This window comes from Allotamlana fucoidanivorans, from assembly GCF_006265225.1.
GTDB classification, from domain to species: domain Bacteria; phylum Bacteroidota; class Bacteroidia; order Flavobacteriales; family Flavobacteriaceae; genus Allotamlana; species Allotamlana fucoidanivorans.
Window position 1 is genome coordinate 115,343 of record NZ_VDCS01000010.1, and the last position, 57,671, is coordinate 173,013.

Consider the following 57,671-nt stretch of genomic DNA (forward strand, 5'->3'; position numbering starts at 1 on the left):
TTTCTAAAATTACTATTGTAGTTATGAAAGTTTATTAATGTGTTATCAATATCAAAAGATAACAATTTTATTGCATGCTTTTTAGTTGGGTTTTCTTCCATATTATTTTAAAACGTTCTTTTTCATTTTTCATCATTTTTGATTCAAAAAAGACCAAAAAATCACAATTATTGATATAATATACACAAAAAAGCCCCAAAAACAAGAAAAATAGAGTTTTAAGCAAATCTCATTTTTTACTTTTAGCAGAATTACAAAAAATGATACTAGAAATGCATATTTAAAAAATATAACACCTTAAAATAGGAATATGAGAATGTAAAAAACGCCTAAATTCCACTTATAAAACTGCCATACGGGTCTTTAAATTGCACCCCTTCAGTAAATCGTTGTTTAGACAATTGCTTAAATTCAACCAACGCCCACAGCACAAACTCTTTTACAAAATAACGGTCTTGATTTGAAAGGTTAGGTTGATATTTTTCTAGCAAATCATTTAAAGGTGTAATGGAACCCAGTAATGTTTTGTAACCCTCATCGCTAAGGTCATCTAAAAGTTCAAAACCATCTTTAAGATTAAAAAACCAAGACACAATATCATCATAAGGACTTACATCGGTTTGCTTTTTTAGTTTTTCAATTTTTGGAAAATACGCTACAAACAAACTTTTTACGGCATCACCAATCAAACCATAAGCCACAGAAATAGAACCTTCTTGTTCACCTTCATACACCAATTCTACTTTTCCGGTTATTGATGGAATTATACCAATAAAATCTGATAGGCGTACTATGGTTTGCCCATCATTATTCATAAGAGAACGCCGCTCTGCTGTACTTAACAGGTTTTCAAAAGCGGTGATACTCAATCTGGCACTCACACCACTTTTGGCGTCTATAAATTCACTCTCTCTAGCCTCAAAAACAATTTGTTCTAATAAATCTCGTGCTAAATCGGGTACAATTACACTAGCATTTTGCCTAGCCACTATTTTGGCCTCCTGTTCTGTAATAACCCTAGCCGTTTTTATATCCTTAGGATAATGTGTTAATATTTGAGAACCGATTCTATCTTTTAACGGAGTAACTATGCTCCCTCTGTTGGTATAGTCTTCTGGATTTGCTGTAAACACAAATTGAATATCTAATGGCAATCTTAATTTAAACCCACGTATTTGAATATCGCCTTCTTGCAGTATGTTAAACAATGCCACTTGAATGCGCGCTTGTAAATCGGGTAATTCATTAATAACAAATATACATCGGTTAGCCCTTGGAATCATCCCATAATGAATTACACGATCATCTGCATAACTCAATTTCAAATTAGCTGCTTTTATAGGATCAACATCGCCAATAATATCAGCCACCGTTACATCGGGTGTGGCCAATTTTTCGGCAAAACGTTCACTTCTATGCAACCATAATACGGGGGTTTCATCTCCTTTTTCTTTTATTAATTCTTTAGCATATCTTGAAATAGGATGAAATGGATCATCATTGATTTCTGAACCCGCTACATAAGGAATATACTCGTCTAACAGATTTAACATTAATCGTGCTAAACGTGTTTTAGCTTGACCCCGCAACCCCAATAGATTCATATTGTGTCTCGACAAAATGGCGCGTTCCAATTCGGGAATTACGGTATTTTCATAACCATGAACCCCTTCAAAAGTGGTTTGGTTATTTTTTATCTTAGTAATCAGATTTTCTCGTAATTCATCTTTTATAGATTTACTCTTATATCCTGATGCTTTTAGTGCACCTAACGTTTTAATGTTTTCTATGTTCATATTAACCTCTAATTCTTTTTTTTCTGTTTGTCTCGTAATCTTCAAAAATCATTTCACCCAAACCTTTTAATCCTGTATAAAACGCTTTACCTTGATTGGCATAGGTAAATGCTCTTACAAATTGCATCAAATAATTATCTTGAGCTATCATAAAGGTTGTAATAGGAATATGCAAGCGTCTGGCCTGTTGCGCCATGACATAACATTTATTGACAATATGACTATCTAACCCCATACTATTTTTATAATACTGACCATCTGATAAGCGTAAACAGCTTGGTTTGCCATCTGTAATCATAAAAATTTGTTTGTTGGTATTTCTTTTTCGGCGGAGTAAATCCATTGCTAATTGTAATCCAGCCACCGTATTGGTATGATAAGGCCCCACTTTTAAATAAGGTAAATCTTTAATATCAATTCGCCAAGCGTCGTTTCCAAAAACGATTATATCAAGCGTATCTTTAGGATATCTTGTTGTGATGAGCTCGGCCAATGCCATAGCAACTTTTTTTGCAGGTGTTATCCTATCTTCTCCATATAGAATCATACTGTGGCTAATATCAATCATCAACACCGTACTCATTTGTGACTTGTGCACAGTATCTTCTATGACCAAATCCTTTGCTGATAGTGTAAAATCATCAATACCATGACTTATTTGGGCATTCTTTAAACTTTCAGTCATTGAAACTTTGTCTAAATCATCTCCAAACTGATAGCCCCTAAAATCACCCGTATGCTCATCACCAATACCAGTGCTTTTGCTTCTGTGATTGCCCTGTCCGCTACGTTTTATTTTTCCAAAAATCTGATCTAGCGCTTGCTGCCTGATAGCACGTTCTGTTTTTGCGGTAATAGATATACCTCCATTTCCATCTGGATCTATTTCTTCACGTATATATCCTTTCTTTTTCAGGTCTTCAATAAAATCATCAATAGAATATTCGGGCGTTGCGAGGTTATATTCTTTATCTAATTCCCGTAACCAAGCAATGGCTTCATCAAAATCACCAGATGTGTGGGTAATTAACTCTTTAAATATATCAAAAAGTGCATCGAAAGGCGACCGATTAGAGGCTTCATACGTGGTAAACACAAAACCTTTTTTTAGAGTCTTTTTGTTTATCATAGCTCCATAAAATTACAGATTTTAAAAGAAAAAATGGCTGCATTAACATTAATTTAAACAATAAGGTAATAAGTTTTCATTATTTTAGAAGGATAAAAAACCAACCATGAAGTCTATTTTTTTTCTGATATTCTTTACAGTATCCTCAATTTCTTTTGCCCAAAAAATTTCAATGGATTTATTTAAAAACATGTCCCCCAGAAGTATTGGTCCTGGGGGTATGTCTGGCCGCGTAACCACCATTGATGTGGTGCATTCCAACCCTGACATCATGTATGTAGGAACAGCTTCTGGTGGTTTATGGAAATCGGCTTCTGGTGGCATCAATTGGACACCTCTTTTTGAGAAAGAAGCCACAGCCTCTATTGGAGCGGTAGCCATTCAACAATCAAACCCTAGTGTTATTTGGGTTGGCACAGGTGAAGGCAATCCCAGAAATAGTTTAAATGGCGGCTATGGTATATACCGTTCATTAGATGCCGGAAAAACGTGGCATTTGATGGGCTTAGAAAAAACCAGGCATATTCATCGTATTATTGTACACCCAGAACACCCTAACACTGTGTATGTAGCAGCTATTGGATCACCTTGGGGAGAACACCCTGAACGAGGAATTTTTAAAACTACTGATGGTGGCAAGTCATGGAAAAAAATACTCTTTGCTAATAACAAAACAGGTGCCGCCGATCTTGTGATAGACCCCTCCAACCCTAACAAACTTATTGCTGCCTTATGGGAACATAAAAGAGAACCTTGGTTTTTTCATTCTGGTGGAAAAGGGTCTGGGCTGCATATCACCTATGACGGTGGTGAAACATGGAAAAAGATGACTAAAGATGAAGGCTTTCCTGAAGGAGAGCTGGGTAGAATTGGCATTGCCGTGGCAAAAAACAAACCAAATACTATGTATGCCTTAGTTGAAGCTAAAAAAAATGCACTTTACAAAAGTGTAGATGGAGGTGATTCATGGCACATGGTTAATAACAAAAAGGATAAAGGTGATCGTCCGTTTTACTACTCAGAGATTTATGTTGATCCTCAAAATGAAAATCGGGTGTATTCTATATTTACTTATGTCAATGTAAGTGAAGATGGCGGTAAAAATTTCTCCCAACTTATGCCTGCCTATAATACAACCCGAGGCGTTCATCCTGACCATCATGCCTGGTGGATACACCCTAATAACGGTAATTTTATGATTGACGGAAATGATGGCGGCTTGAACATTACTAAAGATGGAGGCAAATCGTGGCGCTTTATTGGCAATCTACCCGTAGCACAATTCTACCACATAAATGTTGATAATGAAATTCCATATAACGTATATGGTGGGATGCAAGACAACGGATCATGGAAAGGCCCTGCTTACACATGGCGTCATCAAGGTATTAGAAATGCCTATTGGCAAGAAATAGGTTTTGGCGATGGTTTTGATGTGATTCCAGACCCTAAAGATGCTCGTTTTGGCTGGTCTATGAGTCAACAAGGACATGTTTATTATTATGATTCTGAAACAGGTAACAATTTTGACGTAAGACCCAAACACCCAAACCCTGATATACTTTTACGCTTTAATTGGAATGCGGCCATGAATATTGATCCGTTTGATAGTAACACCATTTATTTTGGAAGTCAGTTTGTTCACAAATCGACAGATAAAGGGTTAACTTGGACACTCGTATCTGATGATTTAACCACCAACGATCCAGAAAAACAAAACCAAGCAAATAGCGGCGGTATAACCATTGATGCAACAGGCGCAGAAAACTTTTGCTCTATTCTGGTTATAGAACCGTCTCCTATTGAAAAAGACTTGCTTTGGGTTGGTACTGACGATGGAAAAGTACACATTACAAAAGATGGAGGGGCTAACTGGGTAGATGTGTCAAACAATATTAAAAACTTACCTAAAGGCAGCTGGATTGCTCAAATTAAAGCGTCTAATAAAAATAAAGGTGAAGCCCTATTAATAGCTAACGATTACAGAAGATTCAATTACACACCTTATGCTTTTAGAACTAAAAACTATGGCAAAACCTGGGAACGTATTGTTGATGAGCATGATGTTATAAGCTATACCTTATCCATTACAGAAGACATTGAAAACCCCAATTTGTTATTTTTAGGTACCGATGATGGTCTTTACGTATCTATTGACACTGGTAAAACATGGACCAAATGGACCGAAGGCTTCCCTACAGTTTCGGTAAAAGATTTAGTTATTCACCCTCGTGAAAGCGATTTAGTAATTGGAACCTTTGGCAGGGCAGCTTATGTTTTAGATAATATACGCCCGTTGCGAGCCGTTGCTGAAAATAAAGATATATTAAATAGCAAGCTGAGTGTTTTTAAACCTTCAACGGCTTATCTATCCGCCTACCAACAGCCAACAGGAAGTCGTTTTGGAGCCGATGCCATTTTCAACGGAAAAAACCGTAATTCTGGAGCGCTTATTCCATATTATGTTAAGATTGATAAAAAAAACCCTGATGACGAAAACGAATCGAATAAAACCGATGAAAATCAAACTAAAAATAAAACAGAAATTAAATGGGATTCATTAACAATGACCATTTACGATGACAATCGGTTAATTAGAACATTAAAACAAAAGACACCTAAAAAAACAGGCTTTCAAAGGTGGCATTGGGATTTAAAAGAAAGAGGTCCAGACACACCTTCCAGAACACTCAAAACAAAAGATGCTACTGCCCCCTCAGGAATTTTAGTTAAACCAGGAACGTATAAGATTAACATACAATTTGGTAATCAAACATCAGAAACAACACTGACCGTAAAACCGGACCCAAGATTACATAAAACTATAGCAGCCATAAACAGTAGCTATGAAACAGGGAAAAGGATAGAAAAAATGATTCAAATTAGTACTAATGCTGTAAACCAATTAGTTGAAAGTAAATCTATTGCCAATCAGTACGTATCTAAGTTAAAAGCCTTTGATAAAAACAAATATGAAAAACATATTACCGAATCTGAGACAATCATTAAAGAAATAGATACTTTAATTGATATCTATTTAGGCAAAGAAGACAAACGCCAAGGCCTTATAAGAAGCCCTATTCCAAATGTAAGCACCAGACTTAATTTGGCAAAACTCTATGTTAGTTCAAGACCAAATGGTATAACAGCTACTGAGAATATGCTCATTGAACAAGCTCAAGAAGCCTTAGAAAAGGCTTTAAACCAAACCAACATGTTTTTCAACACCAAATGGAAATTATACAAAAATACAATGGAGCAAATAAAACTAACTCCTTTTAAGACAACAAAATCGTTTAAACTAAACGAATAAAAACAAAAACGCTCTGAACTAGACTCAGAGCGTTTTTGTTTTATATTTTTATTATTATTCCACCCGTTTTAGACCCGCTAAATCTTCAATTTTAATGTACTTACCTACCGTACTAATCAAGCCTTCCTTTTTAAATTGAGAAAGTACCCGAATGGCAGACTCAGTAGCCGTACCCACAATATTGGCGTAATCTTCACGTGATAAAAGCACACTTAAAGTTCCATCAGGGTTTGTACCAAAACTATCACTTATATAGGCTAGAGTCTCTGCTAATCTTTGCCTTACAGATTTCTGCGCCATATTTACAATAATATCATCAGAATCTCTTAAATCATGAGCCATATCTTGCAGCACGCTAAATGAAAACTTGGGGTTTTTTTGTAAATCGGCAAAAATTTCGCTCTTCGGAATAAAACAGACCTCCATATCATTCAAAGCGGTAGCTTGTAAATTAGAACTTTCTTCACTGATTAAAGATCGTTGTCCTAACAACTGGCCTTTTACGACCATTTTTACAATTTGATCTTTTCCGTTTTCACTTAACTTTGACAGCTTACAAATACCATCTTTTACACAATACACACCATTAAGAACTTCTCCCTCTTCAAAAATTACCTCGCCTTTTTTAATTTTCATTGACGTTTTACAGCCAGAAATACGCACAAGCTCTTCTTTTGTTAGAGCTTTTAAGGAGTTAAATTGCTTAATAATACACTGTTCGCACTTGCCCATACCTAAAAATTTGTATTTTGTAAAAGTAAATAAATCATGACAAATATCATATTTATAAGTGGCCTGATTTTTCAATTTTGCATAAGGTATAAATGAGCAAATAATTTATGGAGCATAGCACATGTTTCCACTGTGGACTGGACGCTTCTTCCTCAAGAATTGTCTATGATAATAAGTCGTTTTGTTGTAACGGTTGTAAAACTGTATACGACATTTTCTCTGCGAACAACCTAACTTGTTATTATGATTTACAACAGGCTCCTGGAGCTACTCCAAAAGAAGTTGAAGGCAAATACAATTTTTTAGAAAATGAGAAAATTGTGGAACGTTTGTTAGAGTTTAATGATGAAAACATTCAAATTATAACGCTTTATATACCCCACATTCACTGTAGTTCGTGTATATGGATTTTAGAAAACTTAAATAAATTACAAGCTTCGGTTGGTTCTTCTATTGTGAATTTTGGAAAGAAAACCGTTCGAATTTCATATAACCCAAATAAGCTCTCCTTAAAAGAATTAGTTAAATTATTAAGTAGTATTGGCTATGAGCCTTTTATAAGTTTAGATGACTACAGTGTAGGCAAAAAAAATATAGACCGCTCCTTGATTTACAAACTCGGTGTGTCTGGGTTTGCCTTCGGAAATATCATGTTTTTGTCATTCCCCGAATATTTTCAGGTGAGTGGTTTTTGGATTGAAAAATACGCCCCTCTTTTCAGGTGGCTTATGTTTAGTTTTTCCCTTCCCGTTATTTTTTACTGTGCTCAAGATTATTTTATTTCAGCCTATAAAGGTCTAAAATCTAAAATATTAAATATAGATGTTCCCATAGCTCTTGGAGCTTCTGTACTATTCTTAAGAAGTACATTTGAAATTATTTTCAATATAGGAACAGGCTTTTTTGATAGTCTTTCAGGATTAATTTTCTTTCTACTTCTTGGCAAATTCTTTCAACAGAAAACCTATAACTTTTTATCCTTTGAACGGGATTACAAATCCTATTTTCCAATTGGAATTACCAAAATTTCTTCGGAAGGACAAGAAACATCCATTCAAGTATATGATATTAAAAAAGGTGACCGATTACTTATTAGAAACGAAGAACTCATTCCCGTTGATTGCATTTTAATAAAAGGTAAAGCCAGAATTGATTATAGTTTTGTTACAGGAGAATCTGACCCCGTTTCAAAACAATCTGGCGACAAATTATTTGCAGGAGGAAAACAACTTGAAGGCAGTATTGAAGTAGATGTTTTAAAAACAGTTGAGCAAAGTTATTTAACCCAACTATGGAGTAACGATGTATTTAACACCAATAAAGAAGATAGATTTACCTCCATAACAAATGCCATAAGCAAACAATTTACAATTATCATTTTAAGCATTGCTTTTATAGCCACGGCCTACTGGATGTATGTAGATTCGTCAAAAGCACTTAATGTTTTTACAGCCGTGCTTATTATTGCCTGTCCCTGCGCTATTGCCTTGGCTGCACCATTTACCTTTGGAAATTTACTTCGGATATTTGGTAAATTAAAATTCTATGCCAAAAATGCCTCTGTAATAGAACAGCTGGCCACTATCAACACCATTATTTTTGATAAGACAGGTACTATAACAGCAAATAAAGAAACAACCATTGAATATAACGGCATACACCTATCTAATGAAGAAGAAAGGTTATTAAAGAGCACCCTAAGAAATTCAAACCACCCGTTGAGCCGGTCTTTATATGCCCTTTTAAAAGAAAATGACATTATCGCTTTAGAAGACTATCAAGAACATATAGGAAGTGGCATTGAAGCAAAACACAAGCAACATACTATTAAAGTTGGCTCTGCTCCTTTTGTTGGATTGCAGGCAGAAAATGTGAGCTTAAATACAGCCGTGCACATTAGTTCTAATAATACATATAAGGGAAAATTTACCTTTTATAACAGCTACCGAAAAGGGCTTTCAAAACTGTTCAACCAACTGAAAAAAAATTACGACCTAGTTATTTTATCGGGTGATAATGCTGGAGAAAAAGAAAATCTAACCAAATTACTTCCTGCCAAAACCAAATTATTTTTCAATCAAAAACCTGAAGATAAACTAGAATACATCAAACATCATCAGAGTTCAGGAGCAAAAGTTTTAATGATTGGTGATGGTCTTAATGACGCCGGTGCTTTAGCGCAAAGTGATGTTGGCATAGCCATTTCTGAAAACGTTAATGTTTTTTCACCGGCGTGCGATGTCATTTTAGACGCCTCAAAATTCAATCAACTTTACGCCTTTATAAAAGCATCAAAGTCTGCTGTAAAAATCATAAAATGGAGCTTTGTTCTTTCATTCATATATAATAGCATAGGTCTTTATTTTGCAATTACTGGGCAATTAGCACCTGTAATAGCTGCCATATTAATGCCTTTAAGCTCAATAAGCATTGTTGTGTTTACCACCGTAACCACCAATATTTTGGGCAAAAAACTAAAATAAGCTTGGCAAAACATGATAAATGTCATATTTTAGAAAACGGTTTGAAAGTAATTTTGACCTGTAACTTCAATTAGGTATGAGTGTTATTTATATATTGCTGGCTATTAGCATAGTAGTTGCTATAGGCTTTTTTGTTGCTTTTGTATTTGCCGTAAGAAGCGGACAATATGATGATAGCTATACCCCTTCCGTTCGTATGTTATTTGATGACGAACTCATAAAAGAAAAACCAAAAGAATCAATACTAACCAAAAAAGATTAACAATTACTATTATGGAAATGCAACAATTTCATTACGATAATAAGATCGTTACCAAATTCCTCTATGCCACAATAATTTTTGGTGTGGTGGGAATGGCTGTGGGTTTATTACTCGCTTTTATGTTTCTATTCCCCAATCTAACAGATGGCATTTCGTGGCTTAGTTTCGGTAGATTAAGACCGTTGCATACCAACGCTGTTATATTTGCATTTGTTGGAAACGCCATGTTTGCAGGTGTATATTACTCCTTGCAGCGTTTACTAAAAGCACGTATGGCCAGTGATTTATTAAGTAATATAAACTTTTGGGGCTGGCAACTTATTATTGTAGCCGCAGCTATTTCATTACCTCTAGGGTTTACAACATCAAAAGAATATGCTGAGCTAGAATGGCCTATAGATATTGCTATTGCTTTAGTTTGGGTTGTTTTTGGTGTAAACATGATTTGGACTATTTTAAAACGTAGACAACGCCATCTTTATGTGGCTATTTGGTTTTACCTTGCCACATTTGTCACTGTTGCAGTACTTCATATTTTTAACAGTTTAGAACTTCCTGTAAGTGCCATGAAGAGTTACTCTGTTTATGCTGGTGTTCAGGATGCCTTGGTGCAGTGGTGGTATGGCCATAATGCGGTTGCATTCTTTTTAACAACACCCTTCTTAGGGCTTATGTACTATTTTGTACCTAAAGCAGCTAACAGACCCGTGTATTCTTATCGATTATCTATAGTACACTTTTGGTCCTTAATATTTATTTACATCTGGGCAGGGCCACACCACTTGTTATATACAGCATTACCAGAATGGGCTCAAAACTTAGGAGTTGCTTTTTCTGTTATGCTATTGATGCCTTCTTGGGGTGGTATGATTAATGGCCTTTTAACCTTACGTGGCGCATGGGATAAAGTAAGAACAGATCCTGTTTTAAAATTTATGGTGGTAGCTATTACAGGATATGGTATGGCTACATTTGAAGGCCCAACACTTTCATTAAAAAATGTAAATGCTGTGGCGCATTTTACAGATTGGATTATTGCTCACGTTCACGTTGGTGCCTTAGCGTGGAATGGATTTATGGCTTTTGGTATTATTTATTATTTAATTCCTCGTTTATTCAAAACAAGATTATACTCCTTACCGCTAGCTAATTTACATTTCTGGCTAGGTACTTTAGGTATTATTATTTATGCCCTTCCTATGTATGTGGCTGGGTTTACACAATATTCCATGTGGCAACAGTTTAACCCTGACGGTACATTGGTTTATGGTAACTTCTTAGAAACAGTTACTGAGATTATCCCTATGTATTGGATGCGTGCTATAGGTGGCACACTATACATTACAGGATTGCTTATTTTGGTTTATAATATAGTTGTCACCATTAAACAAGGTAGCAAAGTTGAAGATGAGCTTGCCGAAGCACCGGCACTTGAAAAAGTAACTAACAAACGTACCGTAAATGAAGGCTGGCATACTTGGTTAGAAAGAAGACCAATTCAATTAACAATATTGGCTACCATAGCTATTTTAATTGGAGGTGTCATTCAAATTGTACCTACTATTATGGTGAAATCAAACATACCGACCATAGCAAGTGTAAAACCATACACTCCTCTTGAATTAGAAGGTCGTGATATTTATATTAGAGAAGGTTGTGTAGGCTGCCACTCTCAAATGATTCGTCCATTTAGACATGAAGTAGAGCGTTATGGTGAATATTCAAAAGCAGGAGAGTACGTGTACGATCATCCATTTTTATGGGGTAGTAAACGTACAGGACCAGATTTACATCGCCTAGGGCAAAAGTATTCTGATAATTGGCATTTTAATCATATGTATGACCCACAAAGCACCTCATCTGGTTCCATTATGCCACGTTACCCATGGTTAATCACAGGGAAAAGCAGTAAGTTAGATAAATCTCAAACCGAAGCCAAAATGAAAACCATGGTATCATTAGGTGTGCCATATTCAGATGAAGATATTTCTAATGCGCAACAAAGTATGGATGAGCAAGGAGCTCAGATTGAAAAGAATTTATATTCTGATCCCGATTTTGTTTCAGCCTATGAAGCTGATAAAAAATCGGCTGCTGAAAACGGTGAAGATTTCATCGAAATGAAAAACAGAGAAATTGTAGCCTTAATTGCTTATCTACAACGATTAGGAACTGATATTAAAGTTGATGTTCAGTAATCACCAAAACGAATAACATGCTAAAATACATCAAAAATCACATGGAAACCATAGCAGGTATAGAGGTATACCCTATTATTTCCTTGCTCATCTTTTTTATATTTTTTGTAGCCTTGTTTTGGTGGGTCATTACCGCAAAAAAAGACTATATAAAAACTGTTAGTAACCTTCCATTAGACAACCACCAAAACGACGATATATTATGAGAAATTTAGTTCCATCTTGGATTCGTGTTCCAATCATATTTTTTATCATCTTCGGAGCCGTTGAATTCTTTATAGACTCAGGAGATAAACCCGCATTTGTTGAATACCCAGCAGTTCTACTTTTCTTATTATTAGTTCTGTTAATTCTTATTGCCATAGAGGCCATAATTGGGGCTTTAGAAAATGTGATGCTTCATAAACTTGATGAAGAAGCCAAAGCCCGATTTTTAGCAGAAAAAGAAAGTGCCGTACAGTTTGCCTGGCTAAAAGAAACCTATAAAAAACTTCTAGGACAAAAACCATTAGAAGAAGAAGGCGAAATTATTTTAGACCATAATTATGATGGTATTAAGGAGCTAGACAACAATTTACCGCCATGGTGGTTATATGGTTTCTATATTTCAGTTGTATTTGCGGCTTTTTATTTGTTAAGATTCCATGTATTTAATGGCCCATCGCAAATAGATGAATTAGAGACCGAATTAGCTGAAGCGCGTATTGCCATTGAAGAATACAAAAAAACAGCAAAAGATTTAGTAGATGTAAATACCGTTACACAATTAACCGATGCTAATGATTTGGCCGCAGGTAAAAAAACATTTGAAACCAATTGTGTGGCTTGTCACATGATTGACGGTGGCGGTGGTATTGGCCCCAATTTAACAGATAAGCATTGGATTTTAGGAGGTGATATTAAAAGCATCTTTAAAACCATATCAGAAGGTGGACGTTCAGGAAAAGGTATGATTGCCTGGAAAACACAGTTAAAACCTGCAGAGATTGCTCAAGTAGCATCATATATATTAACGTTTCAAGGGACCACGCCCGCAAACCCTAAAGCTCCCGAAGGTGATATTATTGTGGAACCCGAAGCAGCAATAGAAAACGCAACTGAATAACATAACAGTTGTATATAACTAAATAAGCAGGATTGGCTTCAAGAAATCTAACCGCTTCTTGAAGCCTTAAATAAAAATAAATTGGAGACCCCAGAACACGAAATATTCAGAGATTCCATTGGTACAATTACTGAAGATGGGAAAAGAGCATGGGTTTTTCCTAAAAAACCTAGCGGTAAATACTACCAATACCGCAAATTGGTTAGTTATATCCTACTGGCCATACTCCTACTGTCTCCGTTTATAAAAATTAACGGGAACCAATTTTTAATGTTCAACGTTTTAGAGCGTCGCTTTAATATTTTTGGTTTTCCTTTTTGGCCGCAAGATTTTCATCTCTTTGTGATTTCTATGCTCATAGGCGTTATTTTTATCACTTTATTTACGGTGGCCTTTGGTAGAATTTTTTGTGGGTGGATTTGCCCCCAAACCATTTTCATGGAAATGGTATTCAGAAGAATTGAATATTGGATTGAAGGCGACCGAAATAAACAGCGTAAATTAGCTCGACAAAAATGGGATGCTGAAAAAATAAAAAAGAAAGGACTCAAGTTCTTAATATTCGCTATCATTTCTTTTATTATAGCCAATGTCTTTTTAGCCTATTTAATAAGTAGTGATAAACTAATTCAATATATCACAGATGGCCCCACTGAGCATTTTAGCACTCTTATTTCGCTCACCATATTCACAGCCGTTTTTTATTTTGTTTTTGCTTGGTTTAGAGAACAAGTTTGTGTGATTGCCTGTCCGTATGGTCGGTTGCAAGGTGTATTGTTAGATACTAAATCCATTGTTGTTGCTTATGATCATAAACGCGGAGAAGGCAAAAATGGACGAAAAAAATTCAGAAAAAATGAAGATCGCACTGCTTTAGGTTTTGGTGATTGTATTGATTGTTTACAATGTGTTCATGTTTGCCCCACAGGTATAGATATCAGAAACGGAACCCAACTGGAATGTGTAAATTGTACTGCTTGCATTGACGAATGTGATCATATTATGGAAAGCATCAACCTTCCTAAAGGATTAATTCGTTACGCCAGTGAAGAAAACATTAAGAATAAAACCCCCTTTAAACTCACGCCCAGAATGAAAGGCTACATTGCCGTTTTAGCCATCATGACTGGTTTGTTAATTGGTATGCTATTTTTAAGAAATGATGTTGAAGCTAATGTTTTAAGATTACCAGGGCAGCTTTATGAACATAAAGACAATAATATAATTAGTAATGTTTTCACTTATAAACTAGTCAATAAAACCTCTAGGGATATTGAAAATGTGTCTTTAAAATTGATGTCACACCAAGGTGAGCTAAAACTTGTGGCTACAAGTGATAATTTTGTAGTGCCTAAACAAGGTATAGCTGAGGGGACGTTATTTGTGGAGATTAATAATGCCGCATTGTCTGGTGATAGGAATAAAATTAAAATTGGCGTTTACGAAGATGATAAACTCATTGAAACAACCACGGCAAACTTTTTAGGCCCAAGAAGTTTCAAATAACTAAAAAAGTAGAATAATGAAGATTAGTTGGGGAACAGGAATAGTATTGGCATTCGTCGGATTTATTTCCTTTATCATGTACTTTATTGTAACCATGAATGTGAATAAGGATTTTGAACATGAACTGGTTACTGATGATTATTATGCTGAAGAATTGGCATATCAAAATGACATTAACAAGCTTAATAATGCGAAAGGTTTAGCTGAAAACATAAGTTACAGTAAAACCAATGAAGGCTTAATGATTACGTTTCCCAAGACATTTGATTATAAAAATATTTCAGGAAAAGTGTTCCTATATAGACCATCTAACAAACAACTAGACTTTGAAACTGCTATTTCATTGTCTAATCCTTATTTGCTCATACCTGACAATCGTTTGGTAGATGGTCGTTGGAACATTAAAATAGATTGGCAATATAAGGGAAATTCTTATTTATTTAAACAGGCAATAACATATTAATATGTTGGTCTCTGCCTTCATATTAGGTTTACTAGGTAGTTTTCACTGTGTAGGCATGTGTGGCCCTATTGCTTTTATGTTGCCGGTAGATAGACATAACCATTTAAAAAAAATAATTCAGATTTCCATTTACCACTTCGGCAGACTGATGTCTTACACCATCATTGGTCTTATTTTTGGATTAATAGGTAAAAGTCTTTTTATTTTTGGATTTCAACAGCAATTATCTATTAGCATTGGGGTGCTCATGATTTTAGCCGTGGTTATTCCGCAAAAGACATTAAACACATTTAATATTTCTAAGCCTATATATTTAGCAATAGGAAAAATTAAATCTTCTTTAGGTAAAGCACTTAAGAAAAAAACGGCTGATACTTTTTTGACCATAGGTTTTTTAAATGGTTTTTTACCTTGCGGATTAGTTTATATGGCTGTTTTTGCGTCTTTAGCCAGTGGAGGGGCTCTAAAAGGAAGTCTGTATATGATACTTTTTGGACTAGGCACTATCCCTTTAATGACCACAGCCATATATTTTAGTCAGCTTTTAAAACATTCCGTAAGACAACGCATCCAAAAAGCTATTCCTTATGTTGTGATTTTCATTGGCTTATTATTTATTATTCGTGGTCTTGGATTAGGTATTCCATACTTGTCTCCTGCTCCGATTACAGACAATATCTCCAGCTCTATGGAGTGTCACTAACAACCTGCTTTAAGAACACTTACCACATTCCAAATCTTTTCTTTGTTAATATTAACATAAATTTAATATATGAAAACCCAGAATTAATAGCAATACTATTATTTTTGAAATTAAAATTATTAAATATGAAAAGTTTACTCTCTAACTTAAAAATAGCCGTACCAGAGAAAATCTTTGTGAAAGACCCTGAATCGTCTAAACTAGGTAAACGTATTATAGAGTATAGTATTTCTCTTATAGATGAATTAGGGTTTGAAAGCTTTACTTTTAAAAAACTTGGACAAGCAATTGACTCCAATGAAAGTTCAATTTATAGGTATTTTGAGAGTAAACACAAACTTCTTTTGTATCTTTCTTCATGGTATTGGGCCTGGATAGAATACCAATTAGTATTTGAAACCCACAACATTACCAACCCCAAAGAAAAATTATTAAAAGCTATTGATGTTGTATGCAGAACAACACAAGAAGACTCTAAATATTCTCATATTAATGAAGTTATTTTAAATAGAATTATTATCAATGAAAATTCAAAATCCTTTTTAACTAAAGAAGTTGATCAGGAAAATAAAGATGGTTATTTTGTAATTTATAAACGCGTAGTGAATAGATTGACCGACATGATTTCTGAAGCTAACGTAACATATAACTATCCGTCCTCATTAGCCACCACTATTATTGAAGGTGGATTACATCAACATTTTTTAAAGGATCACTTTTCATCAATAACCAACTGTAAAGAAGATACGTTGACTGTTAGCTTTTTTATTCATTTAGCCTTAAACACTTTAAACATTTAATTATGGCGAAACCTATTATGACGCCTTGGCGTCGTTTACTTGGCCTACTGCAATTAGAAAAAAAAGACATATTGCAAATTTTTTATTATGCCATATTTTCAGGCGTAATATCCCTGTCATTACCTCTAGGAATACAAGCCATTATTAATTTAATTCAGGGGGCTCAAGTATCTACGTCTTGGGTGGTTTTAGTTGTATTAGTTACCATAGGAGTAGCCTTTTCGGGTGCGTTACAACTCATGCAATTACGCATTATTGAAACCATTCAACAGCGTATATTTACAAGATCATCGTTTGAATTGAGTTACCGATTCCCAAAGATTAAAATGGCTAAGCTACGCGATTATTATCCGCCTGAACTTGCCAATCGTTTTTTTGATACTTTAACCATTCAAAAAAGTTTATCAAAAATATTAATTGATGTGCCTACCGCTATTCTTCAAATTGTTTTTGCGCTTATTCTACTATCCTTTTACCATCCATTCTTTATCGTTTTTGGCTTACTGCTTCTTATGCTCATTTTTGTAGTATTTAAATTCACAGCACGTAAAGGACTAGAAACTAGCTTAAAAGAATCAAAAAACAAATATAAAGTAGCACACTGGATTCAAGAAATTGCCAGAACGGTAATCAGTTTTAAACTATCAGGAAGCACAAACTTGGGAATCTCAAAAAATGATGACTTAGTATATAATTACCTTATAGCAAGAGAAAACCATTTTAAAATATTAATGCTTCAGTTTATACAAATGATTAGCTTTAAGGTTATTGTAACAGCAAGCTTATTATTAATTGGAGGTGCTTTAGTTTTAAATCAGGAAATGAATATTGGGCAGTTCGTGGCTGCCGAGATTATTATTCTTCTCGTTATCGCCTCTGTTGAAAAGCTTATTTTAGGTTTAGAATCTTTCTATGACACCTTAACATCTTTAGAAAAAATAGGTGAAATAGTTGACAAAGATTTAGAGAGTCAAACAGGTAGCAGACCACAATTTTCAAAAGGCATTCATATTGAATTAGATCATGCTTCTTACGAAGTTTCAAATCGTGATAAGCATATATTGAAAGACATTTCACTTAAAATTAATCCTAATAGCAGAATTCTAGTAAAAGGTGAAAGTGGTGCTGGAAAATCAACGTTGCTCCGATTAATTTCTGGCGTTATTGAGGCTACATCTGGTAATGTATACATAAACGACATGTCTATAAGTAGTTTACATTTAAACTTCTATAGATCGCAACTTGGCTTGTCTTTATCTGATGAAACTCCTTTTGAAGGTTCTATTAAAGACAATTTAACTTTTGGCAATCCATTAATAACCGATGACGACATTTTTGAGGTAATAGATCTGGTTGGACTGAAATCGTTTATAAAAGAGCAACCTGAAGGACTAGACACCATACTTTATCCAGATGGAAAACGCATGTCATACACACTTTCAAAGAAACTTGTATTGGCAAGAGCCATTTTAAAGAAGCCAAAGGTTTTAATTCTTGAAGATCCCCTAGATCGATTTAACAAAGCTGAAACCGTATCTATTGTTAGATACTTAACTCATAAAGATCGCCCGTGGGCTTTGGTGGTTGTAGCTAGTAGCAGTGCTTGGAGTAATGAGTGTTCTGAAATAATAACCCTAGAAAAAGGTAGAATAAAAAACGATTAAGTCATGCTAAACATTTCTCATAACCAGTTGAATAAAACCATTGACTTATCAAAATTTAAGTCTGGCAAAAACGTTATAGACAAAACTTACTATAAGTATATTAACAAGTTTCTGTTAACAGCGGCTGTTATTTTAGTCATTGTTCTTTTTCTCCCTTGGACACAAAACATTACAGGGTCGGGTATGGTAACTACCTTAAAACCAAATCAAAGACCTCAACACATCATGTCTCAAATTCCTGGTAGAATTGAAGAGTGGTATGTTATGGAAGGGGACTCTGTAAAAAAAGGAGATACCATTTTAAGAATTTCAGAAATTAAAAGCGAATACTTTGATGACAAACTAGTTGAACGAACCAATGAACAAATTCAAGCAAAAGCATCATCAGTTACAGCTTATGGTGGTAAAGTTGAAGCGTTAAAGCGACAAATTATCGCTCTACAAAATGAACAAAAACTTAAGTTACAACAAACGGAAAATAAGTTGCTTCAGGCTCATTTAAAAGTAAAAAGTGATAGTATAGATTTAGAAGCTGCTAAAACCAACTTAACCATTGCGCAACGTCAGTATGACCGCATAGAAACGCTGCAAAATGAAGGCTTAAAAGCCCTTAAAGATGTTGAAGAAAAAAGGCTAAAACTTCAGGAAACGCAAGCAAAACTCATTTCTCAAGAAAACAAATATGTAGCAAGTAAAAATGACGTTATTAACGCTAAAATTGAATTATCAAGAGTAAAAGCTACATATAGTGATAAAATTTCAAAGGCCCAAAGCGATATGTATACGGCCCAATCTGGAGGTTTTGATGCTAAAGCTCAGGTTACCAAATTAGAAAACACCTACTCTAATTATAAAAAGCGCAATAGCCTCCTTTTTGTAACAGCACCGCAAGACGGGTTTATCAATAAAACCGTCACCGATGGTATTGGTGTTACCTTTAAAGAAGGAGAAGAACTGGTTAGCATTATGCCAGCAAATTATGAACTCGCCGTTGAAACCTATGTAAGACCTATTGACCTACCGCTTTTACACAAAGGCGAAAAAGTAAGAGTACAGTTTGATGGTTGGCCCGCTATTGTTTTCAGTGGTTGGCCTAATGTTTCTTACGGCACGTATGGAGCCAAGGTGGTGGCTATTCAAAATTTCACAAATGAAGATGGTAACTATAGAGTACTTCTGGCTCCTGATGAACAGGATCATGAGTGGCCCAAGGCCATAGGTGTGGGATCTGGAGCAAGAACCATAGCACTGCTAGAAGATGTCCCTATTTGGTTTGAATTATGGAGACAAATTAATAGTTTTCCTCCCAACTATTACAAACCAGAAGGAACCCTTGATAAAGTCACTAAAAAAAATAAATAATGAGAACAATAATCCTCTTATTCGTGTTCTTTACTTCCATATGTACCGCACAGGATAGTACATCTGTAATCACCTTATCAGAGTACTTAGGGTATGTTAAATCCTTTCATCCCATTGTAAAACAGGCTCATTTGGTTATTAGTGAAAGTGAAGCCAAATTATTGAAATCACGTGGTGCTTTTGATCCCAAATTAGAAGTAGATTATGATAGAAAAAAATTCAAAAACACCGAATATTATGACAAACTAAATGCCGCATTTAAAATCCCCACTTGGTTTGGTGTTGAATTGAAAGGTAATTTTGAAGAAAATACAGGTGCTTATTTAAATCCAGAATCAAATGTTCCTATTGACGGTTTGTATAGTGTTGGTGTTTCTGTCTCTGTAGCAAAAGGTTTGCTCACCAACCAACGTATGGCTATGCTAAGACAAGGAAAACTTTTTGTAAAACAGGCAAAGGCAGATCAAAAACTACTGGTTAATAACATTTTATATGAGGCTACTAAAACCTATTTCAATTGGCTTAAAACCTACAACGAAAAACAAGTTTATAATGACTTTTTAAAAAATGCACAATTGAGATTTGATGGTATAAAGAAAGGTTATGAAGTAGGGGACAAACCAGCCATTGACACTTTAGAGGCAAGAATAGCATTAAACAACCGAAAATTAAGCCTTGAAAAAGCACGTATTAAATTCATTAAGTCGTCTTTAGAATTATCCAACTATCTGTGGTTAAATGACAATACACCCATAGAAATAAAAGAAGGCATTATTCCGGATGTGAATACTGTTGCTATTATTGACAACACATTAAATACCTCAGCACTTGATGTTGAAAGTCTTATTTTAGACGAGCACCCAAAGCTTCAGTCCTTAGATTTTAAGTTTCAAAGTTTAACCATTGACAAACGCTTAAAAGCAAACAATTTATTGCCTCAAATAGATTTGCAGTACAATTTTTTATCAGAAACACCAGACATTGCCAGTTCGTTTAACACCGCAGCATACAAAAGTGGTGTAAACATTAGTTTTCCACTTTTCTTGAGAAAAGAACGAGGAGACTTAAAACTGGCTAAATTAAAAATACAAGACACCCAGTTTGAAATTCAATCAACCCGTGTGGCTTTAAAAAATAAAATTGAAGCCATTAATCAAGAATTAAAATCATTTGAAATTCAAACCAATTACACCTTTGATATTGTTGAAGATTACAAGAATATGCTAAATGCAGAAGAGCGTAAGTTCTTTGTTGGCGAAAGTTCACTTTTTTTAGTTAATTCTCGCGAATCAAAACTCATCGATGCAAAACTTAAAGCCATTTCATTAGAAAATGAATATTTTATTACAAAAGCCAATTTGTTCAATATTCTGGCTGCATCTACATTATAAGAAAAGGAGACATCTAAAAGTATCTCCTTTTCATTTGAGTTAGTCACTACTTATAACTACAATGAGCTATGTTATATTTTGAATGTGATAACAGGTAATGTTGAGTGGTTAGCCACATCCTCTCCTACACTTCCTTCAAAAAAGTGCGCTAATCCCTTTTTTCCATGTGTAGGCATGGCTATCAAATCTGCACCAATTTTATTAGCGCAGTTTAGAACGCCATCCTCAACAGTATAATCTGACACGTAATGCACATCTTTCATTTTACCTAAATGACCTTCCGCTTTTGTAAAAAACTTTACAACTTGATTTTCTATCTCAACGGTACTTTTAAATCTATCATTAGGCAAATTAACATACACCATATATACTTTCGAGTTCATTTTTTCAAACAATTTAACCGCCTTCAAATAAGATGGTATATTTTTCTCCGAAAAATCACTTGCCAGTACAACCACTCCAAAATCTACATTCATCAAATTATTCTTAACCACCAAAACAGGTATATCTGCACTTCTTACAACACGTTCTGTATTCGATCCTATAAAAAATTCTTTAAATCCGCTTGCGCCATGTGATCCCATTACAATCAAATCGGCATCATTTTTTAAAGCGACATCATTCACTTCACTAAACACCTTAAAATGTTTAATTATAGGTACTACCTTGACATCTTGTAAATAATCTTTGTTTAAAAATTCTTCAAATTTTTTCTCTGCCAATTGAATGAAAAAAACGGCTTTTTGGTTTTGAAGTCCATCAGATGCAGAAAGCATAATATCAGACATTTCGAGCATATGTAAAGCTAAAAGCTCCGCATTGTATTTTTTGGCCAACTTGGCTGCAGTTTCTAAAGCGTATTCTGAGTGTTTAGAAAAATCAATAGGAACAATAATTCGTTTCATGAGTCTTGGTTTTAATCCCAATATCTCGGGATGTTATACAAATATCAATACAATCACATAACTGCTACACCGTCATTGAAAACAACTGCGTATCTGGTTTATTTCGTTGCAATAACACATCAAAAGCCATACAAATGTTTCTAACAAATGGTTGTCCTTTTAATGTCACCTTTACAGATTGCTCATCAATTGTTAACAATCCGTCATTTTCCATTTCCTTTAAGCGAATTAAAGCATCTGGCAATTCATTAAAATACCCTTCATCAGAGTGCCATGATGTTTCAAACTGACACATCAAATTGAGAATATGTCGTCGTATAATCAAATCTTCATCATTCAAAATATGACCTCTATAAACAGGTATGGTATTCTCTTTAAGATGATCATAATACGCCTCGATTGATTTTACATTTTGCGCAAACCCATACCAGCTATCACTTATTGATGACACTCCTAAACCAATCATGGCTTGTGTTTTTGAAGCAGTATACCCCATAAAATTACGATGCAACCTTCTTGTTTTCATCGATTCATAAAGAGAATCAGAGGTTAAAGCAAAATGATCCATACCTATTTCCTCATATCCTACTTCGGCTAACAACTGCTTGCCTAATTCATATTGACTACGCTTTAAGTCGGCCGACGGCAAATCTGACTCTTTGAAGCCACGTTGTCCATTCCCTTTTATCCATGGAACATGAGCGTAGCTATAAAATGCCAGTCTATCAGGCAAGAGGGCTTTTGTTTTCATAATCGTTTCCTTAACATGCTCTAAGGTTTGAAAAGGCAACCCGAAAATAATATCATGTCCTACAGAGGTATAACCTATGACTCTTGCCAATGCTGTTGCCTTTTTTACATTTTCAAAAGGCTGAATTCTGTGAATCGCTTTTTGCACCGTTTCATTATAATCTTGAACGCCGTAACTTACACGTCTAAATCCTACATCATATAACGCTTGTAAATGCTCTCGAGTTGTATTATTAGGGTGTCCTTCAAAACTAAACTCGTGGTCTTCTGCTTTTATAGCATCTTTTAAAATACCCTCTATTAATTGCTTTAAATGGTCTGGACTAAAAAAAGTAGGGGTACCTCCACCCAAATGCAATTCTTTTATAATGGGCTTTTCGTCAAACAGCTCTAAATATAGTTGCCATTCTTTTAGTACCGCCTCAATATAGGGAGATTCTACGCTATGTTGTTTTGTAATGCGCTTATTACAGCCACAAAAGGTGCACAAACTTTCACAAAATGGTAAATGAATATAAAGGCTTATCCCTTCCTTTGAATTACTTTCTATAAATGATTGCTTTAACGATAATTTCCATTGTTCTAATGAAAATGTAGCATTATCCCAGTATGGCACCGTTGGGTAACTTGTATAACGAGGACCTGCAATATTATATTTATTGACTAATGAATTTAACATACCTAACCATTCTACTTCAAAAATATGACATAAAAGTACTTTAAAATATGATATAAGTCATGGGAGATATTTGCTTTTACGTTATGAATGACTTAATTTCGAATATTCAAAAAAACAAGAAAAATGAAAAATTTAAGTATCCTTTTTATTGCTATAGCTATCGGTTTAACGTCTTGTAAGAATGATAAAAAAGAAGTTAAAAAAGAAGCCGAGGAAACCACTATAACTGCTGAAAAATTTGTAGTTAAACCAGAAGCCACTTCAGTAACATGGACCGCTTATAAAACAACAGATAAAAAAGGAGTTGGTGGAGAGTTTACCGTTTTAAAATTTGACAACAAAGAAGGAGCATCTGTAGAAGAGGCCTTAAATAACTTAAGTTTTTCAATTCCAGTTAGCAGCCTCTTTACGAAAGATGAAGGGAGAGATGCCAAAATAAAAGAGTTCTTTTTTGGAGCTATGCTTAATACCGATTTAATAACAGGCATTATAAAATATGAAGGAAATACGGCTGTAGCCTCATTAACTATGAACGGGGTTACCCATGATTTGCCTTTAAATGTTTCTATCACCGATGAAAGAAGAGTTAGCCTAACAGGCACCATGAACTTAAAAGACTGGGATGCTTTAAGAGCACTAGCTTCATTGAATAAAGTATGTTTTGATCTACACAAAGGTGAAGACGGTATTAGTAAAACCTGGGAAGACGTTGCCATTGAGGTAAACACCTTTTTACGTAAAAATTAAAACCATAACATGTCCAGATAGCATATTATAAATAGGCTTTTCTGCAAGATTAAGGTGGGCTAAGAATGTATTTTCAGCCCACCTTAATGGTATATATAAACAGCTTTTACTTTAAAAACACAATTTCATAGAGTAAGAGTTGGGCTTTATTTTTCTGAAAATACTATTTTTACAACATCATTATAACTGTTATCATGAACCCTTCATCGGCTGGTTGGATAAAAAAAGTGCTCAATGAAATTACTAAAAACAATTTGTTTTTAAGTTTTAGTCAGGAGCAATTTTATGATGAACTTAGGCACAGTGGTTTTATCTATGGAACCAATTTAGATGTCGTTGCTCAAGTTTTTCCAAAACGAGATTTAACTGAGGAAGAACTGTGTAAAGTTAATTTCTTACTGGCTTTATTTTACAGCTATACAAATACAAAAACAGACATTCCCTTTGTTGAAAGCATTATTAATTTTTATACAACTATTGATGATATTAAGACCTCCTTTTTTGAAGAGTTATTAGGCGACAAAAAATCAAGCGAACAACTTGAAAAAATTATTCACAAACGTATTCAAATTGACGATAATATACTAACCAAAAATTTTAATTATTTTGTTATTAATGCGTTGCTCTATGTTGATGTTTTAGCTTTTAACGTGTTTTTAAAATCGAAAACTATTAAACTTGACTATTTAAAACATCTAGAAGCTTCTATTGTTGCTATTACACTTGATGTTTTAAATTCAAAAGAATTAAAAAACCAATATGATGAAAGCTTAATTAAACTTTTTGAATCGTCTTTAAGATACCGAGATGCAAAAACCATTTCGTATGAAAAAGCCGTTAAGCATGTAAAAAACGAACAGGAAAAGTTTTATCTTTTAGATTTGGCTTGCATGGCTACTTGGAGCGACCAAATGATTGACCTTAAAGAACAACAATTTTTAGAAAAATTAGGGGCAGATTTACAACTAGAACTTTCAAGAATAAATCAATCTATCAGATCTGTTAATAAATTTTATTCTAGCAATAAAGAAAAGATACCCCTGTTAAGTTCAAAAAATATTGTTCAAAGTTTTTATAATAATTCTAGTAAAATGGTTCATAAACTTATTACTAGAAACAGCAAACGCTTATATCAGGAAATAAAAGACAGTAAAGAGCTTATGGTTCTTATATCACAGTCTACGATAAGAGATTTAACAAAAGAAGAACAAAAAAAGGTACAAGAGCAACTCTTAGATATTTTTAAATCTATTCCTAGTTTAGCCATTTTTTTATTACCTGGTGGCGCCTTGTTATTACCTTTGGTAGTTAAGTTTATCCCGAAACTTTTACCGTCTGCTTTTGATGAAAACCGGATTAATGATTAAAAACTGTACTATTTAGTTTTTTTCATTTAGTTTTACACAGTCTACAAATGAAATACCAGCATGATATCATATACCATTGAGGAAATTAACGCTGTTTTAAACGGAATATTGGTTGGCTCAACCTCACAAAAAATTGAAGGCCCCGAAGAACTACAAAAAGCTAAAAACCATCATATAACATTTATTGGAAGCGCCAAATACGAAAAGTACTGGGCAGACTCTGAGGCATGTGCTGCTATAGTTAATGCATCTATTACTATTGAACCAGGCAACAATAAAGCTTTCATAAAAGTACCAAATGCCGATTTAGCCATGGCACGTATTTTAGAACTTTTCAACCCAGAGCCGCCTATTTTAGATTTTGATATTCATCCCTCGGCAGTAGTTCATACATCAGCCACTATTGGCAGCAATTGTAAAATTGGCCCCCATTGCTATATTGGAAAAGACGTTGTTATTGGTGATAATACCATTCTATATCCAAACGTTTCTATTTTTGATGAAAGTACTATTGGTACTAACTCTATAATTTGGTCAGGCACTGTTATTAGAGAACGTTGTGTTATTGGTAATCATTGTATTTTCCATACCAATGTTAGTATTGGTGCTGATGGGTTTGGTTACAGACCAAGTGATGACGGACGTGGGTTAGTCAAAATTCCTCAAATAGGAAACGTAATTATAGGTCACCATGTAGAAATAGGCGCAAATACTTGTATTGACAGAGCAAAGTTTAGTTCTACTCTAATTGGAGATGGGACAAAAATTGATAATTTAGTTCAAATTGGTCACAATAGTATTTTGGGGCGTTCATGCATCATCGCTGGACATTCGGGAATATCTGGTTCTGTCACGCTTGGAGATGGGGTTATTATTGGTGGTGCTTCATCTGTTAAAGATCACGTAACCATACATTCAGGCGCCACGGTTGGAGGAAAATCAGGTGTTATTAGTGATGTGAAATCTGGACAAACCGTATTAGGATTTCCTGCGCAAGAAGCCAGAGAAACACTAAAACAATGGGCCATAATAAAACGACTAGCAAAAAAATAATATAAAAAACAACACTCTTTTTTTATAAATGCAAAATAATATGAAAAAGAACATTACCCGCACAATTAAAACTATTCTATGGATTACTATATTAATCTTTAGTTTTAAAAATTACATGTATTCGCAAAATGACACTAAAAAAGGCACCTTTAAGACCTTAACTGTGACAGGTCATTCAGGAGCCCATATTTATACAGGTGAATCACTTTCTGAAAAATTACAATATGGGTATGGTGGTGTGAACTTAAAATTTTCTTGGGTCCCGAACAAAGAAGACGACTGGTCTTTAGATACAGGATATGCTGCATATGGTATAGGCTTTTATACGGCCAACATTGGCGACCCCGAAGTTTTTGGTAATCCTCATGCTTTATTTGGTTTTATAAACTTCTTTTTAAGCAAGCCTTATAGACGAAATGTTTTAGAACTAAGTCCGGCATTTGGTCTAACATATAACCTCGAGCCATACAACCCTGAAACCAACCCTTTTAATGATGCTATAGGTGCAAAAATGGCTGTTTATTTTAGTGTAGATTTTGTAGGAGCCTATAAGCTTAACCGCGAAATAGATCTTATTTACGGCGTTGATTTTAAACATTTTAGTAATGGTAGAACATTCACCCCTAATTTTGGATTAAACATGTTTGGTTTTAACGGAGGTATGCGATACAACTTTAATACAAACCAAAAAAGACTTGATAGAGATCCTTATACTACCAATGTTGTGTCTTCCAGATTTATGAGACCTGAACGCCCAAAAACCAGAAAAAACGACTTCAATAATTCTGTAGATGTATATGCGGCATTAGGTGTGGTTCAAAATGAGGCAGACAAAGGGACCAATAGACAATTTGGTACTTTCTCCGGAACCATTGATTACAGAAGATATTTTAATAGAATGCATGGTATTTCTGCGGGGTTAGATTTCTTTTTTGATAATTCCTTATCGGAAAAATACCCAGAAACTTCTGATCGGTTTTTACTAGCCTTTCATTATGGATATGATTTTATGTTTCAACGATTTGATATTCGCTTAAATGTTGGGCATTACCTTACAGATGACAGAGGTAAAGGTAATTTCTTTCTAAGACCTGCTTTACAATATGAAATAAGCAAAAGCTTTTATGCCCAATTTGGTTTAAAAACAAGTGCTGGAGCCGCGGCCGATTGGATTGAATTTGGAGTTGGTATAAAACCGTTTAAGTGGTAAACCCCTTAAATAAAACTTCAGTTTTATAAGTAGGGAAATAAAAACTCAAATGAATTAAAATATGAGTTTTTTATTTCCTTACTCAAGCCAAGTTTTAAAATCTTTTACACGTTCTCTGGCAACAATAAGCTCTTGGTCTTTGTAGTGTTTCAATTTTATTTGAAGTCGGGAATTGGTATAACTCACCATATCATTAATAGCATTTACGTTAACAAAAAACTTTCTATTAATTCTAAAAAACATTTGAGGTTCTAACTCTCCTTCTAATTGTTCTAATGTGACATCAAGTAAATAGTTTCTATGATCTACGGTATAAACGTATGTTCCCTTATTTTCACTGTAAATGCATTCAATATCATCAATATTGATTAATTTTAAATGGTGACCAACTTTTACTGAAAAACGTTTTTTGTATTCTCTATCTATTGGGTTTACAAGCAATTGTTTTATATCACTAAAATCTAAAGTTACCACTTGTTTTTGTGGCATCCGTTCTTTGTATTTTTCAACAGCCTTTACAAGCTCCGCTTCATCAATGGGCTTTAATAAATAATCAATACTATTAAGTTTAAACGCCTGAAGAGCATATTCATCATAGGCCGTTGTAAATATTATAGCCGATTTAATTTTATGGTTCTCAAAAATTTCAAAGGATAAACCATCACTTAATTGAATATCCAAAAAAATCAAATCTGGATGCACATTATTTTGAAACCAATCAATGGACTCTTCAACGGAATGTAACATAACTTCTACTTTCACACCCAATGTATTTAGTATACGTTGCAAACGTCGTGCTGATGGTTTTTCATCTTCAATAATTATAACTTTCATAACTACTTTATTATCAAGTTGATGTTTCCTGCTTATCTTCCTTCATATATTCTTGTTCTTGATACGTGTCAGCTTTCATAATTAATTATACTTCCCACGTTGATGCTTTTCTTTTTCCATATACTCTCTCAATTTCCGTTCTTCCCAAGAATTACTGAAAAACAGATTTTTTCCGAAAACACATAATGCATGAAAGACTAGTCCAATTCCCCAAAATATGGGAGTTGAAAAGGTACCAAAATTCCAGAAATTATTGGTATTCACTCCAATCATAACGATTAAAAAAACATTTACTACAACATACCAGAAGGCATGCCAATAAAAACCTTTTTCTTCTTTTAAGCGCTTTTCAGCTCTCAAATAGGCTTCTTCTTTTTTGTAATTTTCACGGTGTTGTTGTATCTCTTGATTTTCCATTTTCACCTCTAGTTTTCATTTTTCATTTCTTCATTCATATACTGTTCAATCTTACGTTTTTCCCAGCTTCTTCCAAAGGCACCATCATTCACAAAAACGCGAAAAGCATGAATGACTATACCGATTCCCCAACCAAACATTGGAAACCAAAACCACTTAAATCCCCAGTAGGTTTTGTAATTGATAAAGATTAAAAATGGAATAACTATTATATAAGATGCTATACTGCAATAAAAAGCTTTTAGCTCCTCAACATGTTTTCTGGCTCTTAAATAACTATCATCTATTTGGGGTTGTGATTTTGATCTCATAACTGATATTTGTTTGGTAAGCATTGGTATAGACACAGCAAAATGATTACTATCTTTATCTATACTTACTTGCTTATTTGTTAATAAATCGTAGCGTTGTTTGATATTACTCAAACCTACTCCGCTACTTTTTTTGACTATTTGTTTTGGCTGAAGGTTATTTTGAACTACCAAACTACCTTCGTCTTCATATATGTTTATATGGAGAGGCTTGCTAGCGGTAACCATATTATGTTTTACGGCATTTTCAAGTAACAGCTGTAAAGATAAAGGCACCACTTTACTATCAGGGTTTGACGCCTGCTCAGGCATTGTAAAAACTATGCTATCTTCAAAACGCATTTTTAATAAAGACATATAGGTTTTGGCAAATTGTAACTCTTCATCAACGGTTACTAGTTCTTTATTTTTTTGCTCTAGCACATAACGGTATACTTTGGATAAACCCGTTGTAAATTTTTGTGCATTTTCAGGGTTTTCTTCAATTAGGCTTGTTAACACATTTAAGCTGTTAAATAAAAAATGAGGATCTAGTTGATTTTTTAAGGCATCAAATTTTGCACTTGCAGTACCAGCAATAACTTTTTGCTCTTTTATTCTGTTTTGTTGATACCGGTTGTAAAAATAAATACTGTGAAAAACTGTTACCATAGCCAATGTAATCCATAATCCAAATTGGTAATCACCTAATTCATCTTGGGCAAGAAACTCTTCAAAAGAAATACCAACATACAATACCGCAGTTGCAGCTCTTAATAAAAATAGACCAATTAAGGTTAAAACCACACATCCAACCACACCAATAAGTACCCGCTTTGTAGTATCTCCTTTTTTCCATTGACGTTGTTCTAGATAATCAAAGAAAAACATGTTGGTGTATCCTAATACAAAAGAATACAATTGATAAAAAGCAAACGCGATAAAAAAGCTTTTACTACTCTTATACTGAAAACCATTTGAAAGGAAACTTCCAATAATGAACACCACCACACCAATGGCAAATGCAACTATTATATTTCTAACTGATTTTCTCACACTTCTTATTTCTTAAATTTAATATCTTTTTAAACTACACCAAGCTATATTTCTTCTCTTTTCACCTTACTAAATTCTACCATTAAATTTTGCAAAAAAACGCAACAGCCTATTTTGTTTGTTCCTTGTTTTGTATGGTGTTAATTATGTAGCAAATATGACATAACTAAATGATATGATAAAAATCGTTTTACCCAATTGTTCATTTTATCAGATGAATTGTTACTTTAAAATTATAAAAACAAAAAGACAGCCTAAAAAAAATTTTAGACTGTCTAACTGATTTTAAATCTGACTAATTCAAAAAATATCGTTATCCTTCTTGAAACTTAAAGAAGATAGGAATTGCATAAGCAACTTTTACGGGTTTACCTCTTTGTTTACCTGGTTGCATTTGAGGTAGTTTACTAATGATGCGTTCTGCTTCTTTTTCTAGAATCTTATCTGGTCCCCTAGATTTTATACCTGTAATATATCCGTTTGAGCCAATCACAAAAATCACAGAAACTCGGCCTTGAATACCTAAATCAAGTGCTTCTTGCGGATAGGTAAAATGATTCTTAACATGAGCCTGCATTTTTTCTTGAAAACATGCTTTCGTCTTTTGCTTTGATAAACCTTCGCAGCCAGGAAAAACAGGTACATCTTCTATAACAGCAAAGGCTACTTGAACCTCTTCTTCAACTTCTTCAACAACTACATCACTCACTTCAACGGGATCGGCAATAGCCGTTTCTTGAGTAATTTCTGTACTTTCAATTACAGTTTCTTCAATTTCTTTTGAATCATCAACTATTTTCATAGTCTCTGACACAACTGCGGGAGGTGGTGGTGGCGGCGGCGGCGTATTGACATTTACAATAGGAATTTCCTCTTCATGTTCTTTATTCATGCTTAGAACTTCAATTTCAACATCTTCCTTATCATATGTTTTATATTCTATTAACTGCCAAGATAATAATAGCATCAAGTTTAATCCTATAGCAAAATACAAGCTGCTATTTCTCCCAATTTCCATCTCTGGGTTTTTTTTAGCTTTCATGATAATATGCTTTAAATTGATAAACTCTTTTCTTTTAATCCATATATTAAATTTATCAAATTCTCATTTTATACGCTATGATTTTTGTCATATTTCTATAAATGCTAAATATTTTAACAATTCAATAATTTTTTAGTTGTAAACAGCTATTATGGTTCCTTTTATCTTTCTACTGAAATTACATGTAAAAATGTTTACTTTTGAATGAAATCACATGAAGAAATAGAAATAATACCGACGGAACTTTTTTAACATTTAAATAAACATATGAAAGTAATATCAACCAATCTCGCTAACCCCACATCTATAGTATGGCAAGGCCAAGAAGTTACTACAGGAATATATAAAAAACCAAGCTTAAAGCCTATTCTACTTGGTAAAGAAGGCGTTTTAAGTGACGAAGTATCTGATAAAAAAGTACATGGCGGTACGTTTAAAGCTTGTTATTTATTTTCTGAATTGCACTATACATATTGGGAAAAACAGTATCCAGATTTAGAATGGGATTATGGCATGTTTGGTGAAAATTTAACTATTTCTAACCTTGATGAGTCCAAAATTCACGTTGGTGATATTTATAAATTAGGGCAAGCCATAGTGGAGATTACCCAGCCTAGAGAGCCTTGCTTTAAATTGGCCTACAAATTTGGGACTATTGAGATTATAGAACAATTCATTCATTATGGCTATTCAGGAACCTATGTACGCATCTTGGAAGAAGGGCTTGTTAAAGTAGGTGATACTCTAAAATTAGTAAAAAAAGCAAAAAACAGTATTTCAACTAAAGACCTTTTTGAACTTATTTTCGCCAAAAACAAAAATCAGGAACTATTACAAAAAGTGATTGATAACGAAGCGCTTCCTTTAAAAAAACGACATAAATTGAAAACATTTATAACCCCTTGATGCCATGCTTTGTTATATCTTTGCATCAAATTCATATTAATGTCATTTAAAGACTTACAATTAAGAAAACCGTTATTAAGAGCAGTTGCAGAAACAGGTTATGATTCCCCTACACGGGTTCAGGAAAAAACCATCCCTTATGTTTTAGAAAAACGAGATGTTATTGTTTCTGCCCAAACAGGAACTGGTAAAACAGCCGCCTTTGCACTCCCTATTTTACAGTTATTACTTGACAAGCAAGATGCTCCTAAAAAAGGAAAAACTATCAAAGCACTCATTGTGAGTCCTACCAGAGAATTAGCACTTCAAATTCAAGATAATTTTAAAACCTACAGTACCTATACCAATTTAAGAACTACTGTGATTTATGGAGGCGTTTCTATTGATCCTCAAAAGGACGTATTAAATAAAGGTATTGATATTTTAATTGCTACACCAGGAAGGCTTTTAGATTTGCATAAACAAGATGTAGTTAATCTGGACTATGTGGAGATTTTGGTTTTGGACGAAGCCGATTTAATGCTAGATATGGGCTTTCTTGATGATGTTAAAAAAATTGAACGCTTATGTACACGTGAGAAACAAATTCTCTTATTTTCTGCTACCATTCCCTATAAAGTAGAACAGTTGGCCAATAGCATACTACACGACCCTAAACGTATTGAAGTAGCGCAAAATTCATCTACCGCTTCAAATGTAGACCAATTTCTCTATTATGTACCTAAACGCAACAAAATAGAATTATGTTTGCATCTGCTAAGAAACACCATAAATGGGCGTATTATAATATTCAGACGAACTAAATTTGGTGTAGATAAACTTGAAAAAACGTTAGTAAAAAACGGGTATAAAGTTGACAGTATTCACGGAGATAAAAGTCAAACCGCAAGACAAGAAGCTCTCAATCGTTTTAAAGATGGTGCCACGAATATTTTAATTGCTACAGATGTTGCGGCACGCGGTATTGATATTAATAATTTAGATGCTGTTATAAATTTCGATTTACCTAATATTCCTGAAACCTATGTGCATAGAATAGGTAGGACCGCAAGAGCCGGAAATTCTGGACTTGCTGTATCCCTTTGTTCTGCTGATGAAAAAAGCTATATTAAATCTATACAACAACTTATTCAATTACACCTAGATGTTATTGATGAACATCCTTACCCTTTAAATCCAAAGGAAAAACCCATAATTCATAAATCCAAAAAAACAGGTAGTCAACATAAAAAAGGGCGAAAAAGTCAAGCTTCAAAAAAGAAAAAGAAGCGTTGGTACTAACGCTTTAATCTATCTAAAAGAATATTGACTAGTATTTATTTTATAGGAAAATCAAAAAAGGTATATGGAAAAGGTTCGCCTATTAACGTAAAATGCCACCATTCTTTCGGATAGTTTCTAAAACCATGCTTTAACATGGCATGTTGTAATAATACTCTATTTGCTTTTTGCTGTGTCGTAATACCTTTATAATTACCCCAAGACTCTTCTCCAAAAAAATCATAGGTACTCCCCATATCCAATAGTTCTCCAGTATTACCATCAATTATAGTTAAATCAACCGTACTGCCCTTGCTGTGTCCAGACCTACTAGCAATATATTCAAACTTAAACAAATTCGCCTTGGCCACATCTGGATAAAAAGAAGGCTTAGTTAAAGTATCATTCAATTTTTTTGCCCATCTAATAAAATGATTTACAGCGCGCTGTGGTCTATAGCCATCATAAACCAACAAACATAAATTTCTATCTTGCAAGTACTGTTGAACCAAAAACAAAGCTTTGGCCGCGTGCTCCGTTAAAATCAAGCGATTTGTTTCGTAACCATCAATTGAGGTTCCAACAAAATTATTTTTTCCATGATATCTTAAATCAACATCTAAATCAGGAATAACATCTTTAACATATACAAAACCTTCAGGTAACTGTGCATGTAATTGCATTAAAAAAAAACATAGTATTGTAAGAAAAGAGTATTTCATTAAAACTTGAATTTTCCGTAAATTAAGAAACAAAAGTATATGCTTTTAAAGTCTCCTACAAATTTAAACCTAAAAGATGCGAATGTAAGTTATTACCCTAAGTTTTTAAACCAAAGGGAGGCCGATGCTTATTTTCTATCCCTGCTAAAAAACATAAAATGGCAACATGATGTTATTAAGTTCTTTGGCAAAACCTATGAACAACCAAGACTAACCTCATTTTTTGCTAATAATGGTAAAGCGTATTGTTACAGTAACATCACTATGCAACCTCATAGGTTTACTAAAGATTTATTAAAAATAAAATCTCGTATTGAAAGCCAGTTTAATGTTATCTTTACAAGCTGCCTGGCAAATCTTTACAGAAATGGTTCTGACAGTAATGGTTGGCATGCCGACAACGAAAAAGAACTAGGATTAAATCCTATTATTGCTTCTATTTCATTGGGGACAGCACGTGTTTTTCAATTAAAACATAAAAAGAATAATCTTTTAAAATCTAAAATTGTTCTTGAGCACGGTAGTCTTTTACTAATGCAAGGAGAAACCCAAAGTAACTGGCTTCATCAAATTCCTAAAACAAGAAAGATAATAGGAAAACGGATTAATTTAACCTTTAGATACATTGCATAAAAAAAACCGAGTTCCCTCAAACTCGGCTTTCTTTCAATTTGCTTTTTATATTATGATGCTAGATTTGGGGTCTCCATTTCAACAACATAATGCAAATATTAATTAATTAATCCATTGAACTAAAAAGTGTGTTATTTAGTACACTTCAAATATACAACTACAAAAGATATAAAAACGTTTAAAAACACATATATTCGACGAAATACATCTTTTTTTAACAATTAAAGTCAAAACAACGTATTTCACCGATAAAAAACATATAATCATGTGATTCCTGAACTAAAAACAACCAACGGATTAAGGTTAAAACATAAAAAAACACCTTGAAAACAAGGTGTTTTTTCTCTAACTAACCAACCAAAAATATGAATTACAATTCTTAAGTTTAAAGTAACCACTCAATAAACTTAACTGCGAATGTAACTGTATTTATAAACGCAACATTCATGCCAAAACAATAATAATTCGTATTATTTTTAATATATTTCAGTCTACAAAAAAATATAATGAATACACCACCTATTTTCACGGAAGACACCATTGTTTTTGGATGTCTCATGTTAGCATTAGGATTTGTTTTCTATACATCTTCTAGTTCAAAACCATTTTGGATTAAATTCTATAAATATATACCCGCATTATTAATGGCTTATATGCTACCTGGTGCTTTAACTACCTTTGGGATCATTGCTCCTAAGTGGATTACCACTGATACTACAGGTGTAATGGTTGAACACCATTCACAAATATATTATATGGCAAGTCGATTTCTTTTGCCTGCCGCCTTAGTACTCATGACCTTAAGTATAGACTTAAAAGCCATCTTCAACCTTGGTCCTAAAGCGCTTATAATGTTTTTAACAGGAACGGTGGGTGTCATTATAGGAGGTCCCATTGCTATTTTACTCACCTCAATAGTGTCTCCTGAAACTGTTGGTGGCGTTGGTCCTGACGCTGTTTGGCGTGGATTAGCCACATTAGCTGGAAGTTGGATTGGAGGTGGCGCAAACCAAGCTGCCATGTTAGAAATATATGGATACAATACAGATAATTATGCAGGTATGGTTATTGTAGACATTGTGGTGGCTAATATATGGATGGCCATTCTTTTACTTGGTATTGGAAAATCTGATAAAATTGATAACTGGTTAAAAGCAGATAATAGCGCTATTGAAGTTTTAAAAGAACGTGTATCAACTTATGCAGACAAAATTTCAAGAAATCCAACCTTATCTGATTATATGATTATACTCGGTCTTGCTTTTACAGCTGTTGGCCTTGCTCATTTTGGTGCCAATGTAGTATCAGATTTTTTAAAAAATAATTTTGACGTCATAAGGGATAAAACATCTGCCATGTCATCATTTGGATCGCAATTTTTCTGGATGATTACTATTGCTACCGTTATGGGTATTGTACTGTCTTTTACAAAATTTAAGTCTTATGAAGGGGCTGGAGCTAGTAAAATAGGAAGTATTTTTATTTACATTTTAGTAGCCAGTATTGGTATGAAAATGGATTTAACAACCATTTCCGAAAATCCAGGTCTTATTGTTGTTGGTCTCATTTGGATGGCTATTCATGTTAGTCTTCTCTTTCTAGTAGCGAAAATAATCAGAGCCCCATATTTTTTCCTAGCAGTAGGAAGCAAGGCTAATATTGGAGGTGCGGCCTCTGCTCCAGTGGTTGCGGCTGCGTTTCACCCTTCATTAGCTACTGTAGGTGTGTTGCTAGCAGTATTTGGTTATGTGGTGGGAACCTATGGTGCTATGCTTTGCGCCGAGTTAATGAAAATTGCAGCCATGAGTTAGTTTTTATATAATAATTATAAGATATTTGCCCTCCAAAATATAATATACCCATGAAACATATTTTTATTCTTATTATGGTGCTATTAGCCGTGGCATGTGCAAAAGATCAAAAAGATTTAGTTGTAAAAGCAAACATAGATGGCTTAAAAAAGGGCACTCTTTACCTTAAAAAAATAGAAGACACCACACTAATCACTGTAGATTCTGTTTCCGTAAATGGTCAGTCTCTTGTTGAACTAAATAGCGATTTAGAATCACCTGAAGTGTTTTTTCTCTATCTAGACAAGAATAGTAAGAACGAAGATAGAATTACCTTTTTTGCAGATAAAGGTATTACTGAAATAAATACCTCTTTAAAAAACTTTGTTTTTGATGCCCAGATAAAAGGTTCTGCTCAACAAAAGGTTCTGGAAGACTATCAAACCATGGTTTCAAAAATAAACAACCGAAACTTAGAAATTATAAAAGAAAAATTTGAAGCTTATAAAACAGGGGATTCTTTAAAACTTATAAAACTTGAAAAAGAGGAAAAAAATGCACTCAAACGAAAATATCTATTCACTGTTAATTACGCCCTTACTCATAAAAATAGTGAAGTAGCCCCTTATTTGGCTTTATCTGAAATTTACAATGCCAGATTAGATTTATTAAACACCATAAATAAATCACTTACGCCCGAAGTTAAGGCATCTAAATATGGAAAAGAATTAAACCAGTTCATAATAGAGATTAAAAAAGAAAACTAAGTAATAAAAGATTCAAAATAAAAAAATAGGCTATCAAACAAAACTGATAGCCTATTTTTTTTAAGGTTTGGATACAAAAAAAGCCTCATACCTATGAAGCTTTTTTTATTGAGCCGATAGAGGGACTCGAACCCACGACCTGCTGATTACAAATCAGCTGCTCTAGCCAGCTGAGCTATATCGGCTTTTTTAACGGGTGCAAATATAAACGCAAATTTTATATATCCAAACAACCCGATGAAAAATTTACCCTAGATTATTAACTTTTTCTATTAAAGCCCTTCCCTTTTTTTCAAGTTCGTTATTTATCGCTTTAAAATGAGCTTTAGGATTATCAATATTCTTAGCATTAACCTTAGCTATTAAGGCATCAAAGGTTTCTATAGCCTCATCAATAATAGCTTCACTTTCTTTGGTATCTTTATCTGTATTTTCATATTCCCAAACATAAACCGCCTCAATGATGTCTCCTAAAACATAATTGATATCTTTTTTTAATTCTCTAACATTTGCCATAATTTCTTATTTTATTTGTCTACAAAATTACACATAAACTTCTAATAGGGTGGCCTTTTTTGCATTAATTTCATACGATTTAATAGCGGCTGGTAATAGCAATGTTTCTCCTTTTACTAATTGCTCAGTGACCCCATTTGCCGTAATACTAACCTCTCCATCAACACATATATATATTATGAACGAATCTTTTTGATTCATTCTTTTCTGATTAGTATTTACACTTAAATAATTGGTTGTAAAGTAAGGACAAGTCACCATTTCATTTGATACGTTCATCTCTTTAGAATACGATACTCTAAAATTATCGGGCATATCAAAATCAAAAGCATCGATAGCCAAATCATTATGCAATTCTCTTTCATTACCATCAGCATCCACCCGATCCCAATCATAAACCCTATAGGTTATATCACTGGTTTGCTGAATTTCTGCTACCATAACTCCTGCACCTATGGCATGAACGCGCCCCACTTCAATAAAATAGGTATCTCCTTCTTTGACGGTATCAACATTTAGTATATCTGGTAAGGTCTTGTACTTAAGATGTTCTAAGTATTTTTCTTTAGTCATTTCTTGATTAAAGCCCACTATTAAATTAGCGTCCTCATCGGCTTGCATCACATACCACATTTCGGTTTTTCCAAATGAATTATGGCGTTCGGCAGCTAATTGGTCATTAGGATGTAATTGAATGGACAAATCTTCTTTAGCATCAATAAACTTTATTAAAAGAGGAAACTTGTTTTTAAAAACTTTTTGATTCTGTATTCCAAGTAAATCAGCTCCATAGTTTACTAATAACTCCTTTAAAGATCGTCCTTTTAACGCCCCATTTGACACTATAGATGTGTCTCCTTCTACATCACTAATTTCCCAACTTTCACCAACATTAAGGCCATCAGAGCCTTTACTCAAAATATCCCTAAGTTTGGTTCCTCCCCAAATTTTGTCTTTTAAAATGGGATAAAACTTCAAAGGATATAATCCTACATTTGCTTTATTTTCCTGCATAACTTACAAAATTTCTAGGGGTTTCATATAGTGTTATTTCTAAATCTAGCTCTGGCTCAATTTTTGGTTTAATCTTGTTATAGATAACCACCGCAATGTTTTCAGCCGTTGGATTTAAGTCTTTAAATTCTGGTACTTCAAGATTAAAGTTTTTATGGTCAAAAGCATCTTCAACTTCCTGTTTAATTATGTCCTTTAAAACTTTCATATCAATAACATAACCAGTTTCCTTATCAATTTCACCAGTTATACTAACAATGAGTTCATAATTATGACCATGAAAATTGGGATTATTACATTTACCAAACACATTTTGGTTTTTATCAAAGTCCCAATCTTTTCTATATAAACGATGCGCTGCATTAAAATGTGCCTTTCTACTAACTTTTACCTTCATCTGTTCACGTTTATATATTCGTAAAATTTTTCGAAAATCACCTTAAACCAAGCCGTATAGTTTTCGGGGTGAACTTTAATATCGCTTTTTACAGCTTCCAAAGGCATCCATTTCCAATTGGCCACTTCTTCTGGGTTTATATTTGGTTTGCCATTAAAATTACCAAGCAATATATGGTCTAATTCATGTTCGGTTAGTCCATTATCAAAAGGCGCTTTGTAAATGAATGAAACAGTTTCAGACAGATCGACAACAAATCCCATTTCTTCCTGCAATCTTCGCTTACCTGCTTCTATATTGCTCTCTCCGTCCCTTTGATGGCTGCAACACGTATTTGTCCATAACCCTGGAGAATGGTACTTTTCAAGGGAACGCTGTTGCAACATCAGCTCATTCTTGTCATTAAAAATAAACACTGAAAATGCACGATGTAGTAACGCTTTTTCATGGGCTTCCATTTTTGGCATTAACCCAATTTTTTCATCGTTCTCGTTTACTAAAATTACTTTTTCTTCCTCCATACACTAACAAAAATACCAAGTTAATTTAGAAATCGGTACTTTCTAAATAGAAAATTAAAATGACGTCATAACTTATATTTCTAATGCACAAGAAATAGTATCTTTGCAACCCATTTACCCAAAGATTTATGAGTTTTTTAAAAGAGATACAACGCAGACGTACATTTGGAATTATATCACACCCTGATGCTGGTAAAACAACCCTAACAGAAAAACTGCTACTATTTGGTGGCGCAATTCAAGAAGCGGGTGCCGTAAAAAGTAATAAGATTAAAAAGGGGGCCACTAGTGACTTTATGGAAATTGAACGTCAGCGCGGAATTTCTGTAGCCACTTCTGTATTGGCTTTTGAATACAACGCTATAAAAATCAATATTTTAGACACACCTGGACATAAAGATTTTGCTGAAGATACCTTTAGAACACTTACCGCTGTTGACAGTGTTATTGTGGTTATAGATGTTGCCAAGGGTGTTGAGGAACAAACTGAAAAACTAGTAGAAGTTTGTAGAATGCGAAATATTCCTATGATTGTATTCATCAATAAATTAGACAGAGAAGGTAAAGATGCCTTTGATTTGTTAGATGAAGTAGAGCAAAAACTAGGACTTAAAGTAACCCCTTTGAGCTTTCCAATAGGCATGGGATATGACTTTAAAGGGATTTATAATATTTGGGAAAAGAATGTAAATCTTTTTAGTGGAGACAGCAGAAAAAATATAGAAGAAACCGTTGAAATATCAGATTTATCATCTTCTGAACTAGATAAATTAGTTGGAGAAGATTCTGCTAATACCTTACGAGAAGAAATTGAATTGGTAGAGGGTATTTACCCAAGTTTTGATAAAGCAGCCTATTTAGAAGGTAATTTACAACCTGTATTTTTTGGTTCGGCGTTAAATAATTTTGGAGTACGCGAATTATTAGATTGTTTTATAGAGATTGCTCCCCAGCCAAGGGCAAAGCAAAGTGAAGAACGTTTAGTAAAACCTGATGAAGATAAATTTAGTGGCTTTGTTTTTAAAATACATGCTAATATGGATCCTAATCATAGAAACAGATTAGCCTTTGTTAAAATTGTATCTGGTGAATTTAAACGTAACTCTCCCTATCTACATGTACGTCACAATAAAAAATTAAAATTCTCAAGTCCAAATGCTTTTTTTGCTGAAAAAAAGGAAATAGTTGATATCTCCTACCCTGGTGATATTGTTGGCTTACAAGATACAGGAACCTTTAAAATAGGTGATACATTAACCGAGGGAGAAGTATTGAACTATAAAGGTATACCAAGTTTCTCACCTGAACATTTTAGATATATCAATAATGCAGACCCTTTAAAATCTAAACAACTCAATAAGGGTATAGATCAATTGATGGATGAAGGTGTAGCACAGTTATTTACTTTAGAGCTAAATGGACGAAAAGTAATAGGTACTGTTGGTGCACTACAATATGAAGTTATTCAATATAGATTAGAACATGAATATGGCGCTAAATGTACCTACGAAAACCTAAATGTTCATAAAGCCTGTTGGGTAGATCCTCATAATGCTAATTCTGAGGAATACAAAGAGTTTGTACGTGTAAAACAACGATTTTTAGCAAAAGACAAACGAAATCAGCTTGTGTTTTTAGCCGATTCTCCTTTTTCATTGCAAATGACGCAACAAAAATATCCAAATGTGAAACTACATTTTACGTCAGAATTTGAATAATTATCACACAAAATGCATTTAATCGTATTTTTAAGCATTTAATCGATAAAATTTATTATATTTAGACAATAGTTAAGTCATAACCCCAAAAATGATTAGCCATGGAAATTAATTCTAGAGAATTCCGTAACAAAGAAATTACAGTAACCTACAACCCTGTTTTATGTTGTTTATCAGGGATTTGTGCTAAAGAGCTTTCATCGGTTTTTAGAAATTCTGTAATCCCTTGGGTTGACATTGACGGGGCTACTAATGAAAAAATTATGAGCCAAGTCAAAAAATGCCCTTCGGGTGCTTTACAATGTTTTCGTAACAAAAAGAAAGTCGCTTAAAAAATAAACGCCAATAAATGATGACATTTATTGGCGTTTATTCTAGGCTTAACCTGTGGGACCAAAATTTAATGGAATTGGGGGTTGCTTCTGAAAATATTATGAACAACCTTTATAATCACAAATCAGTTTTACTAAAAAATTTTAAGCCTGACCGGTTGGCCCAAAATTCAAAGGAATTGGAGGTTGCTCGTAATCCTTAATTTCACCATGAGCATTTTCAAATCTAGCCACATTATCACCTAAAGCTTTTAATAAGCGCTTAGCATGTTGCGGTGTTAATATGATTCTAGATTTTACTTTATTTTTAGGAACCCCAGGCATAATATTTACAAAATCTACTACAAATTCTGAAACCGAATGATTTATAATTGCCAGATTTGAATAGGTGCCTTCGGCTACCTTTTCATCTAGTTCTATATTAATTTGTCCTTGTTTTGGTTGGTCTTTTTCGTCTGCCATAATATTGTTTGCTATTAAAAAAGCCTTCAAGTATAAAATATACATGAAGACTTTTTATTTTATAAGATGCTTCGACTTTGCTCAGCATAAATTCGACTAACAAGTCTCACTTCACCTTCAGCTCGTGAGACTTGAGTCCTCATTTAATTATAATTTAATTCTTGCTTTACCTGCATCATTTCATCGAACTCTTCTTTAGAGCCTACAATGATATCTGAGTAACTACGCATACCTGTACCTGCTGGTATTCTATGACCAACAATTACATTCTCCTTCAAGCCTTCTAAATCATCAACTTTACCAGCAACAGCAGCCTCATTAAGAACTTTTGTTGTTTCCTGGAACGATGCCGCAGAAATAAAAGACTTCGTTTGAAGGGATGCTCTTGTAATACCTTGAAGTATTGGTGTAGCAGTAGCTGGTTGCGCATCTCTAGCTTCAACAAGTTGCTTATCTTCTCTACGTAAAATAGAGTTCTCATCTCTTAACTGACGTAACGTAACAATTTGTCCTGCTTTTAGGTTAACAGAATCACCAGCATCTTCAACAACTTTCTTACCAAAAATTTCATCATTTTCTTTAATAAAATCGGCTTTATGCACCAATTGGTCTTCTAAGAAAATAGTATCACCAGAATCAATGATTCGAACTTTACGCATCATCTGTCTAACAACAACTTCAAAGTGCTTATCGTTGATTTTTACCCCTTGTAAACGATATACCTCTTGTACTTCATTTACCAAGTATTGCTGAACAGCTGAAGGTCCTTTAATATTTAAAATATCATTAGGCGTTACAGAGCCATCAGATAAAGGCATACCTGCTTTTACATAATCATTTTCCTGAACAAGAATTTGATTAGATAGTTTTACCAAATATTTCTTAACATCTCCTAATTTAGACTCTACAATAATCTCACGGTTACCACGCTTAATTTTTCCGAAAGATACCACACCATCAATAGCACTTACTACAGCTGGGTTAGATGGATTACGCGCCTCGAACAACTCCGTTACACGTGGAAGACCACCTGTAATATCACCTGCTTTTGCAGACTTACGAGGAATCTTCACTAAGATTTTTCCAACGTTAATCTTATCACCATCATCAATCATCAAGTGCGCTCCAACTGGTAAGTTGTAAGAACGTATAGTTTCTCCACTAGCATCTTCAATATGCAGCGTAGGAATAAGTTTTTTGTTTCTAGACTCCGATATTACTTTTTCTTGGAAACCAGTTTGCTCATCAATTTCAACTTGGTAAGTAACCCCTTGCTCAATGTTTTCATACTTTACTTTACCAGCAAACTCTGAAATAATTACACCGTTATAAGGATCCCATGTACAAACAACATCTCCTTTTGATAATTCTTGACCATTCTCAATAAAAATAGTTGAACCATAAGGAATATTGTTATTACTCAATACAATACCAGTCTTTTTATCTACAAGTTTAAGTTCAGATGTTCTAGAAATTACAATATCTATTTCATTTCCTTCAGAATCCTGACCTTTAACTGTTTTTAAATCTTCAATCTCTGCAATACCATCAAACTTAACCGCTAACTTATTATCTTCTGAAATGTTACCAGCAATACCACCCACGTGGAATGTACGTAATGTAAGCTGTGTACCTGGCTCACCAATAGATTGTGCTGCAACCACACCAACGGCTTCACCACGTTGCACCATTTTTCCGGTAGCCAAGTTACGTCCGTAACATTTAGCACAAATACCTTGTAACGCTTCACATGTTAAAGCAGAACGTACTTCAAGGCTTTCAATTGGAGATTCTTCAATAGCTTTAGCAATATCATCTTCAATCAATTGACCTGAAGATACTAATAACTCATCAGTTAATGGGTTATAAACATCATTTAAAGATACACGACCAACGATTCTTTCTTCTAAAGTCTCAACAATCTCATCATTCTTTTTCAATGGCTCAACTTCTACCCCTCTTAATGTACCACAATCTTCAGAATTAATAATAACATCCTGAGAAACATCTACAAGACGACGCGTTAAATACCCCGCATCGGCCGTCTTAAGAGCCGTATCTGCAAGACCTTTACGGGCACCGTGCGTAGAGATAAAGTATTCTAAAATAGAAAGCCCCTCTTTAAAGTTTGAAAGAATTGGGTTTTCAATAATCTCACCTCCTCCTGCATTAGATTTTTTAGGTTTCGCCATTAATCCACGCATACCTGTAAGCTGACGAATCTGCTCTTTCGATCCACGCGCTCCAGAATCAAGCATCATAAATACCGAGTTAAATCCTTGCTGATCTTCACGAATACGCTTCATAGACAACTCGGTCAATTCAGCATTAGTAGATGTCCAAATATCAATAACCTGATTATAACGCTCGTTATTTGTAATAAGCCCCATATTATAGTTACCCATAATACCATCAACTTGTTTATTGGCAGCGTCAATCATGTTTTGCTTTTCTGGTGGAATAATAATATCACCTAAACTGAATGATAATCCGCCTTGGAATGCAAACTTAAATCCTAATGTTCTAATGGCATCTAAGAAATCAGCTGTTTCAGGTACAGACGTTACTTTAAGGATGTCACCAATAATATCTCTTAAAGATTTTTTAGTTAATACCTTATTTATAAAACCAGCAGCCTGAGGCACATGTTGGTTGAACAACACACGTCCTACAGTGGTTTCAACAATCATTCTATCGAGCTTTCCATCTTCATTAATATCAATAGTTCTCACTTTGATACCCGCATTCAAATCAACACGTTTTTCGTTGAAAGCAATCTCCACCTCTTCAGGTGAATAGAATGTTAAGCCTTCTCCTTTAATTGGTAATTCTGGTGTAGACTTACGTTCTTTAGTCATATAATACAACCCAAGAACCATATCTTGAGAAGGTACCGTTACAGGAGAACCATTCGCTGGATTTAAGATATTATGAGAAGCCAACATTAATAACTGACACTCTAAAATAGCTTCTGGCCCTAATGGTAAATGTACCGCCATTTGGTCACCATCAAAATCGGCGTTAAATGCTGTACACACTAATGGGTGTAATTGAATCGCTTTCCCCTCAATTAATTTTGGTTGGAAGGCTTGAATACCCAAACGGTGTAACGTAGGCGCACGGTTTAGTAATACTGGATGTCCTTTAAGAACGTTTTCCAAAATATCCCAAACCACAGGCTCTCTTTTATCTATAATTTTCTTTGCAGATTTTACAGTTTTTACAATTCCTCTTTCTATTAATTTTCTAATAACGAAAGGTTTGTAAAGCTCTGCTGCCATATTTTTTGGCAATCCACACTCGTATAATTTCAATTCAGGACCAACAACAATTACAGAACGTGCAGAGTAATCAACACGCTTACCAAGTAAGTTTTGACGAAAACGCCCTTGCTTACCTTTAAGTGAATCTGATAATGATTTTAATGGTCTGTTAGAATCTGTTTTTACTGCTGAAGATTTACGTGTGTTATCAAACAACGAATCTACAGATTCTTGTAACATACGTTTTTCGTTACGTAAAATCACCTCAGGCGCTTTAATTTCTACCAATCGCTTTAAACGGTTGTTACGTATAATTACACGACGATATAAATCATTCAAATCTGAAGTGGCAAAACGACCACCATCAAGTGGTACTAACGGACGTAATTCTGGCGGAATGATTGGAATAACCTTCATAATCATCCACTCTGGTCTGTTTTCTCTATTTTGGTTAGACTCACGCAAAGACTCAACAACTTGTAAACGTTTTAAAGCTTCAGTTTTACGTTGTTTAGACGTTTCAGTATTAGCTTTATGACGTAACTCGTATGATAATGACTCTAAATCAATACGAGCCAATAAATCGATTAAACATTCAGCTCCCATTTTAGCAATAAACTTGTTAGGATCTGAATCGTCTAAATATTGGTTGTCTTGAGGAAGAGTTTCAGCAATATTTAAATACTCTTCTTCTGTTAAGAAATCCATTTTTTGTAATGGCTCTCCTTCTTCATTTTTAGCAATACCTGGCTGAATGACTACATAACGTTCGTAGTAAATAATCATATCTAATTTCTTAGATGGTAAGCCTAATAAATAACCAATTTTATTTGGTAATGAACGGAAATACCAAATGTGTGCAACAGGAACTACCAAGTTGATGTGCCCAACACGGTCACGACGCACTTTCTTTTCTGTTACTTCTACCCCACAACGATCACAAACAATACCCTTGTAACGGATTCTTTTATATTTACCACAAGCACACTCATAATCCTTTACAGGACCAAAAATACGCTCACAAAACAAACCATCGCGTTCTGGTTTGTGTGTACGATAATTAATAGTTTCTGGTTTCAAAACCTCACCTCTAGACTCAGCTAAAATAGATTCTGGCGATGCTAAACCAATGGAGATTTTATTAAATCTCTTTACTGTATTCTTATCTTGTTTTCTTGCCATAATATATGGTTGAAATGATTTTTTTAATTAACTACTCCTCTAATCTGATGTCTAACCCTAAACCTTTCAATTCATGCATTAATACATTGAAAGATTCTGGTAATCCTGGATCTGGCATTGGCTCACCTTTTACAATACTTTCGTATGTTTTAGCTCTACCAATAACATCATCAGATTTTACAGTTAAGATTTCACGTAAGGTACTTGATGCACCGTATGCTTCAAGTGCCCAAACTTCCATCTCACCAAAACGCTGACCACCAAACTGTGCTTTACCTCCAAGCGGTTGTTGCGTAATTAATGAGTAAGGTCCAATAGAACGTGCGTGCATTTTATCATCAACCATATGCCCTAATTTCAACATATAGATAACCCCTACTGTAGCGGGTTGATCAAAACGATCACCAGTTCCACCGTCATATAAGTAAGTATGACCGTATCTAGGAATTCCAGCTTCATCAGTTAAGGCATTAATTTGGTCTATATTTGCTCCATCAAAAATAGGAGTGGCATATTTACGACCTAAATTTTGACCTGCCCATCCTAGAACAGTTTCATAAATCTGACCGATATTCATACGTGATGGTACCCCTAGTGGATTCAATACAATATCAACTGGTGTTCCATCCTCCAAGAATGGCATATCTTCCTGACGAACGATACGTGCAACAATACCTTTGTTACCGTGACGTCCAGCCATCTTATCACCTACTTTAAGTTTACGTTTTTTAGCAATGTAAACTTTAGCTAGTTTAATAATTCCTGCTGGTAATTCATCTCCTACAGAAATGGTAAACTTCTCACGACGTAATGATCCTTGTAAGTCATTTTCCTTAATCTTGTAGTTATGAATTAAATCGGCAACTAATTGATTTGTATGCTCATCAGTGGTCCATTTTCCAGATACTAAATGCGCATAATCATCAACAGCATTTAACATTTTAAGTGTAAATTTCTTACCTTTTGGTAGTACTTCTTCACCTAAATCATTATAAATACCTTGTGCTGTTTTACCATTAACGATGTTAAATAATTTTTCAACTAAAACATCTTTAAGTTCATCAAATTTTCTGTCGTATTGTGCTTCTAGAGCTAAGATATCATCTTTATCCTGAGCTCTTTTACGTTTATCTTTAACCGCTCTAGCGAATAATTTTTTATCAATTACTACCCCATTTAATGATGGAGATGCTTTTAAAGAGGCATCTTTAACATCACCAGCTTTATCACCAAAAATAGCGCGTAATAACTTTTCTTCTGGTGTTGGATCTGATTCTCCTTTAGGCGTAATTTTACCAATTAAAATATCACCAGGCTTAACCTCGGCACCAATACGAATCATTCCGTTTTCATCAAGGTCTTTTGTAGCCTCTTCTGAAACGTTAGGGATATCATTAGTTAACTCTTCGTTTCCTAATTTTGTGTCTCTAACTTCTAATGAATATTCATCAATGTGGATAGAAGTAAAGATATCTTCACGAACCACTTTTTCAGAAATTACAATCGCATCCTCAAAGTTATAACCTTTCCAAGGCATGAAAGCCACTTTCATGTTTCTACCAAGAGCCAACTCACCTTGTTGCGTTGCATAACCTTCACAAAGCACTTGACCTTTAGTTACTGTATCACCTTTTTTAACAATAGGTTTTAAGTTGATAGAAGTCCCTTGATTGGTTTTTCTGAATTTTACTAATTGGTAAGTTTTAACATCACTATCAAAACTTACTTTAGCTTCATCTTCAGTACGTTCGTAACGTATCTTAATTTCATTAGCATCTACATAAAGTACTTCTCCTGCACCTTCAGCATTAATTAAAACTCTAGAATCAGAAGCGACTTGACGCTCTAAACCTGTTCCTACGATAGGTGCATCTACTCTTAATAATGGTACTGCCTGACGCATCATGTTTGATCCCATCAATGCACGGTTCGCATCATCATGCTCTAAGAACGGAATTAACGATGCTGAAATAGAAGAAATTTGGTTTGGTGCTACGTCTGTATAATGAATCTCTTTTGGATCTAATACAGGGAAATCCCCTTCCATACGAGCAATAACTTTCTCGTTTAAAATTTTACCATCTCCATCAACTTCAACAGTTGCCTGAGCAATTAATTTTTCTTCTTCTTCTTCTGCACTTAAGTAAATAGGATCATTTTTAATATCTACAACACCATCTTCTACTGGTCTATAAGGTGTTTCTATGAATCCCATAGTATTAACCTTTGCAAATACCGACAGAGAAGAGATCAAACCAATGTTTGGTCCCTCTGGTGTTTCAATAGGACATAAACGTCCGTAGTGCGTATAGTGAACGTCACGAACCTCGAACCCTGCTCTCTCACGAGATAAACCTCCAGGTCCTAAAGCCGATAAACGACGCTTATGTGTAATCTCTGCTAATGGATTAGTTTGATCCATAAACTGAGACAACTGGTTTGTACCAAAGAACGAGTTAATTACAGACGACAACGTTTTAGCGTTAATCAAATCTATAGGAGTAAATACCTCATTATCACGAACGTTCATACGCTCACGAATAGTACGTGCCATACGCGCTAAACCAACACCAAACTGTTGTGATAACTGCTCACCTACAGTACGTACACGACGGTTAGATAAGTGATCGATATCATCAATCTCTGCTTTGGAGTTGATAAGCTCGATTAAATATTTAATAATGGTAATGATATCTTCTTTAGTAAGCACTTGCTTATCCATTCCAATGTCAAGACCTAATTTTTTATTCATTCTATAACGTCCAACTTCTCCTAAAGAGTAACGTTGGTCACTAAAGAATAATTTATCTATAATACCACGTGCTGTTTCCTCATCTGGTGGCTCAGCATTACGTAATTGTCTATAGATATGTTCTACAGCTTCTTTTTCAGAGTTTGTTGGGTCTTTTTGAAGTGTATTATGTATAATGGCATAATCCCCTTGCTCGTTAGATTCTTTATGTAAAAGAATAGTCTTTACTTCTGCGTCAAGGATTTCCTCAATATTATCTTTATCTAAAATAGTATCACGGTCTAATACAATCTCATTACGTTCTATAGAAACTACCTCTCCAGTATCTTCATCAACGAAATCTTCATGCCATGTATTAAGAACACGTGCTGCTAATTTTCTACCTGTGTATTTTTTTAATCCAGACTTTGATACTTTAACCTCTTCGGCTAAGTCGAAAATCTCTAAGATATCTTTATCTCTTTCAAAACCGATAGCACGGAAAAGTGTGGTTACAGGTAACTTTTTCTTTCTATCGATGTAAGCATACATCACTTGGTTGATATCTGTAGCAAATTCAATCCAAGATCCTTTGAATGGAATAACCCTTGCTGAATATAATTTTGTTCCATTAGCATGGAAAGATTGACCAAAGAAAACCCCTGGTGAACGGTGTAACTGTGACACCACTACACGTTCTGCACCATTAATTACGAATGTACCACTAGGTGTCATGTAAGGAATGGTTCCTAAGTAAACATCTTGAACAATGGTTTCAAAATCTTCATGTTCAGGATCTGTACAATATAACTTTAATCTAGCTTTTAGCGGAACGCTGTAAGTTAATCCTCTTTCAATACACTCTTCAATGGCGTATCTTGGTGGATCTACAAAGTAATCTAAAAATTCTAATACGAATTGATTACGAGAATCTGTAATTGGAAAGTTTTCCATGAAGGTGTTATATAACCCTTCATCACCTCTTTCTTCAGATTTTGTTTCTAATTGGAAAAAATCCTGGAAGGACTTAATCTGAATATCCAAGAAATCTGGATATTCCGTTCTATTTACAATAGAAGAGAAATTTAATCTTTCAGCTTGTGTTGATAACATCAATGGACGGAATTTTGATTAAAAAATAATAATGTCAGTGCTTTTAAACACCGGTTAAACAGCCAATTTCATAGCATAATTAATGGCTGTTTTATGCAATTTTTTCAGGTATATGTTATATACGCAAAATGGTCTAGATCTTATCCCACGTTCTGTAGGACAGATCTAAACCTTTGTATTGTTGAGTAATTAAGCTTACTTAAGCTCAACCTCTGCTCCAGCCTCTTCTAACTGAGTTTTTAATGCTTCAGCTTCGTCTTTAGAAACTGCTTCTTTGATAGCGCTAGGTGCATCATCAACTAAACCTTTAGCTTCTTTTAATCCTAAACCAGTTAATTCTTTAACTAATTTTACTACAGCTAATTTAGATGCTCCAGCTGCTTTTAAGATAACATCAAATTCAGTTTGAGCTTCACCAGCATCATCACCACCAGCAGCAGGACCAGCAACAGCAACTGCAGCAGCAGCAGCAGGCTCGATACCATACTCATCTTTTAATATAGTTGCTAACTCATTTACTTCTTTTACAGTAAGGTTAACTAATTGTTCTGCGAAATCTTTTAAATCTGCCATTTTTCTATCGTTTTAATCGTGTTTTTTAATAATAATATAATTGTAATAAAGTGCGTACTTCTTTAAGACTATCCTTCTTTTTCAGATAGTGTTTTAATAAGTCCAGCAATTGTGTTTCCACCTGATTTAAGCGCTGATACCACATTCTTAGCAGGAGATTGAAGTAATCCAATAATTTCTCCTAGTAACTCTTCTTTAGACTTGATATCAACTAATGCGTCTAATTGTTCGTCACCAATGTAAACAGCTTCCTCAATAAATGCTCCTTTTAATAAAGGTTTTTCAGATTTCTTACGGAAATTCTTAATTAATTTTGCTGGTGCATTACCTGTTTCAGAATACATCACCGATGTATTTCCTTTTAAAACTGCAGGAAGTTCTCCAAATTCTTTATCTGAAGCTTCCATTGCTTTTGCAAGTAATGTATTTTTAACAACAGCCATTTTTACGTTTGCCTTAAAAGCAGCACGACGTAAATCTGAGGTAGCCCCTGCATTTAACCCAGAAATATCAGCTAAATAGATATTTGTGTTATTAGCTAATTCTGCAGTCAACTCCTCAATTACTTGTGATTTTTCTTCTCTTGTCATGATAAAAGTTTTAACTTAGATTAACTAACCTTAGGATCAATTGCAATACTAGGACTCATGGTAGAAGACATGTGAATACTTTTCACATAAACCCCTTTTGCAGTTGTTGGTTTTAATTTAATTAATGTTTGTATTAATTCATTTGCGTTACCCGCAATTTTATCAGCACTAAATGATGCTTTACCAATAGCAGCATGTACAATACCTGTTTTATCAACTTTAAAGTCAATTTTCCCAGCTTTTACTTCTGCTACTGCCTTAGCAATATCCATGGTTACTGTACCTGTTTTAGGGTTTGGCATTAAACCACGAGGACCTAATACACGTCCTAAAGGACCTAATTTACCCATAACACTAGGCATAGTTATAATAACATCTATATCAGTCCATCCGCTCTTGATTTTGTCAAGATACTCATCTAAACCTACATAATCAGCTCCTGCTTCTTTAGCTTCTGCTTCTTTATCAGGTGTTACTAATGCTAATACTTTCATATCTTTACCAGTACCGTGAGGAAGTGATACTACACCTCTTACCATTTGATTTGCTTTACGAGGATCTACACCCAAACGTACTGCTATATCAACTGATGCGTCAAACTTTGTATTGGTAATTTCTTTTACTAGTTCAGATGCTTCATTTAATGAATACACCCTTCCTTTTTCAATTTTCGCTAAAGCTTCTTTTTGCTTTCTTGTTAATCTTGCCATTTTCTAATGCTTTAATAGATTAAGAAGGAAATTTTCCTGTTACAGTTATTCCCATCGATCTTGCAGTACCAGCAACCATTTTCATAGCAGAACCAATTTCAAATGCATTTAAATCTTGCATTTTGTCTTCTGCGATAGTTTTAATCTGATCCCACGTTACTTTAGCTACTTTTTTTCGGTTAGGTTCTCCTGAACCTTTTTTCACCTTGGCCGCTTCTAATAATTGTACTGCAGCTGGAGGCGTTTTGATTACAAAGTCAAATGACTTGTCTTTGTAAACAGAAATAACTACTGGTAATACTTTACCAGCCTTATCTTGTGTTCTCGCATTAAATTGCTTACAGAACTCCATGATATTAACTCCAGCAGCACCTAAAGCGGGTCCAACCGGTGGCGACGGATTCGCAGCACCTCCCCGAACTTGTAACTTAACTACTTTACCTAATTCTTTTGCCATTTTTAATAATTTAATTTGAAACCTTCTTATGTTTTGGAAGCGAAAGACGGTATCAATTTATATAGTGTAACAATTATTATACTTTTTCAACCTGCATATAACTTAACTCTAATGGTGTTTTTCTTCCAAAGATTTTCACCATTACTTCAAGCTTACGCTTTTCTTCATTTATTTTCTCAATAGTACCATCAAATCCGTTGAACGGCCCATCAATAACTTTTACGGTTTCTCCTTTTGTATAAGGAATTGCAACATTAGCCGTTTTCTCTACAGCCAATTCATCAACCTTACCTAACATTCTGTTTACTTCAGATTGTCTTAACGGCACAGGATCACCACCTTTAGTTTCACCTAAAAAACCAATAACATTAGTTACTGAACGAATAATATGAGGCACTTCTCCAGTTAAATTCGCCTGAATCATAATATACCCAGGAAAAAACACCTTTTCTTTATGAATTTTTTTTCCGTTACGAATTTGAATCACACGCTCTGTTGGTACCAAAACCTGATCAACATAATCTTGCATCCCTAAACGAGCTATTTCATTCTCAATATAGGTTTTGATTTTGTTTTCCTGTCCACTTACCGCACGAACAACATACCACTTTTTATCACTTCCTTCAGACATAAATTTTTCTTTTTAACGTTAAATGTTAACTAATCCATTGAAAGTAAGTAGTAATAACTTTACTGAATACTGTATCGATACCCCAAATAGCAAGAGAAAAAACAATTGAAAATACTGCAACCAATACAGTTAAACTCTGTCCTTCAGCCCAAGTAGGCCAAGTCACATTATTTTTTAACTCTCCAAATGAATCTTTTATGTAATTTACAAATCCTGCCATTTTGTTATTTTCTTTTTTTTAGACACGTTAAAATGTTTTTCAACCTATTTAACTATCTGTTTTTTTGCACGGGTTGCGAGACTCGAACTCACGACACCTGGTTTTGGAGACCAGTGCTCTACCAACTGAGCTAAACCCGTAAACATAAGCGAAGGTATTCCTTTTAAATTTCCGGAATACCTTTGCTCATTTATATTCTTATTAAACTATTGTATTAGTCTAAAATTTCAGTTACCTGACCAGCACCAACTGTTCTACCTCCTTCACGGATAGCGAAACGTAAACCTACGTTCATTGCAATTGGCTGAATTAACTCAACAGTAATAGTTAAGTTATCTCCTGGCATAACCATCTCAACTCCATCAGGTAAAGAAATGTTACCAGTTACATCAGTTGTACGTACGTAGAACTGTGGACGGTAGTTATTGTGGAAAGGCGTATGACGACCACCCTCTTCTTTTTTCAAGATATAAACCTCTGCTTTAAATTTAGCGTGAGGAGTTACAGAACCAGGCTTAGTGATTACCATACCTCTAGAGATTTGAGTTTTCTCAATACCTCTTAATAAGATACCAGCGTTATCACCAGCTTCACCTCTATCTAATATTTGACGGAACATCTCAATACCAGTGATAGTAGAAGTTAACTTCTCAGCTCCCATACCAATGATTTCAACAGGATCTCCAGTTTTAGCTACACCAGTTTCAATACGACCAGTTGCTACAGTACCACGACCAGTAATAGAGAATACGTCTTCGATAGGCATTAAGAAAGGCTTATCCATATCACGTACAGGCTCTTCAATCCAGTTATCACAAGCATCCATTAACTCCATTACAGTATCAACCCATTTTTGCTCACCGTTAAGTGCACCTAAAGCTGAACCTGAAATTACAGGACCATTATCTCCATCGTACTCATAGAAGTTTAATAGATCTCTTACTTCCATATCTACTAACTCTAAAAGCTCTTCATCATCAACCATATCAACTTTGTTTAAGAAAACAACGATACGAGGAATACCTACTTGACGACCTAATAAGATATGCTCACGAGTTTGTGGCATAGGACCATCAGTAGCAGCAACCACTAAGATAGCACCATCCATTTGAGCAGCACCAGTTACCATGTTCTTAACGTAATCCGCGTGACCTGGACAGTCAACGTGAGCATAGTGACGGTTAGCTGTTTGATATTCTACGTGAGATGTATTAATTGTAATACCTCTTTCTTTCTCTTCAGGAGCGTTATCAATTTGATCGAAGTCTTTTGCTTCAGATAAACCTGCATCAGCTAATACTTTAGTAATAGCAGCAGTTAAAGTTGTTTTACCGTGATCTACGTGTCCAATTGTACCAATATTTAAGTGTGGTTTTGAACGATCAAAAGTTGCCTTTGCCATGTTTTTTAATAATTTTAATCTTAGTTATATAATAATATTAGTGTACTCTGTTTTTTACCTCTAATATATTAGAGCCAATGACGAGATTTGAACTCGTGACCTCTTCCTTACCAAGGAAACGCTCTACCCCTGAGCTACACCGGCGTAAAGTTTTTATTTCCTATTCTCTCAAAAGCCTTATATATTAAGACCAATTAATTGAAAGAAGAGATTCCTGCCTTCGCAGGAATTTAGAGCGGGAGACCGGGTTCGAACCGGCGACATTCAGCTTGGAAGGCTGACGCTCTACCAACTGAGCTACTCCCGCAAATTTTAAAATTCAAACTTCAATTTTAGTGGGGAGAGCAGGATTCGAACCTGCGAAGGTAAAAACCAACAGATTTACAGTCTGTCCTCGTTGGCCGCTTGAGTATCTCCCCAATGAATTTTATCAATATTTCTTAAGAACTTGAGCCGATAGAGGGACTCGAACCCACGACCTGCTGATTACAAATCAGCTGCTCTAGCCAGCTGAGCTATATCGGCTTTTCTTACCTTTTTTACATATAAAAAAAGCCCGCTATTTCTAACGGACTGCAAATGTATATATTTTTTATTTTATTCAAAACATATTTTAACAAATTTTTGTTATAAATGCGTTCTTAATTTTTCTTTTCGCTTTATTAACTGTCTTTCAAGTGAGGCTACAGCCATATCTGCTCCTTCTTCAAAGGTTTTACATTGTTTTTTTACCACAAAACTATCTCCTGGAACACTTACCCTTGCCTCAAATATTTTATTCTCTTTTTCACTTGTATTTTCTACTTTTAAATACACATCAGATTTAATTACCTTGTCGTAAAACAAATCCAACTTATCCATACGTTTTTGAATGAATGTGATTAATTTCTTATCAGCATTAAAATTAATTGATTGGGTGTTTACTTTCATACTCCTAATATTTTTTAGTTAGACAATAAATCAACAATACTATTCCTTACCTCTAGGATGCGCATTAATATGCACTTGTTTCAATTCTGCTATACTATTGTGGGTGTAAACCTGGGTGGCAGCTAAACTTGAATGTCCTAAAAGTTCTTTAACAGCATTTAAATCGGCACCTTGGTTTAACAAATGCGTAGCAAAAGAGTGTCTTAAAATATGAGGACTCTTTTTTACCTTTGTAGATGCTAAACTAAAATACTCATTTATTATTCTGTAAACAAGTGTTTCATAAATTTTCCTGCCTTTTTTTGTTAAAAAAAAATAATCCTCGTCAACAACACTATCCAAATCATTCCTGAAAACCAAATACTTACGTATGTTTTCAACCACTGTATTTAATAATGGAATGAGACGTTCCTTATTTCGCTTACCTAAAACCTTAAGGGTTTTATTATTTAAATCAAAACTAGACATTTTAAGTTCAACCAGCTCAGTGCGTCGTATTCCTGTTGAATAGAATAACTCAATAATAGTTAGATTTCTAACACTTTCAAAATCGTTTCTTGAATTTAATACCTCCAGAACGGTTTCTATTTCATGTTCAGAAAAAGGTGTTTGCACTTTTTTACTTGTTTTTAGCGCTTTGTGTTTTGACAATGGGTTTACTTTAATATCGCCTGTTTTTAATAAAAACTTATAATAGCTATTTAAACTTGATATTTTCCTATTAATGCTCCGGTTTACTAAACCCTTTTCTACCAACAATACAATCCAACTTCTTATTTGCGTATAATGTATTTCTTCTAAACCATTTACCTCATACTCATTTTGCATAAACTCTAAAAACTCGTTTAAATCATTTTCATAGGCCACTACAGTAAGGCGAGAGTAATTTTTCTCTAACAACAAATAATCTAAGAAAGGCTTAAACGTCATATACAAAGGAAAGTGTTATTTTAATTCATAAGCGTGATGAGTAAAAATACAATCTTTTAAGGAAAATTGAATCAAAAAAAATCCCGCATAATGCGGGATTTTAATTTTGCTTTGTATTTACTATACTTCCTCTGCGTCTCTCAACGATTGGATATATTGTGCTTTTTGAACCTGTGCTCTGCGCACCACTGAAGGCTTAGTGTAATACTTACGCTCTTGCAATTGATTCTTGATAGTGGTTCTTACAAACTTACGTTTGTAACGTTTCAACGCTCTATCTATATTTTCTCCGTCTTTTACTGGAATTATCAACATAGTGTCTTAACCTCCTCTCTTTTAGAATTTTCAGGCCGCAAATATAAAAACAATCTTTAATTTTAAACAAAAAAAATATTTTTTTTTTATGTTGCTGGCTTATAAGATTTTTTGTCAATAATAATCTTTGAAAGTATTTCTCTTAGAATCTCTGAAGTTCCCCCGCCAATAGGCCCTAACCTACTATCTCGAAGCAGTCTTGCTAAAGGATAATCTTCCATATAGCCATAACCACCTAAGAACTGTAAACATTCATAAATAACCTCATCAGCCATCTTTGTTGATTTCAATTTAGACATAGTGGCTTCTTTAACTACATATTCCCCCTT

General features: G+C 34.3%; 53 protein-coding genes and 6 tRNA genes (2 of these 59 running past the window's edge). 24 read left to right on the plus strand and 35 right to left on the minus strand.

Annotated features, from left to right (window positions below):
- From FGF67_RS11370 to FGF67_RS11380, 3 genes are all read right to left on the minus strand, one after another.
- A protein-coding gene (locus FGF67_RS11370; RefSeq protein ID WP_139697841.1) for an HAD-IIB family hydrolase crosses the window boundary here: on the minus strand, nucleotides 1-101 show its beginning. 1,984 nt of this gene lie to the left of the window's left edge; the window shows 101 of its 2,085 coding nt (coding positions 1-101); its start codon is at nucleotides 99-101; its stop codon lies beyond the left edge, outside the window.
- A gap of 228 nt (nucleotides 102-329) precedes the next feature.
- Nucleotides 330-1,796 carry a sigma 54-interacting transcriptional regulator gene (locus FGF67_RS11375; RefSeq protein ID WP_139697843.1) on the minus strand — a complete coding sequence of 489 codons (1,467 nt, stop codon included), beginning with the start codon at nucleotides 1,794-1,796 and terminating at the stop codon, nucleotides 330-332.
- Between the two features lies 1 nt (nucleotide 1,797).
- Nucleotides 1,798-2,925: a vWA domain-containing protein gene (locus FGF67_RS11380; protein ID WP_139697845.1), complete on the minus strand. Its 1,128-nt coding sequence runs from the start codon at nucleotides 2,923-2,925 to the stop codon at nucleotides 1,798-1,800.
- A gap of 106 nt (nucleotides 2,926-3,031) precedes the next feature.
- Here FGF67_RS11380 and FGF67_RS11385 point away from each other — a divergent pair, with 106 nt between their 5' ends.
- Nucleotides 3,032-6,238, plus strand: a complete 3,207-nt coding sequence (locus tag FGF67_RS11385; protein WP_139697847.1) for a WD40/YVTN/BNR-like repeat-containing protein — start codon at nucleotides 3,032-3,034, stop codon at nucleotides 6,236-6,238.
- A 54-nt stretch (nucleotides 6,239-6,292) separates the two neighbouring features.
- Here the strand turns inward: FGF67_RS11385 and FGF67_RS11390 are convergent, their stop codons facing one another.
- A complete protein-coding gene (locus tag FGF67_RS11390) occupies nucleotides 6,293-6,970 on the minus strand; it encodes a Crp/Fnr family transcriptional regulator (protein ID WP_139697965.1) in 678 nt (225 codons plus the stop codon).
- A gap of 107 nt (nucleotides 6,971-7,077) precedes the next feature.
- Between FGF67_RS11390 and FGF67_RS11395 the strand changes: the two genes are divergently transcribed.
- The 12 genes from FGF67_RS11395 (at nucleotide 7,078) to FGF67_RS11450 (ending at nucleotide 20,907) form a co-directional block, all read left to right on the plus strand.
- Nucleotides 7,078-9,453: a heavy metal translocating P-type ATPase gene (locus FGF67_RS11395; protein WP_139697849.1), complete on the plus strand. Its 2,376-nt coding sequence runs from the start codon at nucleotides 7,078-7,080 to the stop codon at nucleotides 9,451-9,453.
- Nucleotides 9,454-9,529: 76 nt separating this feature from the next.
- Nucleotides 9,530-9,715, plus strand: a complete 186-nt coding sequence (gene ccoS / locus FGF67_RS11400; RefSeq protein WP_139697851.1) for a cbb3-type cytochrome oxidase assembly protein CcoS — start codon at nucleotides 9,530-9,532, stop codon at nucleotides 9,713-9,715.
- 11 nt (nucleotides 9,716-9,726) lie between these two features.
- Entirely contained in the window at nucleotides 9,727-11,913 is a 2,187-nt protein-coding gene (gene ccoN, locus FGF67_RS11405; protein ID WP_139697853.1) for a cytochrome-c oxidase, cbb3-type subunit I, read from the plus strand.
- A gap of 17 nt (nucleotides 11,914-11,930) precedes the next feature.
- The gene (locus FGF67_RS11410) at nucleotides 11,931-12,119 is read left to right on the plus strand and encodes a CcoQ/FixQ family Cbb3-type cytochrome c oxidase assembly chaperone (protein WP_139697855.1); all 189 of its coding nucleotides are present in this window, start codon (nucleotides 11,931-11,933) and stop codon (nucleotides 12,117-12,119) included.
- Nucleotides 12,116-13,018: a cbb3-type cytochrome c oxidase N-terminal domain-containing protein gene (locus FGF67_RS11415; RefSeq protein WP_139697857.1), complete on the plus strand. Its 903-nt coding sequence runs from the start codon at nucleotides 12,116-12,118 to the stop codon at nucleotides 13,016-13,018. Before FGF67_RS11410 ends, FGF67_RS11415 begins: the two co-directional genes overlap by 4 nt.
- Nucleotides 13,019-13,099: 81 nt before the next feature.
- On the plus strand, nucleotides 13,100-14,524 hold the full coding sequence (gene ccoG, locus FGF67_RS11420; protein WP_139697859.1) for a cytochrome c oxidase accessory protein CcoG: 1,425 nt from the start codon (nucleotides 13,100-13,102) through the stop codon (nucleotides 14,522-14,524).
- Between the two features lie 16 nt (nucleotides 14,525-14,540).
- Nucleotides 14,541-14,987 carry a FixH family protein gene (locus tag FGF67_RS11425; protein ID WP_139697860.1) on the plus strand — a complete coding sequence of 149 codons (447 nt, stop codon included), beginning with the start codon at nucleotides 14,541-14,543 and terminating at the stop codon, nucleotides 14,985-14,987.
- Between the two features lies 1 nt (nucleotide 14,988).
- The gene (locus FGF67_RS11430) at nucleotides 14,989-15,690 is read left to right on the plus strand and encodes a sulfite exporter TauE/SafE family protein (protein ID WP_139697862.1); all 702 of its coding nucleotides are present in this window, start codon (nucleotides 14,989-14,991) and stop codon (nucleotides 15,688-15,690) included.
- A 125-nt stretch (nucleotides 15,691-15,815) separates the two neighbouring features.
- Nucleotides 15,816-16,490 carry a TetR/AcrR family transcriptional regulator gene (locus FGF67_RS11435; RefSeq protein ID WP_139697866.1) on the plus strand — a complete coding sequence of 225 codons (675 nt, stop codon included), beginning with the start codon at nucleotides 15,816-15,818 and terminating at the stop codon, nucleotides 16,488-16,490.
- 2 nt (nucleotides 16,491-16,492) lie between these two features.
- A complete protein-coding gene (locus FGF67_RS11440; RefSeq protein ID WP_139697868.1) occupies nucleotides 16,493-18,154 on the plus strand; it encodes a peptidase domain-containing ABC transporter in 1,662 nt (553 codons plus the stop codon).
- Nucleotides 18,155-18,157: 3 nt separating this feature from the next.
- On the plus strand, nucleotides 18,158-19,516 hold the full coding sequence (locus FGF67_RS11445) for an HlyD family secretion protein (protein ID WP_139697870.1): 1,359 nt from the start codon (nucleotides 18,158-18,160) through the stop codon (nucleotides 19,514-19,516).
- A complete protein-coding gene (locus FGF67_RS11450; protein ID WP_139697872.1) occupies nucleotides 19,516-20,907 on the plus strand; it encodes a TolC family protein in 1,392 nt (463 codons plus the stop codon). The genes FGF67_RS11445 and FGF67_RS11450 overlap by 1 nt, the downstream gene beginning before the upstream one ends.
- A gap of 71 nt (nucleotides 20,908-20,978) precedes the next feature.
- Here FGF67_RS11450 and FGF67_RS11455 read toward each other — a convergent pair whose 3' ends face one another.
- Together FGF67_RS11455 and hemN are read right to left on the minus strand one after the other, a co-directional pair.
- A complete protein-coding gene (locus FGF67_RS11455) occupies nucleotides 20,979-21,812 on the minus strand; it encodes a universal stress protein (RefSeq protein ID WP_139697875.1) in 834 nt (277 codons plus the stop codon).
- Nucleotides 21,813-21,876: 64 nt separating this feature from the next.
- The gene (gene hemN / locus FGF67_RS11460; RefSeq protein WP_139697877.1) at nucleotides 21,877-23,241 is read right to left on the minus strand and encodes an oxygen-independent coproporphyrinogen III oxidase; all 1,365 of its coding nucleotides are present in this window, start codon (nucleotides 23,239-23,241) and stop codon (nucleotides 21,877-21,879) included.
- 123 nt (nucleotides 23,242-23,364) lie between these two features.
- Here hemN and FGF67_RS11465 point away from each other — a divergent pair, with 123 nt between their 5' ends.
- The 4 genes from FGF67_RS11465 to FGF67_RS11480 all read left to right on the plus strand — a co-directional run bounded on the left by FGF67_RS11465 (nucleotide 23,365) and on the right by FGF67_RS11480 (nucleotide 27,618).
- Nucleotides 23,365-23,988, plus strand: a complete 624-nt coding sequence (locus FGF67_RS11465; RefSeq protein ID WP_139697879.1) for a YceI family protein — start codon at nucleotides 23,365-23,367, stop codon at nucleotides 23,986-23,988.
- Nucleotides 23,989-24,182: 194 nt separating this feature from the next.
- Nucleotides 24,183-25,355: an LETM1-related biofilm-associated protein gene (locus tag FGF67_RS11470; protein ID WP_139697881.1), complete on the plus strand. Its 1,173-nt coding sequence runs from the start codon at nucleotides 24,183-24,185 to the stop codon at nucleotides 25,353-25,355.
- A gap of 60 nt (nucleotides 25,356-25,415) precedes the next feature.
- On the plus strand, nucleotides 25,416-26,408 hold the full coding sequence (gene lpxD, locus FGF67_RS11475) for a UDP-3-O-(3-hydroxymyristoyl)glucosamine N-acyltransferase (protein WP_139697883.1): 993 nt from the start codon (nucleotides 25,416-25,418) through the stop codon (nucleotides 26,406-26,408).
- Between the two features lie 40 nt (nucleotides 26,409-26,448).
- Complete coding sequence (locus FGF67_RS11480) at nucleotides 26,449-27,618, plus strand: acyloxyacyl hydrolase (RefSeq protein WP_158293217.1); 1,170 nt, start codon at nucleotides 26,449-26,451, stop codon at nucleotides 27,616-27,618.
- A gap of 78 nt (nucleotides 27,619-27,696) precedes the next feature.
- On the opposite strand, the gene FGF67_RS11485 is transcribed toward FGF67_RS11480, so the two are convergent.
- From FGF67_RS11485 to FGF67_RS11500, 4 genes are all read right to left on the minus strand, one after another.
- A complete protein-coding gene (locus FGF67_RS11485) occupies nucleotides 27,697-28,452 on the minus strand; it encodes a LytR/AlgR family response regulator transcription factor (RefSeq protein ID WP_139697887.1) in 756 nt (251 codons plus the stop codon).
- Nucleotides 28,453-28,533: 81 nt separating this feature from the next.
- Complete coding sequence (locus FGF67_RS11490) at nucleotides 28,534-28,869, minus strand: 2TM domain-containing protein (RefSeq protein WP_139697889.1); 336 nt, start codon at nucleotides 28,867-28,869, stop codon at nucleotides 28,534-28,536.
- An 8-nt stretch (nucleotides 28,870-28,877) separates the two neighbouring features.
- Entirely contained in the window at nucleotides 28,878-30,215 is a 1,338-nt protein-coding gene (locus FGF67_RS11495; protein WP_139697891.1) for a 2TM domain-containing protein, read from the minus strand.
- Between the two features lie 313 nt (nucleotides 30,216-30,528).
- Complete coding sequence (locus tag FGF67_RS11500) at nucleotides 30,529-31,257, minus strand: energy transducer TonB (RefSeq protein ID WP_139697893.1); 729 nt, start codon at nucleotides 31,255-31,257, stop codon at nucleotides 30,529-30,531.
- A gap of 267 nt (nucleotides 31,258-31,524) precedes the next feature.
- Here FGF67_RS11500 and FGF67_RS11505 point away from each other — a divergent pair, with 267 nt between their 5' ends.
- Together FGF67_RS11505 and FGF67_RS11510 are read left to right on the plus strand one after the other, a co-directional pair.
- Nucleotides 31,525-32,163 carry an MOSC domain-containing protein gene (locus tag FGF67_RS11505; protein WP_139697895.1) on the plus strand — a complete coding sequence of 213 codons (639 nt, stop codon included), beginning with the start codon at nucleotides 31,525-31,527 and terminating at the stop codon, nucleotides 32,161-32,163.
- A 39-nt stretch (nucleotides 32,164-32,202) separates the two neighbouring features.
- A complete protein-coding gene (locus FGF67_RS11510; protein WP_139697897.1) occupies nucleotides 32,203-33,444 on the plus strand; it encodes a DEAD/DEAH box helicase in 1,242 nt (413 codons plus the stop codon).
- Between the two features lie 35 nt (nucleotides 33,445-33,479).
- Here the strand turns inward: FGF67_RS11510 and FGF67_RS11515 are convergent, their stop codons facing one another.
- Nucleotides 33,480-34,106: a M15 family metallopeptidase gene (locus FGF67_RS11515; RefSeq protein ID WP_233244065.1), complete on the minus strand. Its 627-nt coding sequence runs from the start codon at nucleotides 34,104-34,106 to the stop codon at nucleotides 33,480-33,482.
- Between the two features lie 78 nt (nucleotides 34,107-34,184).
- On the opposite strand from FGF67_RS11515, the gene FGF67_RS11520 reads away from it, so the two are divergent.
- The 3 genes from FGF67_RS11520 (at nucleotide 34,185) to FGF67_RS11530 (ending at nucleotide 37,335) form a co-directional block, all read left to right on the plus strand.
- Nucleotides 34,185-34,778 (plus strand): alpha-ketoglutarate-dependent dioxygenase AlkB family protein, encoded by a 594-nt coding sequence (locus tag FGF67_RS11520; protein ID WP_139697901.1) that lies wholly within the window; start codon nucleotides 34,185-34,187, stop codon nucleotides 34,776-34,778.
- 506 nt (nucleotides 34,779-35,284) lie between these two features.
- The gene (locus FGF67_RS11525) at nucleotides 35,285-36,589 is read left to right on the plus strand and encodes a DUF819 family protein (RefSeq protein ID WP_139697903.1); all 1,305 of its coding nucleotides are present in this window, start codon (nucleotides 35,285-35,287) and stop codon (nucleotides 36,587-36,589) included.
- Nucleotides 36,590-36,639: 50 nt separating this feature from the next.
- Entirely contained in the window at nucleotides 36,640-37,335 is a 696-nt protein-coding gene (locus FGF67_RS11530; RefSeq protein WP_139697905.1) for a DUF4369 domain-containing protein, read from the plus strand.
- Between the two features lie 111 nt (nucleotides 37,336-37,446).
- Here the strand turns inward: FGF67_RS11530 and FGF67_RS11535 are convergent.
- The 5 genes from FGF67_RS11535 to idi all read right to left on the minus strand — a co-directional run bounded on the left by FGF67_RS11535 (nucleotide 37,447) and on the right by idi (nucleotide 39,783).
- Nucleotides 37,447-37,520: transfer RNA gene (locus tag FGF67_RS11535), tRNA-Thr, on the minus strand.
- A gap of 61 nt (nucleotides 37,521-37,581) precedes the next feature.
- Complete coding sequence (locus FGF67_RS11540) at nucleotides 37,582-37,851, minus strand: hypothetical protein (RefSeq protein ID WP_139697907.1); 270 nt, start codon at nucleotides 37,849-37,851, stop codon at nucleotides 37,582-37,584.
- A gap of 27 nt (nucleotides 37,852-37,878) precedes the next feature.
- Nucleotides 37,879-38,865 carry a type I phosphomannose isomerase catalytic subunit gene (locus tag FGF67_RS11545; RefSeq protein WP_139697909.1) on the minus strand — a complete coding sequence of 329 codons (987 nt, stop codon included), beginning with the start codon at nucleotides 38,863-38,865 and terminating at the stop codon, nucleotides 37,879-37,881.
- Nucleotides 38,852-39,262 (minus strand): 6-pyruvoyl trahydropterin synthase family protein, encoded by a 411-nt coding sequence (locus FGF67_RS11550; RefSeq protein ID WP_139697910.1) that lies wholly within the window; start codon nucleotides 39,260-39,262, stop codon nucleotides 38,852-38,854. Before FGF67_RS11550 ends, FGF67_RS11545 begins: the two co-directional genes overlap by 14 nt.
- Nucleotides 39,259-39,783 (minus strand): isopentenyl-diphosphate Delta-isomerase, encoded by a 525-nt coding sequence (gene idi / locus FGF67_RS11555; RefSeq protein WP_139697911.1) that lies wholly within the window; start codon nucleotides 39,781-39,783, stop codon nucleotides 39,259-39,261. Before idi ends, FGF67_RS11550 begins: the two co-directional genes overlap by 4 nt.
- Nucleotides 39,784-39,911: 128 nt before the next feature.
- Here idi and FGF67_RS11560 point away from each other — a divergent pair, with 128 nt between their 5' ends.
- Nucleotides 39,912-41,501, plus strand: coding sequence for a peptide chain release factor 3 (locus tag FGF67_RS11560; RefSeq protein WP_139697912.1), 1,590 nt, complete (start codon nucleotides 39,912-39,914; stop codon nucleotides 41,499-41,501).
- Between the two features lie 101 nt (nucleotides 41,502-41,602).
- Nucleotides 41,603-41,833 (plus strand): (4Fe-4S)-binding protein, encoded by a 231-nt coding sequence (locus FGF67_RS11565; RefSeq protein ID WP_139697913.1) that lies wholly within the window; start codon nucleotides 41,603-41,605, stop codon nucleotides 41,831-41,833.
- Between the two features lie 144 nt (nucleotides 41,834-41,977).
- On the opposite strand, the gene FGF67_RS11570 is transcribed toward FGF67_RS11565, so the two are convergent.
- From FGF67_RS11570 to FGF67_RS11660, 19 genes are all read right to left on the minus strand, one after another.
- Entirely contained in the window at nucleotides 41,978-42,295 is a 318-nt protein-coding gene (locus FGF67_RS11570; protein WP_139697966.1) for a DUF3467 domain-containing protein, read from the minus strand.
- A 143-nt stretch (nucleotides 42,296-42,438) separates the two neighbouring features.
- Nucleotides 42,439-46,740 (minus strand): DNA-directed RNA polymerase subunit beta', encoded by a 4,302-nt coding sequence (gene rpoC, locus FGF67_RS11575; protein ID WP_139697914.1) that lies wholly within the window; start codon nucleotides 46,738-46,740, stop codon nucleotides 42,439-42,441.
- Nucleotides 46,741-46,771: 31 nt separating this feature from the next.
- Nucleotides 46,772-50,584, minus strand: coding sequence for a DNA-directed RNA polymerase subunit beta (gene rpoB / locus FGF67_RS11580; RefSeq protein ID WP_139697915.1), 3,813 nt, complete (start codon nucleotides 50,582-50,584; stop codon nucleotides 46,772-46,774).
- 195 nt (nucleotides 50,585-50,779) lie between these two features.
- Nucleotides 50,780-51,157, minus strand: a complete 378-nt coding sequence (rplL, locus tag FGF67_RS11585; RefSeq protein WP_139697916.1) for a 50S ribosomal protein L7/L12 — start codon at nucleotides 51,155-51,157, stop codon at nucleotides 50,780-50,782.
- A gap of 68 nt (nucleotides 51,158-51,225) precedes the next feature.
- Nucleotides 51,226-51,747: a 50S ribosomal protein L10 gene (gene rplJ, locus FGF67_RS11590; RefSeq protein WP_139697917.1), complete on the minus strand. Its 522-nt coding sequence runs from the start codon at nucleotides 51,745-51,747 to the stop codon at nucleotides 51,226-51,228.
- 20 nt (nucleotides 51,748-51,767) lie between these two features.
- Nucleotides 51,768-52,457 (minus strand): 50S ribosomal protein L1, encoded by a 690-nt coding sequence (gene rplA / locus FGF67_RS11595; RefSeq protein WP_139697918.1) that lies wholly within the window; start codon nucleotides 52,455-52,457, stop codon nucleotides 51,768-51,770.
- A gap of 19 nt (nucleotides 52,458-52,476) precedes the next feature.
- Complete coding sequence (rplK, locus tag FGF67_RS11600) at nucleotides 52,477-52,914, minus strand: 50S ribosomal protein L11 (protein WP_139697919.1); 438 nt, start codon at nucleotides 52,912-52,914, stop codon at nucleotides 52,477-52,479.
- Between the two features lie 76 nt (nucleotides 52,915-52,990).
- Nucleotides 52,991-53,545: a transcription termination/antitermination protein NusG gene (gene nusG / locus FGF67_RS11605; protein ID WP_139697920.1), complete on the minus strand. Its 555-nt coding sequence runs from the start codon at nucleotides 53,543-53,545 to the stop codon at nucleotides 52,991-52,993.
- A gap of 25 nt (nucleotides 53,546-53,570) precedes the next feature.
- Nucleotides 53,571-53,765 carry a preprotein translocase subunit SecE gene (secE, locus tag FGF67_RS11610; RefSeq protein ID WP_139697921.1) on the minus strand — a complete coding sequence of 65 codons (195 nt, stop codon included), beginning with the start codon at nucleotides 53,763-53,765 and terminating at the stop codon, nucleotides 53,571-53,573.
- Between the two features lie 67 nt (nucleotides 53,766-53,832).
- Nucleotides 53,833-53,905 (minus strand) — tRNA-Trp (locus tag FGF67_RS11615).
- Nucleotides 53,906-53,979: 74 nt separating this feature from the next.
- Nucleotides 53,980-55,167 (minus strand): elongation factor Tu, encoded by a 1,188-nt coding sequence (gene tuf, locus FGF67_RS11620; RefSeq protein ID WP_139697922.1) that lies wholly within the window; start codon nucleotides 55,165-55,167, stop codon nucleotides 53,980-53,982.
- 72 nt (nucleotides 55,168-55,239) lie between these two features.
- A tRNA-Thr gene (locus FGF67_RS11625) sits at nucleotides 55,240-55,311 on the minus strand.
- Nucleotides 55,312-55,401: 90 nt separating this feature from the next.
- Nucleotides 55,402-55,474, minus strand: a tRNA-Gly gene (locus tag FGF67_RS11630).
- A 29-nt stretch (nucleotides 55,475-55,503) separates the two neighbouring features.
- A tRNA-Tyr gene (locus tag FGF67_RS11635) sits at nucleotides 55,504-55,586 on the minus strand.
- A gap of 32 nt (nucleotides 55,587-55,618) precedes the next feature.
- A tRNA-Thr gene (locus tag FGF67_RS11640) sits at nucleotides 55,619-55,692 on the minus strand.
- A 102-nt stretch (nucleotides 55,693-55,794) separates the two neighbouring features.
- The gene (locus FGF67_RS11645; RefSeq protein ID WP_139697923.1) at nucleotides 55,795-56,097 is read right to left on the minus strand and encodes an HPF/RaiA family ribosome-associated protein; all 303 of its coding nucleotides are present in this window, start codon (nucleotides 56,095-56,097) and stop codon (nucleotides 55,795-55,797) included.
- Between the two features lie 39 nt (nucleotides 56,098-56,136).
- A complete protein-coding gene (locus FGF67_RS11650) occupies nucleotides 56,137-57,027 on the minus strand; it encodes a tyrosine-type recombinase/integrase (protein ID WP_139697924.1) in 891 nt (296 codons plus the stop codon).
- A 120-nt stretch (nucleotides 57,028-57,147) separates the two neighbouring features.
- Nucleotides 57,148-57,342, minus strand: a complete 195-nt coding sequence (gene rpsU / locus FGF67_RS11655) for a 30S ribosomal protein S21 (RefSeq protein WP_139697925.1) — start codon at nucleotides 57,340-57,342, stop codon at nucleotides 57,148-57,150.
- Nucleotides 57,343-57,428: 86 nt separating this feature from the next.
- A protein-coding gene (locus FGF67_RS11660) for an acyl-CoA dehydrogenase family protein (protein ID WP_139697926.1) crosses the window boundary here: on the minus strand, nucleotides 57,429-57,671 show its 3' portion. Its footprint extends 924 nt past the window's final position; only the last 243 of its 1,167 coding nucleotides appear in the window; the start codon falls outside the window, past its right edge; the stop codon is at nucleotides 57,429-57,431.

What these genes read in the sequence shown, in the direction of transcription:
- FGF67_RS11540 (WP_139697907.1), bottom strand. Translation starts at nt 37,851, where the DNA reads ATGGCAAATGTTAGAGAATTAAAAAAAGATATCAATTATGTTTTAGGA.
- FGF67_RS11380 (WP_139697845.1), bottom strand. Translation starts at nt 2,925, where the DNA reads ATGATAAACAAAAAGACTCTAAAAAAAGGTTTTGTGTTTACCACGTAT.
- FGF67_RS11570 (WP_139697966.1), bottom strand. Translation starts at nt 42,295, where the DNA reads ATGGCAGACGAAAAAGACCAACCAAAACAAGGACAAATTAATATAGAA.
- tuf (WP_139697922.1), bottom strand. Translation starts at nt 55,167, where the DNA reads ATGGCAAAGGCAACTTTTGATCGTTCAAAACCACACTTAAATATTGGT.
- idi (WP_139697911.1), bottom strand. Translation starts at nt 39,783, where the DNA reads ATGGAGGAAGAAAAAGTAATTTTAGTAAACGAGAACGATGAAAAAATT.
- FGF67_RS11500 (WP_139697893.1), bottom strand. Translation starts at nt 31,257, where the DNA reads ATGAAAGCTAAAAAAAACCCAGAGATGGAAATTGGGAGAAATAGCAGC.
- FGF67_RS11435 (WP_139697866.1), top strand. Translation starts at nt 15,816, where the DNA reads ATGAAAAGTTTACTCTCTAACTTAAAAATAGCCGTACCAGAGAAAATC.
- hemN (WP_139697877.1), bottom strand. Translation starts at nt 23,241, where the DNA reads ATGTTAAATTCATTAGTCAATAAATATAATATTGCAGGTCCTCGTTAT.
- rplJ (WP_139697917.1), bottom strand. Translation starts at nt 51,747, where the DNA reads ATGACAAGAGAAGAAAAATCACAAGTAATTGAGGAGTTGACTGCAGAA.
- FGF67_RS11645 (WP_139697923.1), bottom strand. Translation starts at nt 56,097, where the DNA reads ATGAAAGTAAACACCCAATCAATTAATTTTAATGCTGATAAGAAATTA.
- rpoB (WP_139697915.1), bottom strand. Translation starts at nt 50,584, where the DNA reads ATGTTATCAACACAAGCTGAAAGATTAAATTTCTCTTCTATTGTAAAT.
- FGF67_RS11545 (WP_139697909.1), bottom strand. Translation starts at nt 38,865, where the DNA reads ATGCAGGAAAATAAAGCAAATGTAGGATTATATCCTTTGAAGTTTTAT.
- rpoC (WP_139697914.1), bottom strand. Translation starts at nt 46,740, where the DNA reads ATGGCAAGAAAACAAGATAAGAATACAGTAAAGAGATTTAATAAAATC.
- ccoN (WP_139697853.1), top strand. Translation starts at nt 9,727, where the DNA reads ATGGAAATGCAACAATTTCATTACGATAATAAGATCGTTACCAAATTC.
- FGF67_RS11485 (WP_139697887.1), bottom strand. Translation starts at nt 28,452, where the DNA reads ATGAAAGTTATAATTATTGAAGATGAAAAACCATCAGCACGACGTTTG.
- rplA (WP_139697918.1), bottom strand. Translation starts at nt 52,457, where the DNA reads ATGGCAAGATTAACAAGAAAGCAAAAAGAAGCTTTAGCGAAAATTGAA.
- FGF67_RS11425 (WP_139697860.1), top strand. Translation starts at nt 14,541, where the DNA reads ATGAAGATTAGTTGGGGAACAGGAATAGTATTGGCATTCGTCGGATTT.
- FGF67_RS11650 (WP_139697924.1), bottom strand. Translation starts at nt 57,027, where the DNA reads ATGACGTTTAAGCCTTTCTTAGATTATTTGTTGTTAGAGAAAAATTAC.
- FGF67_RS11445 (WP_139697870.1), top strand. Translation starts at nt 18,158, where the DNA reads ATGCTAAACATTTCTCATAACCAGTTGAATAAAACCATTGACTTATCA.
- FGF67_RS11520 (WP_139697901.1), top strand. Translation starts at nt 34,185, where the DNA reads ATGCTTTTAAAGTCTCCTACAAATTTAAACCTAAAAGATGCGAATGTA.
- FGF67_RS11510 (WP_139697897.1), top strand. Translation starts at nt 32,203, where the DNA reads ATGTCATTTAAAGACTTACAATTAAGAAAACCGTTATTAAGAGCAGTT.
- FGF67_RS11415 (WP_139697857.1), top strand. Translation starts at nt 12,116, where the DNA reads ATGAGAAATTTAGTTCCATCTTGGATTCGTGTTCCAATCATATTTTTT.
- FGF67_RS11430 (WP_139697862.1), top strand. Translation starts at nt 14,989, where the DNA reads ATGTTGGTCTCTGCCTTCATATTAGGTTTACTAGGTAGTTTTCACTGT.
- ccoS (WP_139697851.1), top strand. Translation starts at nt 9,530, where the DNA reads ATGAGTGTTATTTATATATTGCTGGCTATTAGCATAGTAGTTGCTATA.
- rpsU (WP_139697925.1), bottom strand. Translation starts at nt 57,342, where the DNA reads ATGTTGATAATTCCAGTAAAAGACGGAGAAAATATAGATAGAGCGTTG.
- FGF67_RS11440 (WP_139697868.1), top strand. Translation starts at nt 16,493, where the DNA reads ATGGCGAAACCTATTATGACGCCTTGGCGTCGTTTACTTGGCCTACTG.
- FGF67_RS11410 (WP_139697855.1), top strand. Translation starts at nt 11,931, where the DNA reads ATGCTAAAATACATCAAAAATCACATGGAAACCATAGCAGGTATAGAG.
- FGF67_RS11470 (WP_139697881.1), top strand. Translation starts at nt 24,183, where the DNA reads ATGAACCCTTCATCGGCTGGTTGGATAAAAAAAGTGCTCAATGAAATT.
- FGF67_RS11530 (WP_139697905.1), top strand. Translation starts at nt 36,640, where the DNA reads ATGAAACATATTTTTATTCTTATTATGGTGCTATTAGCCGTGGCATGT.
- FGF67_RS11550 (WP_139697910.1), bottom strand. Translation starts at nt 39,262, where the DNA reads ATGAAGGTAAAAGTTAGTAGAAAGGCACATTTTAATGCAGCGCATCGT.
- FGF67_RS11375 (WP_139697843.1), bottom strand. Translation starts at nt 1,796, where the DNA reads ATGAACATAGAAAACATTAAAACGTTAGGTGCACTAAAAGCATCAGGA.
- FGF67_RS11455 (WP_139697875.1), bottom strand. Translation starts at nt 21,812, where the DNA reads ATGAAACGAATTATTGTTCCTATTGATTTTTCTAAACACTCAGAATAC.
- FGF67_RS11450 (WP_139697872.1), top strand. Translation starts at nt 19,516, where the DNA reads ATGAGAACAATAATCCTCTTATTCGTGTTCTTTACTTCCATATGTACC.
- secE (WP_139697921.1), bottom strand. Translation starts at nt 53,765, where the DNA reads ATGGCAGGATTTGTAAATTACATAAAAGATTCATTTGGAGAGTTAAAA.
- FGF67_RS11480 (WP_158293217.1), top strand. Translation starts at nt 26,449, where the DNA reads ATGAAAAAGAACATTACCCGCACAATTAAAACTATTCTATGGATTACT.
- FGF67_RS11390 (WP_139697965.1), bottom strand. Translation starts at nt 6,970, where the DNA reads ATGGGCAAGTGCGAACAGTGTATTATTAAGCAATTTAACTCCTTAAAA.
- FGF67_RS11505 (WP_139697895.1), top strand. Translation starts at nt 31,525, where the DNA reads ATGAAAGTAATATCAACCAATCTCGCTAACCCCACATCTATAGTATGG.
- lpxD (WP_139697883.1), top strand. Translation starts at nt 25,416, where the DNA reads ATGATATCATATACCATTGAGGAAATTAACGCTGTTTTAAACGGAATA.
- nusG (WP_139697920.1), bottom strand. Translation starts at nt 53,545, where the DNA reads ATGTCTGAAGGAAGTGATAAAAAGTGGTATGTTGTTCGTGCGGTAAGT.
- FGF67_RS11385 (WP_139697847.1), top strand. Translation starts at nt 3,032, where the DNA reads ATGAAGTCTATTTTTTTTCTGATATTCTTTACAGTATCCTCAATTTCT.
- FGF67_RS11465 (WP_139697879.1), top strand. Translation starts at nt 23,365, where the DNA reads ATGAAAAATTTAAGTATCCTTTTTATTGCTATAGCTATCGGTTTAACG.
- rplK (WP_139697919.1), bottom strand. Translation starts at nt 52,914, where the DNA reads ATGGCAAAAGAATTAGGTAAAGTAGTTAAGTTACAAGTTCGGGGAGGT.
- FGF67_RS11560 (WP_139697912.1), top strand. Translation starts at nt 39,912, where the DNA reads ATGAGTTTTTTAAAAGAGATACAACGCAGACGTACATTTGGAATTATA.
- FGF67_RS11490 (WP_139697889.1), bottom strand. Translation starts at nt 28,869, where the DNA reads ATGGAAAATCAAGAGATACAACAACACCGTGAAAATTACAAAAAAGAA.
- FGF67_RS11565 (WP_139697913.1), top strand. Translation starts at nt 41,603, where the DNA reads ATGGAAATTAATTCTAGAGAATTCCGTAACAAAGAAATTACAGTAACC.
- FGF67_RS11395 (WP_139697849.1), top strand. Translation starts at nt 7,078, where the DNA reads ATGGAGCATAGCACATGTTTCCACTGTGGACTGGACGCTTCTTCCTCA.
- FGF67_RS11525 (WP_139697903.1), top strand. Translation starts at nt 35,285, where the DNA reads ATGAATACACCACCTATTTTCACGGAAGACACCATTGTTTTTGGATGT.
- rplL (WP_139697916.1), bottom strand. Translation starts at nt 51,157, where the DNA reads ATGGCAGATTTAAAAGATTTCGCAGAACAATTAGTTAACCTTACTGTA.
- FGF67_RS11515 (WP_233244065.1), bottom strand. Translation starts at nt 34,106, where the DNA reads ATGCAATTACATGCACAGTTACCTGAAGGTTTTGTATATGTTAAAGAT.